At 69.4% G+C, this 57,671-nt stretch carries 48 protein-coding genes (2 of these 48 only partly in view); 25 read left to right on the top strand and 23 right to left on the bottom strand.

The genetic code is table 11. The features are described 5' to 3' along the window. The 4 genes from ACFWBQ_RS02450 to ACFWBQ_RS02435 form a co-directional block, all read right to left on the bottom strand. Positions 1–259 carry the 5' end (the start) of an HpcH/HpaI aldolase/citrate lyase family protein gene (locus ACFWBQ_RS02450; protein ID WP_385483054.1) on the bottom strand. The gene continues 707 nt to the left of window position 1, outside the view, so only the first 259 of its 966 coding nucleotides appear in the window; it begins with the start codon at positions 257–259; the stop codon falls past the left edge of the window. Beyond that, complete coding sequence (locus tag ACFWBQ_RS02445) at positions 256–2,268, bottom strand: protein meaA (RefSeq protein ID WP_385483052.1); 2,013 nt, start codon at positions 2,266–2,268, stop codon at positions 256–258. The genes ACFWBQ_RS02450 and ACFWBQ_RS02445 overlap by 4 nt, the downstream gene beginning before the upstream one ends. Positions 2,269–2,277: 9 nt before the next feature. Then, complete coding sequence (gene ccrA / locus ACFWBQ_RS02440) at positions 2,278–3,615, bottom strand: crotonyl-CoA carboxylase/reductase (RefSeq protein ID WP_385483050.1); 1,338 nt, start codon at positions 3,613–3,615, stop codon at positions 2,278–2,280. A gap of 365 nt (positions 3,616–3,980) precedes the next feature. Then, positions 3,981–4,772 (bottom strand): GNAT family N-acetyltransferase, encoded by a 792-nt coding sequence (locus tag ACFWBQ_RS02435; protein ID WP_385483048.1) that lies wholly within the window; start codon positions 4,770–4,772, stop codon positions 3,981–3,983. Between the two features lie 127 nt (positions 4,773–4,899). On the opposite strand from ACFWBQ_RS02435, the gene ACFWBQ_RS02430 reads away from it, so the two are divergent. Then, positions 4,900–5,649 (top strand): restriction endonuclease, encoded by a 750-nt coding sequence (locus tag ACFWBQ_RS02430; RefSeq protein ID WP_385483046.1) that lies wholly within the window; start codon positions 4,900–4,902, stop codon positions 5,647–5,649. Positions 5,650–5,658: 9 nt separating this feature from the next. Here ACFWBQ_RS02430 and ACFWBQ_RS02425 read toward each other — a convergent pair whose 3' ends face one another. After that, the gene (locus ACFWBQ_RS02425) at positions 5,659–6,474 is read right to left on the bottom strand and encodes a TetR family transcriptional regulator (protein WP_385483044.1); all 816 of its coding nucleotides are present in this window, start codon (positions 6,472–6,474) and stop codon (positions 5,659–5,661) included. Between the two features lie 91 nt (positions 6,475–6,565). After that, positions 6,566–8,347: a 3-hydroxyacyl-CoA dehydrogenase family protein gene (locus ACFWBQ_RS02420; protein ID WP_385483042.1), complete on the bottom strand. Its 1,782-nt coding sequence runs from the start codon at positions 8,345–8,347 to the stop codon at positions 6,566–6,568. Positions 8,348–8,699: 352 nt separating this feature from the next. Between ACFWBQ_RS02420 and ACFWBQ_RS02415 the strand changes: the two genes are divergently transcribed. Continuing rightward, entirely contained in the window at positions 8,700–9,272 is a 573-nt protein-coding gene (locus ACFWBQ_RS02415) for an adenylosuccinate lyase (protein WP_385483040.1), read from the top strand. Here the strand turns inward: ACFWBQ_RS02415 and ACFWBQ_RS02410 are convergent. The 3 genes from ACFWBQ_RS02410 to ACFWBQ_RS02400 all read right to left on the bottom strand — a co-directional run bounded on the left by ACFWBQ_RS02410 (position 9,250) and on the right by ACFWBQ_RS02400 (position 12,622). Beyond that, positions 9,250–9,813 (bottom strand): GNAT family N-acetyltransferase, encoded by a 564-nt coding sequence (locus tag ACFWBQ_RS02410; protein WP_385483038.1) that lies wholly within the window; start codon positions 9,811–9,813, stop codon positions 9,250–9,252. The genes ACFWBQ_RS02415 and ACFWBQ_RS02410 overlap by 23 nt on opposite strands. Before the next feature lie 50 nt (positions 9,814–9,863). After that, positions 9,864–11,447, bottom strand: a complete 1,584-nt coding sequence (locus ACFWBQ_RS02405) for an alpha/beta fold hydrolase (RefSeq protein ID WP_385483036.1) — start codon at positions 11,445–11,447, stop codon at positions 9,864–9,866. Positions 11,448–11,575: 128 nt separating this feature from the next. Then, complete coding sequence (locus ACFWBQ_RS02400) at positions 11,576–12,622, bottom strand: Rv2578c family radical SAM protein (protein ID WP_385483034.1); 1,047 nt, start codon at positions 12,620–12,622, stop codon at positions 11,576–11,578. Positions 12,623–12,769: 147 nt separating this feature from the next. Between ACFWBQ_RS02400 and ACFWBQ_RS02395 the strand changes: the two genes are divergently transcribed. Both ACFWBQ_RS02395 and ACFWBQ_RS02390 read left to right on the top strand, forming a co-directional pair. After that, positions 12,770–13,213, top strand: a complete 444-nt coding sequence (locus ACFWBQ_RS02395; protein ID WP_385483032.1) for an SRPBCC family protein — start codon at positions 12,770–12,772, stop codon at positions 13,211–13,213. Positions 13,214–13,413: 200 nt separating this feature from the next. Further along, entirely contained in the window at positions 13,414–15,831 is a 2,418-nt protein-coding gene (locus ACFWBQ_RS02390) for an MFS transporter (RefSeq protein ID WP_385483031.1), read from the top strand. A gap of 81 nt (positions 15,832–15,912) precedes the next feature. On the opposite strand, the gene ACFWBQ_RS02385 is transcribed toward ACFWBQ_RS02390, so the two are convergent. The 3 genes from ACFWBQ_RS02385 to ACFWBQ_RS02375 are packed head-to-tail and all read right to left on the bottom strand — an operon-like array spanning position 15,913 to position 19,612. Continuing rightward, positions 15,913–16,986, bottom strand: a complete 1,074-nt coding sequence (locus ACFWBQ_RS02385; protein WP_385483029.1) for an acyltransferase — start codon at positions 16,984–16,986, stop codon at positions 15,913–15,915. Then, positions 16,986–19,223: a bifunctional polysaccharide deacetylase/glycosyltransferase family 2 protein gene (locus ACFWBQ_RS02380; protein ID WP_385483027.1), complete on the bottom strand. Its 2,238-nt coding sequence runs from the start codon at positions 19,221–19,223 to the stop codon at positions 16,986–16,988. Before ACFWBQ_RS02380 ends, ACFWBQ_RS02385 begins: the two co-directional genes overlap by 1 nt. Next, positions 19,223–19,612, bottom strand: coding sequence for a hypothetical protein (locus ACFWBQ_RS02375; RefSeq protein ID WP_385483025.1), 390 nt, complete (start codon positions 19,610–19,612; stop codon positions 19,223–19,225). Before ACFWBQ_RS02375 ends, ACFWBQ_RS02380 begins: the two co-directional genes overlap by 1 nt. Positions 19,613–19,904: 292 nt before the next feature. Here ACFWBQ_RS02375 and ACFWBQ_RS02370 point away from each other — a divergent pair, with 292 nt between their 5' ends. Continuing rightward, positions 19,905–20,909, top strand: coding sequence for a chitinase (locus tag ACFWBQ_RS02370; protein ID WP_385483152.1), 1,005 nt, complete (start codon positions 19,905–19,907; stop codon positions 20,907–20,909). Between the two features lie 30 nt (positions 20,910–20,939). On the opposite strand, the gene ACFWBQ_RS02365 is transcribed toward ACFWBQ_RS02370, so the two are convergent. Beyond that, on the bottom strand, positions 20,940–21,830 hold the full coding sequence (locus ACFWBQ_RS02365; RefSeq protein WP_385483023.1) for a LysR family transcriptional regulator: 891 nt from the start codon (positions 21,828–21,830) through the stop codon (positions 20,940–20,942). Between the two features lie 127 nt (positions 21,831–21,957). Between ACFWBQ_RS02365 and ACFWBQ_RS02360 the strand changes: the two genes are divergently transcribed. Continuing rightward, positions 21,958–22,959: an aldo/keto reductase gene (locus ACFWBQ_RS02360; RefSeq protein WP_385483021.1), complete on the top strand. Its 1,002-nt coding sequence runs from the start codon at positions 21,958–21,960 to the stop codon at positions 22,957–22,959. A gap of 12 nt (positions 22,960–22,971) precedes the next feature. Here ACFWBQ_RS02360 and ACFWBQ_RS02355 read toward each other — a convergent pair whose 3' ends face one another. Continuing rightward, the gene (locus tag ACFWBQ_RS02355) at positions 22,972–24,060 is read right to left on the bottom strand and encodes a magnesium and cobalt transport protein CorA (RefSeq protein WP_385483019.1); all 1,089 of its coding nucleotides are present in this window, start codon (positions 24,058–24,060) and stop codon (positions 22,972–22,974) included. Between the two features lie 270 nt (positions 24,061–24,330). Between ACFWBQ_RS02355 and ACFWBQ_RS02350 the strand changes: the two genes are divergently transcribed. From ACFWBQ_RS02350 to ACFWBQ_RS02315, 8 genes are all read left to right on the top strand, one after another. Beyond that, the gene (locus ACFWBQ_RS02350) at positions 24,331–25,164 is read left to right on the top strand and encodes a M55 family metallopeptidase (RefSeq protein WP_385483017.1); all 834 of its coding nucleotides are present in this window, start codon (positions 24,331–24,333) and stop codon (positions 25,162–25,164) included. Next, positions 25,157–26,500: a M20/M25/M40 family metallo-hydrolase gene (locus ACFWBQ_RS02345; RefSeq protein ID WP_385483015.1), complete on the top strand. Its 1,344-nt coding sequence runs from the start codon at positions 25,157–25,159 to the stop codon at positions 26,498–26,500. Before ACFWBQ_RS02350 ends, ACFWBQ_RS02345 begins: the two co-directional genes overlap by 8 nt. A 21-nt stretch (positions 26,501–26,521) precedes the next feature. Then, on the top strand, positions 26,522–28,531 hold the full coding sequence (locus ACFWBQ_RS02340) for a S9 family peptidase (RefSeq protein WP_385483013.1): 2,010 nt from the start codon (positions 26,522–26,524) through the stop codon (positions 28,529–28,531). After that, complete coding sequence (locus tag ACFWBQ_RS02335; protein ID WP_385483011.1) at positions 28,528–29,472, top strand: LD-carboxypeptidase; 945 nt, start codon at positions 28,528–28,530, stop codon at positions 29,470–29,472. Before ACFWBQ_RS02340 ends, ACFWBQ_RS02335 begins: the two co-directional genes overlap by 4 nt. 129 nt (positions 29,473–29,601) lie before the next feature. Then, a complete protein-coding gene (locus tag ACFWBQ_RS02330) occupies positions 29,602–31,386 on the top strand; it encodes a CocE/NonD family hydrolase (protein ID WP_385483009.1) in 1,785 nt (594 codons plus the stop codon). Between the two features lie 113 nt (positions 31,387–31,499). After that, positions 31,500–31,736, top strand: coding sequence for a DUF1049 domain-containing protein (locus ACFWBQ_RS02325; protein ID WP_385483007.1), 237 nt, complete (start codon positions 31,500–31,502; stop codon positions 31,734–31,736). 201 nt (positions 31,737–31,937) lie between these two features. Beyond that, the gene (locus ACFWBQ_RS02320) at positions 31,938–32,450 is read left to right on the top strand and encodes a GNAT family N-acetyltransferase (protein WP_385483005.1); all 513 of its coding nucleotides are present in this window, start codon (positions 31,938–31,940) and stop codon (positions 32,448–32,450) included. Continuing rightward, positions 32,431–32,955 carry a GNAT family N-acetyltransferase gene (locus ACFWBQ_RS02315; RefSeq protein WP_385483003.1) on the top strand — a complete coding sequence of 175 codons (525 nt, stop codon included), beginning with the start codon at positions 32,431–32,433 and terminating at the stop codon, positions 32,953–32,955. Before ACFWBQ_RS02320 ends, ACFWBQ_RS02315 begins: the two co-directional genes overlap by 20 nt. 32 nt (positions 32,956–32,987) lie before the next feature. On the opposite strand, the gene ACFWBQ_RS02310 is transcribed toward ACFWBQ_RS02315, so the two are convergent. Next, positions 32,988–33,932 carry a MerR family transcriptional regulator gene (locus ACFWBQ_RS02310; RefSeq protein ID WP_385483001.1) on the bottom strand — a complete coding sequence of 315 codons (945 nt, stop codon included), beginning with the start codon at positions 33,930–33,932 and terminating at the stop codon, positions 32,988–32,990. A 95-nt stretch (positions 33,933–34,027) separates the two neighbouring features. Between ACFWBQ_RS02310 and ACFWBQ_RS02305 the strand changes: the two genes are divergently transcribed. Beyond that, positions 34,028–35,551: an alpha/beta fold hydrolase gene (locus ACFWBQ_RS02305; protein ID WP_385482999.1), complete on the top strand. Its 1,524-nt coding sequence runs from the start codon at positions 34,028–34,030 to the stop codon at positions 35,549–35,551. 316 nt (positions 35,552–35,867) lie between these two features. Further along, complete coding sequence (locus ACFWBQ_RS02300) at positions 35,868–36,401, top strand: DUF6461 domain-containing protein (protein WP_385482997.1); 534 nt, start codon at positions 35,868–35,870, stop codon at positions 36,399–36,401. 36 nt (positions 36,402–36,437) lie between these two features. Here the strand turns inward: ACFWBQ_RS02300 and ACFWBQ_RS02295 are convergent, their stop codons facing one another. From ACFWBQ_RS02295 to ACFWBQ_RS02260, 8 genes are all read right to left on the bottom strand, one after another. Continuing rightward, complete coding sequence (locus ACFWBQ_RS02295) at positions 36,438–37,589, bottom strand: nucleotidyltransferase family protein (protein ID WP_385482996.1); 1,152 nt, start codon at positions 37,587–37,589, stop codon at positions 36,438–36,440. Between the two features lie 65 nt (positions 37,590–37,654). Beyond that, positions 37,655–39,232, bottom strand: a complete 1,578-nt coding sequence (locus ACFWBQ_RS02290; RefSeq protein ID WP_385482994.1) for an amino acid adenylation domain-containing protein — start codon at positions 39,230–39,232, stop codon at positions 37,655–37,657. Between the two features lie 136 nt (positions 39,233–39,368). Continuing rightward, positions 39,369–40,028 (bottom strand): alpha/beta hydrolase, encoded by a 660-nt coding sequence (locus ACFWBQ_RS02285; RefSeq protein ID WP_385482992.1) that lies wholly within the window; start codon positions 40,026–40,028, stop codon positions 39,369–39,371. 153 nt (positions 40,029–40,181) lie between these two features. Further along, entirely contained in the window at positions 40,182–42,560 is a 2,379-nt protein-coding gene (locus tag ACFWBQ_RS02280; protein ID WP_385482990.1) for an amidohydrolase family protein, read from the bottom strand. Positions 42,561–42,606: 46 nt separating this feature from the next. Continuing rightward, positions 42,607–43,866, bottom strand: a complete 1,260-nt coding sequence (locus ACFWBQ_RS02275; RefSeq protein ID WP_385482988.1) for a nucleotide sugar dehydrogenase — start codon at positions 43,864–43,866, stop codon at positions 42,607–42,609. Beyond that, positions 43,863–45,641, bottom strand: a complete 1,779-nt coding sequence (locus ACFWBQ_RS02270; RefSeq protein WP_385482986.1) for an NHL repeat-containing protein — start codon at positions 45,639–45,641, stop codon at positions 43,863–43,865. The genes ACFWBQ_RS02275 and ACFWBQ_RS02270 overlap by 4 nt, the downstream gene beginning before the upstream one ends. Continuing rightward, positions 45,641–47,182: a hypothetical protein gene (locus ACFWBQ_RS02265; protein WP_385482984.1), complete on the bottom strand. Its 1,542-nt coding sequence runs from the start codon at positions 47,180–47,182 to the stop codon at positions 45,641–45,643. The genes ACFWBQ_RS02270 and ACFWBQ_RS02265 overlap by 1 nt, the downstream gene beginning before the upstream one ends. 98 nt (positions 47,183–47,280) lie before the next feature. Beyond that, complete coding sequence (locus ACFWBQ_RS02260) at positions 47,281–48,627, bottom strand: LLM class flavin-dependent oxidoreductase (RefSeq protein ID WP_385482982.1); 1,347 nt, start codon at positions 48,625–48,627, stop codon at positions 47,281–47,283. An 814-nt stretch (positions 48,628–49,441) separates the two neighbouring features. Between ACFWBQ_RS02260 and ACFWBQ_RS02255 the strand changes: the two genes are divergently transcribed. The 9 genes from ACFWBQ_RS02255 to ACFWBQ_RS02215 form a co-directional block, all read left to right on the top strand. Next, positions 49,442–49,669 (top strand): hypothetical protein, encoded by a 228-nt coding sequence (locus tag ACFWBQ_RS02255; protein ID WP_385482980.1) that lies wholly within the window; start codon positions 49,442–49,444, stop codon positions 49,667–49,669. 360 nt (positions 49,670–50,029) lie between these two features. Next, positions 50,030–51,292: a hypothetical protein gene (locus ACFWBQ_RS02250; RefSeq protein WP_385482978.1), complete on the top strand. Its 1,263-nt coding sequence runs from the start codon at positions 50,030–50,032 to the stop codon at positions 51,290–51,292. A 28-nt stretch (positions 51,293–51,320) separates the two neighbouring features. Continuing rightward, positions 51,321–52,085: a class I SAM-dependent methyltransferase gene (locus tag ACFWBQ_RS02245; RefSeq protein WP_385482977.1), complete on the top strand. Its 765-nt coding sequence runs from the start codon at positions 51,321–51,323 to the stop codon at positions 52,083–52,085. Between the two features lies 1 nt (position 52,086). Next, complete coding sequence (locus tag ACFWBQ_RS02240; RefSeq protein WP_385482975.1) at positions 52,087–52,890, top strand: glycosyltransferase family 2 protein; 804 nt, start codon at positions 52,087–52,089, stop codon at positions 52,888–52,890. A gap of 5 nt (positions 52,891–52,895) precedes the next feature. Continuing rightward, a complete protein-coding gene (locus ACFWBQ_RS02235) occupies positions 52,896–54,185 on the top strand; it encodes a YcaO-like family protein (RefSeq protein ID WP_385482973.1) in 1,290 nt (429 codons plus the stop codon). A 52-nt stretch (positions 54,186–54,237) separates the two neighbouring features. After that, positions 54,238–54,807: a hypothetical protein gene (locus ACFWBQ_RS02230; protein ID WP_385482972.1), complete on the top strand. Its 570-nt coding sequence runs from the start codon at positions 54,238–54,240 to the stop codon at positions 54,805–54,807. Continuing rightward, a complete protein-coding gene (locus tag ACFWBQ_RS02225; RefSeq protein ID WP_385482970.1) occupies positions 54,804–56,447 on the top strand; it encodes a hypothetical protein in 1,644 nt (547 codons plus the stop codon). The genes ACFWBQ_RS02230 and ACFWBQ_RS02225 overlap by 4 nt, the downstream gene beginning before the upstream one ends. 1 nt (position 56,448) lies before the next feature. Beyond that, positions 56,449–57,120, top strand: coding sequence for a hypothetical protein (locus ACFWBQ_RS02220; RefSeq protein WP_385482968.1), 672 nt, complete (start codon positions 56,449–56,451; stop codon positions 57,118–57,120). Continuing rightward, a protein-coding gene (locus tag ACFWBQ_RS02215; RefSeq protein WP_385482966.1) for an ABC transporter ATP-binding protein crosses the window boundary here: on the top strand, positions 57,117–57,671 show its beginning. Its footprint extends 1,296 nt past the window's final position; only the first 555 of its 1,851 coding nucleotides appear in the window; it begins with the start codon at positions 57,117–57,119; the stop codon falls past the right edge of the window. The genes ACFWBQ_RS02220 and ACFWBQ_RS02215 overlap by 4 nt, the downstream gene beginning before the upstream one ends.

Raw genomic sequence — 57,671 nt, 5'->3', positions numbered from 1 at the left:
TGACATCGCGGTACGTCCAGTGCGTCGTCCAGTCGTTGACGCGCACGACCCGGGTCTTGCCCGTCCAGTCGCCGTTGTTGAGCGCGTCGACGATGTGGTGACGGGCGCCCTCCTTGGCGAGCGGCGCGCAGGCGTCCTCCAGGTCCAGGAAGACCTGGTCGGCGGGAAGGCCCTGGGCCTTCTCCAGGAACCGCGGGTTCGAGCCCGGCACGGCCAGGCAGGAGCGGCGCGGACGCAGACGGTTCACGGGCGTGGTCATGCGGGGACCTCCAGAGGGTCGAGCTTGTTCGCTTTCCGGATCTCGTCGACGATACGGCCGATGATCTCCGTGATACCGAAGTCCTTCGGGGTGAAGACGGCGGCTACGCCGGCCCCGATCAGTGCGGCGGCGTCGGCGGGCGGAATGATGCCGCCCGCGATCACCGGGATGTCGGTCGCGCCTGCTTCGCGCAGCCGGGTCAGTACGTCCGGCACCAGCTCGGCGTGCGAGCCGGACAGGATCGACAGGCCGACGCAGTGCACGTCCTCCGCGACGGCGGCCGAGACGATCTGTTCCGGCGTGAGCCGGATTCCCTGGTAGACCACCTCGAAGCCGGCGTCACGGGCCCGTACGGCGATCTGCTCGGCGCCGTTGGAGTGTCCGTCCAGGCCCGGCTTGCCCACCAGCAGACGCAGTCGGCCCGCGCCCAGCTCGTCGGCGGTGCGGGCGACCTTCTCGCGGACCAGGGCGAGCGGGGTGCCGGCCTCGGCGGTCACGGCGACCGGGGCGGACGAGACTCCCGTCGGTGCCCGGAACTCGCCGAAGACGTCCCGCAGCGCCCAGGACCATTCGCCGGTGGTGACACCCGCGCGGGCGCACTCCACGGTCGCTTCCATCATGTTCTCGGTGCCGGCCGCGGCCTTCTTCAGCGCGGCAAGTGCCTCGGAGGCACGGGCCTCGTCACGGTTGTCGCGCCACTCGTGCAGGGCGGCGACCACCCGGGCCTCGTTGGCCGGGTCCACCGTCATGATCGCCGCGTCCAGGTCGGCGGTCAGCGGGTTCGGCTCCGTCGTCTCGTAGATGTTGACGCCGACGATCTTCTCGTCGCCGCCCTCGATCCGGGCCCGCCGCGAGGCGTGCGAGGAGACGAGCTCGGACTTGAGGTAGCCGGACTCGACGGCGGCCATCGCGCCGCCCATCTGCTGGATCCGGTCGATCTCGGCCAGCGAATCGGTGACCAGCTCCTCCACCTTGGCCTCGATGACGTGCGACCCGGCGAAGATGTCCTCGTACTCCAGCAGATCGCTCTCGTGGGCGAGCACCTGCTGGATGCGGAGTGACCACTGCTGGTCCCAGGGGCGCGGCAGCCCCAGAGCCTCGTTCCAGGCCGGCAGCTGCACGGCGCGGGCGCGGGCGTCCTTGGAGAGCGTGACAGCCAGCATCTCCAGGACGATGCGCTGCACGTTGTTCTCCGGCTGCGCCTCGGTCAGCCCGAGGGAGTTGACCTGTACGCCGTAGCGGAAACGTCGCTGTTTGGCGTTCACGATGCCGTACCGCTCGCGGGTGACCCGGTCCCAGATGCGGCCGAAGGCGCGCATCTTGCACATCTCCTCGATGAAGCGGACTCCCGCGTTCACGAAGAAGGAGATACGGGCGACGACATCGCCGAACTTCTCCTCGGGCACCTGTCCGGAGTCGCGCACCGCGTCGAGGACCGCGATGGCCGTCGACATGGCGTACGCGATCTCCTGAACCGGAGTGGCTCCGGCCTCCTGCAGGTGGTAGCTGCAGATGTTGATCGGGTTCCACTTCGGGATGCGGTTGACCGTGTACGTGATCATGTCGGTGGTCAGCCGCAGCGAGGGGACGGGCGGGAAGACGTGCGTCCCGCGCGAGAGGTACTCCTTGACGATGTCGTTCTGCGTCGTGCCCTGGAGCTTGTCGGGGTCGGCGCCCTGCTCCTCCGCCACCACCTGGTAGAGCGCCAGCAACCACATCGCGGTGGCGTTGATCGTCATCGAGGTGTTCATCTGTTCCAGGGGGATGTCCTGGAACAGACGCCGCATGTCACCGAGGTGCGAGACGGGCACGCCCACCCGGCCCACCTCGCCGCGGGCGAGGATGTGGTCGGGGTCGTATCCGGTCTGCGTCGGCAGATCGAAGGCGACCGACAGACCCGTCTGGCCCTTGGCGAGGTTGCGCCGGTAGAGCTCGTTGGACGCCTCGGCGGTCGAGTGACCGGCGTACGTCCGCATGAGCCACGGGCGGTCCTTCTGACGTTCGGTCATCGATGAACCTCAGACGTTGCGGAAGCGGTTGATGGCGTCGATGTGCTGTTCGCGGAGCTCCTCGTTGCGCACGCCCAGGCCCTCACGGGGCGCCAGCGCGAGGACGCCGACCTTGCCCTGGTGGAGGTTGCGGTGCACGTCGAACGCGGCCTGGCCGGTGTCCTCGAGGGAGTAGACCTTGGAGAGCGTCGGGTGGATCTTGCCCTTGGCCACCAGCCGGTTGGCCTCCCAGGCCTCGCGGTAGTTGGCGAAGTGCGAGCCCACGATCTTCTTCAGCGACATCCACAGGTAGCGGTTGTCGTACTCGTGGTTGTAGCCCGAGGTCGAGGCACAGGTGACGATCGTGCCGCCCTTGCGGGTCACGTACACGCTGGCGCCGAAGGTCTCGCGGCCCGGGTGCTCGAAGACGATGTCCACGTCCTCGCCGCCGGTCAGCTCACGGATGCGCTTGCCGAAGCGCTTCCACTCGCGCGGGTCCTGGTTGTGCTCGTCCTTCCAGAACTTGTAGCCCTCGGCGTTGCGGTCGATGATCGCGGTCGCGCCCATCTTCCGGCAGATGTCCGCCTTCTGGTCGCTGGAGACGACACAGATCGGGTTGGCGCCGCCGGCCAGCGCGAACTGTGTGGCGTACGAGCCGAGTCCGCCGCTCGCGCCCCAGATCAGCACGTTGTCGCCCTGCTTCATGCCGGCGCCGTTGCGCGAGACGAGCTGGCGGTACGCGGTGGAGTTGACCAGGCCCGGAGCCGCGGCCTCCTCCCAGCTGAGGTGCTCCGGCTTCGGCATCAGCTGGTTGGACTTGACGAGTGCGATCTCGGCGAGGCCGCCGAAGTTGGTCTCGAAGCCCCAGATGCGCTGCTCGGGGTCGAGCATCGTGTCGTTGTGGCCGTCGGAGGACTCCAGCTCGACCGAGAGGCAGTGCGCGACGACCTCGTCGCCCGGCTGCCAGGCGTTCACGCCCGGGCCGGTGCGCAGCACGACGCCCGCCAGGTCGGAGCCGATGACGTGGTACGGGAGGTCGTGGCGCTTGCTGAGGTCGCTGAGCTTGCCGTACCGCTCCAGGAAGCCGAAGGTCGAGACGGGCTCGAAGATCGACGTCCACACGGAGTTGTAGTTGACCGAGCTGGCCATGACAGCCACCAGGGCCTCGCCCGGGCCGAGCTCGGGCACCGGCACGTTCTCGACGTGCAGGGACTTGCGGGGGTCCTTGTCGCGGCTGGCGACGCCGGCGAACATCTCGGCCTCGTCCTTGTGCACGGTCACCGCGCGGTACGACTCGGGGATGGACAGGGCCGCGAAGTCCGCGGCTGTGCTGTCCTGCGATTGGATCGCGTCCAGGATTTCCTTCACGGTGATGCCTCCGGCAGATCGGGTCTCCAGCGCCGAGGGAACGCTGGAGGGACCCCTGTGGACAGGGGGGTGGTGCGGTGTGGAGGTGTGCCGTCGGTTCGGCGGGGTGGTGCTTCGGCCTGCTCGGTGGAGCAGAAGGGTTGCCTGTGACGCAGGCGTCCGGGCGCGCAGACACGGTGGATTGCGGGGACAGCCGACGTACGAGAGGTCTCTGCACGCCGGCCGCCCGGACACCTTCAACGTATGGCACTCCGTGACAGGTGGCAAGGCACCGAGTGCCAACAATTTCTCTCACTTGTCATCCGCAGGGCACGCATGAGCAACATGATGGGCTCTTTGCCGGTTTGGCCCCGGAGGGCGAGCGGCTACGGCGTGGTGCGGTAGACGTACGGTGTCGTCGTGCTCAGGGCCGTGAAACCGAGCCGGCGCAGGATCGGGGCCGACTGGTCGGTCGCGTCGACCTGCAGATAGCGGTAGCCGCGCTCGGCGGCGATACGGGCCCGGTGGGCGATCAGCGCCCGGTAGATGCCCCTGCCCCGCCAGGGTGCCGCCGTCCCGCCGCCCCAGAGGCCGGCGAAGCCCGTGCCGGGGTGGAGCTCCATGCGGGCGGCGCTCACGGGCTCGCCGTCCGCGAGGACCACGACCGCGACAAACGTGTCGGGGGCCTCGGCGAGCCGGGCCAGCGTCCGGTGACGCAGCCAGGAACTGTCGGTACCGAAGGCCTGCTCGTGAGCCCGGAGCATCAGTTCCACCCCGGCCGCGTCGGACACGGTGTGCAGTTCGACGCCCGCGGGGAGTTCCACGGCGGTGGGGAGGTCGGCGACCGGGGCGACGAACAGCGTCTCCGGCGGTTCCGCGTCGAAACCCGCCGCCCGCAGCCGCTGCCCCAGATCGGCGGGCCGGTCGTGGGAGTACAGCTTCCACTCGAATTCGTCGTGTCCGAGGGCGGTGTAGTACTCCACCTGCGCCGCGATCGCCGCGTCCGCCTGTACGGGACCGAGGTCCGGAGCGGTCCAGACGACACCGTTCCAGTCGTCGGGGCCACCGGTCTGCCGTACGAGGTCTCCCGTGCGCTCGACCCTTACACCGGGGCCGTCGGGGCGGGCGTGTTCACGCATCTCGTGGTCGAAGAGGGCCAGCATGCTCTGGGGTTCCATCCGCGCATCCGACCACGGGGAGCCCGGCCGGGCCATCAGGTTTCCCGGGCGGATGCGTCAACAGGGCCGGTGGGGGCAGATGGAAGTGATCTTGATCCGGTCACGACGAACAGGGGTGGGGCACCCGATGCCGATACAGGTGCGCGGACGCGTCCGAAGAGACCGCCGGTCCGAATTCAGCGTCCGCCGGACGGCGTTCGGCTTCCTTCTCGTCGCCGTACTGGTCTGCGGTGCCGGGCTGACCCTCCGCACGGCCCTGGAGAGCGCCGAACGGCATCCGGTGGCCGCCGTCCTCTCGGTGGTCGCGGTGGTCTCCGGGGCGGCGGCGCTCCTGCGCCGCCGCCGCAACCGCAGGGCGGCCGCCAGGGCGGCGTCGGCGGCTCTGGATGCCGCGTACGAGGTGGTGGACACCGCGCTGGAGGAGCGGCCCGATGCCGTCCCCGAGCCCGTACGGCGCCCCGAGCCGGTCGACTGGGAGGACATGGACCCGTACGGCTTCGAGGAGGCCGTCGCCGCCCTCTGCCGCCGGGACGGCTGCACGGACGCCGAAGTCGTCGGCGGTGCCGGAGATCTGGGGGCCGATGTCGTGGCCACCACGCCCGACGGCCGCCGCCTGGTCGTCCAGTGCAAGAGGTACACGTCCGAGAACAAGGTCGGCTCGCAGGACCTCCAGCGTTTCGGCGGCACGTGCTACGCCGTGCACGAGGCCGGGACGGCCGTCGTCGTCACCACCGGAGCCTTCACCGAACCGGCTCTCGAGTACGCGGAGCAGTGCGGCATCGTGTGCGTCGACCTGGCCGGACTCAAGGCATGGAGCGAGTACGGCGCTCCCCTGCCCTGGCGTGCCGGGGAGGCCGTACAGTCCGTCGAGAGCTGAAACGCCCGCTCAGCGGTCCGTCAGGGCCTGCTGGATCGTACGCATGACCTCGTCGAGCGGTGCGTCGGTCCGGGCCACCGCGACCAGCACCTCGCCCCCGGTGGTCACCGACGCGGCGGGGGGCTTCGCGGGCTCGCTGTCCGCGGTCCGTCCGGCACCGATCCCCGTCCCGAACGTGTCCCGCACGATGGCGAAGGCATGGTCGAGCTGGGCCTCCACATCGCCCTGGCCGCCGGCCCGCAGCCAGCGCCGCAGTACATGGTTGTGCGCGGTGACCACGGCGGATGCGGCCACCTCGGCCAGCAACGGGTCGTCATTGCCCACATGGTGGTCGCGCTCGTCGAAGTGGCCCAGCAGATAGCGGGTGAACAGCCGCTCGTAGCGGGCCACCGAGGCGATTTCGGCCTCGCGGAGCGTGGGAACCTCGCGCGTCAGCTTGTAGCGCGCCACCGAGACCGCCGGCTTCGCCGCGTACATCCTCATGACTTCCTTGATGCCGCGGCACACGGTGTCGAGCGGATGCTCGTGCGCGGGAGCGGCATTGAGGACGGCCTCGGCCCTGACGAGGGTGTCGTCGTGGTCCGGGAAGATGGCCTCTTCCTTGGAGCGGAAGTGGCGGAAGAACGTACGCCGGGCGACCCCGGCAGCGCCCGCGATCTCGTCGACCGTCGTCGCCTCGTACCCCTTCGTGGCGAAGAGTTCCATCGCCGCGGCAGCCAGTTCGCGGCGCATTTTGAGGCGTTGGGCAGCGGCGCGGGTGCCTGCGGCACTTTCCGTGGCGTCGGGCGCGGCGGCGGAACGGGTGGACCTGGCAGGCTGGGACATGGTGTGAACGTAACTCATCCGCGCAGGAGAGTGCGCCTGTGGGGGCGGGTCGCCCGAGGGCCCGAGCAGCCCGCCCCACCCGGCTCCCGGCTCAGCGGCGGGCATATTCGCGGAAGCCGCGCCCCGTCTTGCGGCCGAGGCAGCCGGCGGCCACCAGATGCTCGAGCAGCGGCGCCGGGGCCAGGCCCGGATCGCGGAACTCGCTGTGCAGGACCTTCTCGATGGCGAGCGAGACATCGAGCCCGACGACGTCCAGGAGCTCGAAGGGACCCATCGGGTAGCCCCCGCCCAGCTTCATCGCCGCGTCGATGTCGTCGAGCGTCGCGTAGTGCTCCTCGACCATCTTGATCGCGTTGTTGAGGTACGGGAACAGCAGCGCGTTCACGATGAAGCCGGCCCGGTCCCCGCAGTCGACCGGGTGCTTGCGCACCTTCACGCAGACCTCGCGCACCGTGGCGTGCACGTCGTCGGCGGTCAGCACGGTGCGGACCACCTCGACCAGCTTCATCGCGGGCGCCGGGTTGAAGAAGTGCATCCCGATGACGTCCTGGGGACGCGAGGTGACCTTCGCGATCGCCACGACCGGCAGCGACGAGGTCGTGGTGGCCAGCACCGCGCCCGGCTTGCAGACCTTGTCCAGCGTCGCGAACAGCTGCTGCTTGATGTCCAGGTCCTCGGCGACCGCCTCGACGGCGAGGTCGACCTCGGCGAACGCGTCCAGAGACCCGGCCGGTGTGACCCGGGCGAGCGTCTCCTCGCGCGCCTCGGCCGTCAGCCGCCCCTTGGAGACGGAACGGTCCAGCGACTTGGCGATCCGGGCCTTGGCCGTGTCCGCCTTCTCCTGGCTGCGCGCGGCGAGCACCACGGAGTACCCGGCCTTCGCGAAGACCTCCGCGATGCCCGAGGCCATCGTCCCGGAGCCGGCGACACCCACCGAGGACACCTCGCGCCCGGCCACCGCACCCGCGCTCGCCAGTGGGGTCCGGGCGTCCGGCACCACACTCTGGCCGCCGGGGGCGTCGTACGTGTAGAAGCCGCGGCCCGTCTTGCGGCCGGTCAGGCCCGCCTCGCTGAGCTGGCCGAGCACGGGCGCCGGAGCGTGCAGCCGGTCGTGGGACGCCGAGTACATGGCCTCCAGGACCGTGCGGGCCGTGTCGATACCGATCAGGTCGAGCAGGGCGAGGGGGCCCATCGGCAGCCCGCAGCCCAGCTTCATCGCGGCGTCGATGTCCTCACGGGAGGCGTAGTTCGCCTCGTACATCGCGGCGGCCTGGTTGAGGTAGCCGAACAGCAGCCCGTCCGCGACGAATCCGGGCCGGTCGCCGACCGCGACCGGCTCCTTGCCCAGCTCACGGGCCAGCCGGGTGACGGTCTCGACGGCCGACGGCGCGGTCAGCACGGAGGAGACCACCTCGACGAGCTTCATCGCGGGCGCCGGGTTGAAGAAGTGCATGCCCAGGACGCGCTCGGGGTGCTGCGACTCGGCGGCCAGCCGGGTCACCGACAGGGCGTTCGTGCCTGTGGCGAGGATCGCGGTGGGGGAGACGACCGCGTCGAGCTCCCGGAAGACCTGCTGCTTGATCTCGTAGGTCTCGGGCACGACCTCGATGACCAGCTCCGCGTCCGCTGCGGCCTGGAGATCGGTGAACGTACGGAACCGGGCGAGGATGTCGCGCCGCTCCTGCTCCGTGATCCGCTCGCGCTGCACGGCGCGTGCGGTGGAGGCCTCCAGGGAGGCGACGGCCTGACGGGCGGCGGCTTCGCTGATGTCGATGCCGATGACCTCGCGGCCCGCACGGGCCAGGACCTCGGCGATGCCGGTTCCCATGGTGCCGAGGCCGACGACGGCAATGGTGCTGAGCGGGGTGTCCATCACGGGACTCCAGGGTGAGTGACGACTGAAGAGGAGCACGGGCGGCGCGCGTGGTCGTTGAGAACCGGCGCTCGGCGTGCGGAAGTTGTGTCGTGGTGCTCAGGTCCCGTGCGTGCGGAGCACGCACAGGACCGGAAAAGGCGACGGACTCTGTCCCGAGTCGCGTCTCACAAAGCTGCCGAACCGACAAGCACTCCGGGTGGCTGCGTCACCAGGCCACCGGAGCCGGCGGGTGTGTGTCCCGCTCACATGAGGTTAACCGGCGAGTAACGAGCGCGCCAGCCCTGGAAGGTTGTGCACTGGCACACAGTTGCCGCCGACACGGTGCGTGGGCGCCGATAAGCTGACTGTCATGGATGAGGAGTTGCGCTCGCTGGTGGACAGACTGTGGGACGAGGCCGGGGAACCGGCGCTCTACCGACGGCTCCTGGCCACGGACGACGAGGAGGAGCTGGCGCGCGTTCTCGTCGAGCCCGCGCGCCCGCTGTGGGCGCGCGAGATCGCGGCGTTCCGGCTCGGCTGCCGGGGGGACCGCCGGTCCTTCGAGACGCTGGTCCTTCTCCTCAACCATCGCGACCCGGAGCGCTGCGTCTCGGCCGCCCACGCGCTGCTGCTCCTCGACGACCCCCGAACACCCAGGGCCGCCGCGGCACTTGCCACGAACACACTGCGCACGGCCTACGCCCTGCACCCGGTGCGCCTGCTGGCCGCCCTGCGCGCACCGGAGTCGGTGCCCGCGCTGGTCAGTACCCTGCGGCGGCTGCTGACGCCGGAGGAGCCGCACTGGCGCGTCGCGCTCGCCTGCGTGGAGGGGCTGGGGAGCCTGGGTGACCGCGAGGCCCGGCCGGTCCTGGAGGCGGCGCTGCCCCATCCCCGCCTCGGCAGGGCGGCGGCCGAGGCGCTCAGCCGGCTGCCGGTCCGGTGAGCGCGCGCACGTACCGGACCTCGGGCACCATGGCGCCGCCCGCCTCGAAGGGCTCCTCGGCGCCGTCCGGCAGGAAACCGGCCCGCTCGTAGAAGCGGCGGGCGGGCGTGTTGTCCTTGAGTACCCAGAGCGACATCTCGTGGAAACCGGCCGCCACGGCACGGGCGGTCAGCTCGGCCAGGAGTGCACGGCCGGCCCCCGCACCGGTCCGTTCCGGGTGTACGTAGATCGCGTACAGCTCGCAGCGCCCGGGCAGGCGGGGGTCGTCGCGGTCGGGACCGTAGCAGGCCCAGCCGGTGACGGCGGAGTCCGGTTCCTTGCGGGAGACGACGTCGACGGCCTGGCCCGCGGCGAGGTACCCGCGCCGACGCTCGGCATCCCGCGCGATGTCCATCGCGTCCAGATAGGGCTGCGGGATGATTCCGGCGTACGCGCTCTGCCAGCCGCGCACCCGGATCTCGGCCACGGCGTCGCAGTCGTCGAGCGTCATGTCCTGTATGTGCACGCCGGGGGCGTACGCGGGAGTGGGTCGTGTCGTCATACGGCCCATCCTGGCGTACGCCCCCGGCGGTGCGGCTGCGCGGTCGGACGTCAGCTGCGGAAGCCGAGCAGCCCGTGCAGCGTGGCGCCCTTCGTGCTCGTGCCTGCCTTCGCAGCCTTCTGCGGCTTCGGCTCGGGCTGTGCCGCGCAGACCGCGTCGGCCCCGCTGCCGCCGGCGCGCGGGAGGGTGCCGTCGGTGAGGTAGTCCACCAGATACGCGTCCAGGCAGTTGCTGCCGCTCAGGCTGATGCCGTGGTTGCCGCCGCCCTCCTCGACGACCAGGCTGGAGCCACTGAGCCGGCGGTTCATGGTGACACCGCCCTCGTAGGGCGTGGCGGCGTCGTCGGTGGCCTGGAAGAGCAGCGCCGGCGGGATCTTGTCGTTGGTGACCTGCACCGGCTCCAGGGGTTCCACCGGCCAGGTGGCACACGGGGCGTTGTACCAGGTGTTGTTCCATGACATCAGGGGCGCCTTGCGGTGCGCCTCCCAGGTGTCGTTGCGCCAGATGCTCCAGGTCCGGGGCCAGGCGGCGTCACGGCACTGCACGGCCGCGTAGACGGAGTAGCCGTTGTCGCCGCTCGCGTCGATGGCCCCGAAGGTCTTGTACGCGGAGACGAGCGCTTGCTGGTCCTTGTCTTTCACGTACGCCGCGAACGTCTGGGCCAGAGAGGGCCAGTAGCCGTTGTAGTACCCGCCGGGCAGGAAGGTGTCCTCCAGTTCGCTGGGGCCGACCCTGCCGCCCGCGGGGTGCTGCTTCACCGCGGCGCGCATGCCGTACCAGGCGGCTTCGACCTCCGCCGGGTCGGTGCCGAGCCCGTAGGTGGCGTCGTTCTTCGCGATCCAGGCCGCGAACGCCTTGTGGCGGGCGTCGAACGCGTGGTCCTGGCCGAGGTTGTCCTCGTACCAGACGCCGTCAGGGTCGACGATCGAGTCGAGGACCAGGCGTCGCACGCGCTCCGGGAACAGCTTTGCGTACACCGCGCCGAGGTAGGTGCCGTAGGAGTAGCCGAGGTAGTTGATCCGCTGCGATCCGAGCGCCCGGCGGATCACGTCGAGGTCCTTCGCGGTGCTGACGGTGTCCATGAAGGGCAGCAGGTCGCCGTGCTTCTTGCCGCAGGCCGCGGCGAAGGACGCGGCCCGGTCCCTGTTGGCCTTCTCGGCCGGGTAGGAGTCCGGCACAGCGTCGGGGCGCACCGGGTCGAAGTACTTCGGTACGCAGTTCAGTGCGGGGGTGCTCTTCCCGACCCCGCGCGGGTCGAACCCGATCACGTCGTACTGGGCGGCGACCTTGCCGGGCAGCGAGGACGCCACGAATCCGGCCATCGAGAGCCCGCTCCCGCCGGGGCCGCCGGGGTTGACCAGCAACGGACCCTGTGAGGTCTTCGCCGTGTGCGGGATCCGGGAGAGAGCGAGAGTGACCTGTCTACCCGACGGGCGGTCGTGGTCCAGCGGGGTACGGACCGTTGAGCACTGCAGGTTCGGATACGACTTCGTCCCGCAGGCCTTCCACTTGAGTGGTGCGACGGCACGCGGTGCGGCCGTACCCGTTCCGGCGGTCGCGGTGGACGGCACGGCGGTCACCAGACCCGCGACCGTGGCGCCGACTGCGACCAGAATTCGTGCACGTTTCGTCATATGGCCTCCCGTGGTGGAGGGAACGCGCCTGTGAGCGGCACAGCCCCCGCCGGATGCTCCCCGAATTCGGGCACGGCAGGACAGATTTCGGCGAGATTTGACCCGTTTGGGCAGTCGGACACAGGCGGTCAGAGCAGGGTCAGCTGGGTGGGGCCGGGGGTGGGACCGTCGGGCAGGGGCACCGGTACCTCGGGTGCGGAGGCCCGGCGGGCTTCGCCCCGGTGCGCGGGACCGATGCCGAACTCGGCCGCCAGTTCATGCACCCGGCGGGTGATGCGGCGCTGGTACCAGGTCGGCGCGTACGCCCCGTCGGCGTACATCCGGTCGTACCGTCGCACCAGGTGCGGGTGGTGCTCGCCCAGCCACTGCATGAACCACTCGCGGGCGCCGGGGCGCAGATGCAGCACGAGCGGGGTCACCGAGGTCGCCCCGGCGGCGGCGATGGCGCGGACGGTGGTGCGCAGCTGGTCGGGGCTGTCGCTGAGGAAGGGGATGACCGGCGCCATGAGCACACCGCAGCCGATGCCGTTGTCGGTGAGGGTGCGCACGACGTCCAGGCGGCGCTCGGGTGAGGGCGTGCCCGGTTCGACCGTGCGCCACAGGCCGGGGTCGGTGAAACCGACGGAGACGGAGATGCCGACCTCGGTGACCTCGGCCGCCTGCCGGAGCAGCTCCAGGTCGCGCAGGATCAGGGTGCCCTTCGTCAGGACGGAGAAGGGGTTCGCGTGATCGCGCAGGGCCGTGATGATGCCCGGCATCAGCCGGTAGCGGCCTTCCGCCCGCTGGTAGCAGTCGACATTGGTGCCCATCGCGATGTGCGCGCCGTGCCACTGCCTGGACGCGAGGTGGCGGTTCAGCAACTCGCCCGCGTTGATCTTGACGACGATCTGGGAGTCGAAACCGAGGCCGGTGTCCAGGTCCAGATAGCTGTGGGTCTTGCGGGCGAAGCAGTACACGCAGGCGTGGGAGCAACCGCGATAGGGGTTCACGGTCCATTCGAACGGCATACGGGACGCGCCGGGCACCCGGTTCACGATCGAGCGGGCCCGGATCTCGTGGAAGGTGATCCCCCGGAATTCGGGGGTGTCGAAGGTGCGCGTGGTCACCGCGTCCGCAGCGAAGAGCGCGCCGTTCCTCGCCTTTGCGGTGTTATCGGCCAGATTGTCCCAGCGCATGGACGCCTCCTTGGTAGCACTGCGCAGAGAATAGAACACTTGTTCCCTTGATCGTGCGCGGCGGGATGGTGAGGCCCGATTTTGAGGGGCAGTACCGGAGGTGGTTGGCTCAGCACCCCCCGAACAACCGAGTGCTGAGGAGCAGGCATGGCGCAGGTCGAGGCCACGACGGAGCGGATCATCGCGGCGGACGCAGAGACTGTGTTCGATGCGCTGGCCAACTACAAGGAGGTCCGGGGCAAGGTGCTGACGGGCCACTTCAGCGAGTACGAGGTGCGTGAGGGCGGAGACGGCGAAGGCACCCTCGTGCACTGGAAGCTCCAGGCCACCAGTAAGCGGGTCCGTGACTGCCTGCTCGAAGTCACCGAGCCGACCGATGGACAGCTGATCGAGAAGGACCGCAACTCCTCCATGGTCACCACCTGGACCGTCACTCCGGCCGGTGAGGGCAAGTCCAAGGCCGTCGTTTCGACCGTCTGGGACGGCGCCGGCGGCATCGGCGGGTTCTTCGAGCGGACCTTCGCGCCCAAGGGCCTCGGCCGGATCTACGACGAGCTGCTGCAGAACCTCGCCACCGAGGTCGAGAAGTAGCCCGTGCGCTGACTCCGTCGGCTCCACAGCCGGCCTCACCGGAACGAGTGGTTTTCCGGGACGGCCGGTTGTGCGCCGTAGCGCCTCCCACCGGCGCATAAGCCCTCTGTGTGCGCCGCCCGTGCGCCCGGTCGCGTTTGCCCTGCCTTGCCGCCTGATGCGAGAAATGGGCGGCGCAGCAGCGACGAGGGGAGCGTCACGTGGTGGGTGGGATCACTCTGGTGAAGGACCAGCCGAGTGGTGCAGGGGGCGCCGCGCCCGCGCCGCCCCCACCGCCTGCCGCATCAGCTGCGGAGACCAGCCCCCGCCGGGTCCGCCTCGTCTTCCTCGGGCTGATGCTCACGCTGCTGCTCGCGGCACTCGACCAGATGATCGTGGCCACCGCCCTGCCGAAGATCGTCGGCGAGCTCCACGGTCTGGACAAGATGTCCTGGGCCGTCACGGCCTATCTGCTCGCCTCCACCATCGGCCTTCCGGTCTACGGAAAGCTCGGCGACCTCTTCGGCCGCAAGGGCGTCTTCCAGTTCGCGATCGTCGTCTTCGTCATCGGCTCCGCGCTCGCCGGCTGGTCGCGCACGATGGACGAACTCATCGCCTTCCGGGCCGTCCAGGGCATCGGCGGCGGCGGACTCATGATCGGCGTCCAGGCGATCATCGCCGACATCGTCCCGCCCAGGGAACGGGGCCGCTACATGGGTCTCATCGGGGCCGTCTTCGGTCTCGCGTCGGTCGCGGGCCCCCTGCTCGGCGGCTTCTTCACCGACCACACCTCCTGGCGCTGGTGCTTCTACATCAACGTGCCGTTCGGCCTGCTCACCCTCGCCGTCATCGCCGTCGTACTGAAACTCCCCAAGCCGGCTGTCCGCCCGCGCCTCGATGTGCTGGGGGCGTTGCTGCTCGCCGCCGCCTCGACCTGCCTGGTGCTGCTGACCAGTTGGGGTGGTACGGAGTACGCATGGGGCTCGCGCACCGTCCTGGGACTCGCCGCCGGGGCTGCCGGAACGACTCTGCTCTTCCTCGCCGTCGAACACCGGGCGGCCGAACCCGTCATCCCCCTGCGGCTGTTCCGCGACTCGGTCTTCAACGTCACGGCTCTGGTGGGGGCCGTCGTCGGGGTCGCGCTCTTCGGAGCAGCCAGCTATCTGCCGACGTACCTGCAGATGGTCGAGGGTGCGACCGCGACCGAGTCGGGGCTGCTGATGCTGCCCATGATGGGCGGCATCGTCGGCGCGTCCATCGTCTCCGGCCAGCTGATCTCGCGGACCGGGCGCTACCGGATCTACCCCCTCCTGGGCAGTGCGGTCTCAACCGTGGGCATGTGGCTGCTCTCGCGGCTGGAGACCGACACCTCACCGGTCGAATACGGCTTCGGGCAGGCCGTCCTGGGCATCGGGATCGGGCTGGTCATGCCGGTGCTGGTCCTCGCCGTGCAGAACTCCGTGCGCCCCGCCGACCTCGGCAGCGCCACCAGCGCCAACAACTACTTCCGGCAGATCGGCGGCAGCGTCGGCGCCGCGATCTTCGGAACCCTGTTCGCGGGGCGGCTCGCGGACGCCCTCGGTGTGCGGCTCCCCTCCGGAGCCGGCCTGCCCGATCCGGAGTCGATCACCCCGCAGCTGGTCCACGCCATGGAGCCCGCGCTGCGCGACGCCTATATCCAGGCGTACGCCGACGCGATGCCGCGGATCTTCCTCTACCTCGTGCCGGTGCTGCTGCTCGGCCTGTTCCTCGCCTTCTTCCTCAAGGAGAAACCCCTGGTGTCCCACCACACCCCCGGCACGGCCGCCGACCCGTCCGCGACGCACCCCACCATCCCCGCAGCACGCACCGACCCCGGCCCACCGCCCACCGGACGCATGTCGGGCGTCCCGGTCTGCGGCAGCGTCCAGCACCCCGACGGTACGAAGGTGGGGCGGGCCGCGCTCACTCTCATCGACGTCCAGGGGCAGCAGATCGGACGTGGTGCGAGTGCCGACGACGGGAGGTACGCGCTGAGTGCGCCGGGTGCCGGTTCGTACGTGCTGATCGCCGCGGCGGGCGGGCACCAGCCGCAGGCCGTCAGCGTCACCGTCGGCGAGCGGCCGGTGGAGCTCGATGTGGTGCTCGGCGGTGCGGGACGGCTCGCAGGCGCGGTCGTCACCCCCGACGGCGCCCCCGTCCGCGATGCGGCGGTGACGCTCACCGATGTGCGCGGCGAAGTCGTCGCGACCACCCGCACGGGGCGCGAAGGCAGTTATGTGATCGGCGAGTTGGTGGCCGGTGAGTACACCCTGGCGGCCAGCGCCCCGGCCTTCCGCCCCGCCGCCCTGCCGGTCGGCGTGCAGGCCGCCAGGGAGACCAGGCAGGACATCGAACTGGCCGGTGGCGCCGTGCTGCGCGGTGTCGTACGGGCCCCCGGCGGGCGGGTCGTCGAGGACGCCAGGGTCACCCTGCTGGACGCGGCGGGCAATGTCGTCGACACCCTCGCCACCGGACCTGACGGAGCGTTCCGCTTCGTGGACCTGTCGACCGGTGAGTACACCGTGATCGCCGCCGGCTACCCGCCGGTCGCCACGGTGCTCCAGGTCCCGGGAGGTGGACGGACCGAACGCGATCTCCAGCTGGGGCACGAGGACTGAACAGCCCCGGACCGACCGGCACGGGAGGACGCCTGACAGCGGACCTGCGAGCCCGGCTCCGCAGGTCCGCACCCCTCGTGGTCACGGCAGCAGACGCGGCCTCCGCTTCGCCGCTACGTCCTCGACCCAGCCGAAACACATCACGGCGCCGGCTATCAGCACCCAGGCGACACCGAACTGCACCCAGAGGCTGTCCAGCGGAAGGTGCCGCTCCAGCGCCGGCACCTCCCACATCAGATCGATCAGCGGCACGGCGCCCATCAGGGCTACCTCGTGCCAGAGATAGACGGTCACGGCGCGCGCGTTGAACACGGTGACGATCCGGTCTGCCACCGGATGGCGCTCGAGCGCGTCGAACCGGGGCCGGAAGCGCAGCAGAATCAGCACGAACCCCGCCGACCACAGGGTCTGGGCAAGCGGAATGTCATCCAGGTCGAACGAGCCGTCCACCCGGTGCCGCACCGCCCACCAGGCACCGGCGGCCATCAGCGGCAGCGCGGCTGCAGCCACCCCCGCCCCGCGGAGCCGGTCGAGGACGCCCTCCCGGTGCGCGAAGCCCAGCAGCCAGCAGAACAGGAACACCGACAGGTCGCTGAGTGCGCTGCCGAGGCGCCCCTCCGGCACGCCCGTCACCGTCTCCAGGACCACGACGGGCACGAGCGACAGCGCGAGCACAGGCAGGGGAGCGAACCGGAAGACGCGCAGCAGAACCGGCGACAGCAGCACGAACCACAGATAGGCGCGCAGATACCAGAGCACCGCCCAGGCCTGCTCACCCCACGCGTTGCCCGGCGGATCACCGAGCGGAAGCACCCAGTACAGAACATCCGGCCCGGGCACCCAGCCGTGCAGCAGCATCGCCACCCCGAGTACGAGACCGAAGACCCACACCGGGATCAGCAGCCTGCGCAGCCGGCCACGGATCACCCCCGCGGCGGGCCGTTCCAGCGAGCGGGCCATGAGCGATCCGGCCAGTGCGAACATCACGCCCATGGAGGGGAAGAGGAACCCCAGCCAGGGCCACCCGAAGGTGTGGTAGGCCACGACCCGTACGAGCGCCAAGGCCCGCAGCGCGTCGAAGGAGCGGTCGCGTCCGGCTCCCGGCCCGGCCACCGCAGGCGGCGCGAGTGTCGTCCTGCGGTGCGCACCCGCCATCACCCCGCCTCCGCACCCGGCTGGGGCGCGCCCACTTCGCCGGTGCGCTTGAGCTTCTGCCAGCGCAGCCGGCCACCCGTCGCGGCGGTCACACACGAGTGGATCAGCACGAGGTACATCAGCTGCCGGTACGCGAGCTGCTGGAGCGGCAGCATCAGCAGATACCGGTACTTCTCCCGGTCGAGACGGAAGGCATAGGCCGCGCAGAACAGTTGCACGCCCAGCACCGCGAGCCACGCCAGCAGCGAGGCCCTGAAGTCCACGAAGACCATCGCGTAGACCGTGAACACATCGATGAGCGGGGCGAACACCGGCGTGACGATCTGGAAGAGGACGACCAGCGGCATGCCGACCCGACCGAAGCGCCCGGACGGCCCCCGGTCGGTCACGGACCCGCGGTGCTTCCAGAGCGCCTGCATCGTGCCGTAACTCCAGCGGTAGCGCTGACGCCACAACTGGCCCAGCGACGCCGGTGCTTCGGTCCAGGCGCGGGCGTGTTCGGCGTACACGACCCGCCAGCCCGCGCGGTGCAGGGCGATGGTGATGTCGGTGTCCTCGGCGAGGGTGTCCTCACTCATCCCGCCGACCTCCAGGACCGCAGCTCGGCGGAACGCCCCGATCGCGCCGGGGATGGTGGGCATGCAGCGCAGCAGGTCGTACATCCTGCGGTCCAGGTTGAAGCCCATCACGTACTCGATGTGCTGCCAGGCGCCGATCATCGTGGAGCGGTTGCCGACCTTCGCGTTGCCCGCGACGGCGCCGATCGCCGGGTCGGCGAAGGGCTGTACGAGCCGGTGCACCGTGTCGGCTTCGAAGACGGTGTCCCCGTCCATCATCACGACGATGTCGTAACGTGCCTGCTGCACACCGTTGTTGAGAGCTGCGGATTTGCCCGCGTTCTCCTGTCGCACGACCCGGACGTTGGGCACGCCGAGCGACTCGGCGATCTCGGCCGTGCCATCGGTCGATCCGTCGTCGACGACCAGGATCTCGATCGGATGTGTGCTCGCCGCAAGGGAGTTGATGGTTCCGGCGATGCACTCCTTCTCGTTGTACGCGGGAACGATCACGCTCACCGGTCCGGTCACCTCCGGACCCCAGGAGAACCGGCGCCGGTTGCGCTGCCGGTAGTGGCGCCGCGCGAGCAGGAGCATCATGCCGAACCGGCCCAGGACGGCGAACCCGACGACCGCCAGCACCGCCGCCAGCCCGGGCACCGTCCATTCGGCGACCGTGACAGCGGCGAGCAGCGCGCGGCCCTCCCACCGTGTGGCCGTGTCCGCCGTGCGATGGGCGGCCTGCGCGGCGTTTCCCAGCGCGCCCTGCGCGACAGGGCCGGGCTGCTGATCCTGCTGTCCCTGCGACGCCTCGGCGGACTGCTGCTGCGCGCCGCTGACGGTGGTGAAGGTGTAGCCCTTCGCCTTCATCTTCTTGATGTACTCCGGCAGCGCGGCCAGGGTCTCGGAACGGTCGCCCCCGGAGTCGTGGAAGAGCACCGAGGCGCCTTTCCCGTCCTTCGGCGTCGCCCATTTGATGATCTTGGAGACCCCGGGTCGCTGCCAGTCCTCGCTGTCGGTGTCGATGAACACGCTGGTGTAGCCCATCGCGCCGAGCCGCTGGTAGACGGGCCAGCTGTAGTCGTCGATCGCCGCGTTCGTCGAGGAGTACGGGGCACGGAACAGCGTCGTCGTGATGCCCGCTGCCCCCGCCAGTGCGAGCTGTGTCTGGGCGATCTCCCGCTTGACCCGGGCCTCGCTCTGATAGGAGAGGTCGACATGGGTGAAGGTGTGGACCCCAACTTCGCTGCCGTCGTCGACCACCCTGCGCACCACGTCCGGGTAGCGCGAGATCATCGAGCCGACGAGGAAGAAGGTGCCCGGCACGTCGTTGTCGTCCAGGACGTCGAGCACCTTGTCGGTCCACTCCGGATCGGGGCCGTCGTCGAAGGTCAGCACGATCGTCCTGTCCGGTACGGACTGCGCACGGGCGCTGCCGCCGGCGAAGCTCAGGAGCGGCCCGCCGTCCAGGACACTGTCGGGCACGGTGTCCGAGGAGGCGTCGGAGCGCACCCGCTGGTCGTCGCCGACCTCGGCGCGCAGATAGCCGTCGAGGAGCATGGCGCAGGCGAGCCCCAGCAGAAGGAGCAGGGCCATGATCACGCGGGGTTCCGGGACCGCCTGGCGCCGGACCCGGTCGATCGTGCCGGGTGTGGCGTGCCGCCGTCGGGACGCGGCCATCAGCCCGCCCCGCCGGACGGGGTCGGCGTGCCGAAAGGCTTCGGAGCGCCGCTCGGGGGCGCCCCGGAGCCGCTCGGGGCCGAGCCGTACCCGGGCCGCATCCCGCCGCCCGGGCCCGCCTCCGCGGCCGGTCCGCCGTCGAAGGGCAGCAGCTGGGACGGGGTCAGCGAGATGCCGCCCATGAAGGCGAGCCCGAGCACGGCGGCGTAACCGGCGCAGGTGATGCCCAGCAGCGTGCCGGCACGGCGCAGCAGCCGGGCCCGACGGCCGGAACTGTCCACGAACACGGGTCCCGCCTGGGACCGTCCCGCCGAGCGGGGCCGCCCTGCGTGTGCTCGACGCCGGCCGCGCGGTGCCGGGTTCTTCTCGATGACGGGGTCGGATTGCATGTGCGCATGGTGGCGAACCTCGTTGTGTGAAGTCTGGAGCTTTGCTGGCCGCCCGCTGTGAAAGGGCGCCGAACCTGTCGGGCCGCTGAGAGTGCGACCGGCGCCCGAGACGCCCAGAACCCGGCACCAGCCTTCCCTGGACGGCGAGTTGACGGAGATCGAGGATCTCTGACTGCCCCGCCCATGAGTTTCCTGTGTCTTCGCACGGACCGGTGATGTGAGAGGTTCGTCCTGCCCCGGCATCATCGGTTGCCGTTCGGGGGCGCTCATTCCGAGAGCAGGTGCACACATGTTGCAAAGGCGCACACGGGCTTCCTCCGTCGTTGCCGGACTGGTCGCGCTGGGCCTCGCCTGCTCGGCCTGCGCGACGGGAACAGCGGCCGACCCGGCCAAGGGGTCCGCCCCGTCCCCTCACGGCACACCGCAGACCGCCTACACCCCGTACGTGAGTGCCACGACCCCCGCCGACACCGACAGCGCCGCTTCCACCGATACGTACAACCTGGCCTTCGTCATCTCGGACGGCTCCGGTTGCACGCCCGTCTGGGGCGGCACCGAATCCGCCACCAGCGACGCGGTCGTGGCGCGCGTCACCGCGCTCACCGCCACCGGGGCGGACATCCGGGTCTCCTTCGGCGGTGCTGCGGGCACCGAGACGGCTCTGGCCTGCGACAGTGCGGAGGAACTGGCCGACGCCTACGCCGAGGTGCTCGACGCGGTCGGCGCCACCAAGGCCGACTTCGACATCGAGGGCGACGCGCTGACCGACCGGGCCTCGGTCACCCGCCGCAACGAGGCCCTCGCCCTCCTCCAGAAGGAGCGCGACCTCGACATCACGTACACGCTTCCTGTGATGCCCGACGGACTGGAGAACACCGGGCTCGCCCTCATCGAGGACGCGGCCGACCAGGGCGTCGGACTCTCCGCGGTCAACATCATGGCCATGAACTACAGCTCGTCCCACCGCGGCGACATGGGTGACTACGCGGAGCAGGCCGCACAGGCGGCCCATGACCAGCTCGTGGACGTACTGGGGCTGTCGCAGGACGCGGCGTGGCGGGCGCTGCACCTCACCGTGATGATCGGGGTCAACGACGTGGCGGGGGAGATCTTCACCCTCGCCGACGCCGCGTCCCTGCGCGGCTTCGCCACCCGTCAGGGCGTCGGTGCGCTCTCCATGTGGGCGGCCTTCCGCGACCGGGCGTGCGCCGACGGCGAGGACACGACGGTGGCCGGCGACACCTGCAGCGGGGTCGAACAGGAGGCGGGAGCGTTCGCCGAAGCCCTGAGTGGCTGAGCGGACGAGTGGCTGACCCGTCCGGGGCTCTCAGCGCAGCGGGTCCTGACGTACCAGCGTCATCAGTGCCTGCGCCCCCGGGCTCATGGCCCGGGCCGGCGGGAGCAGCACCACGCTCTCGTAGACCGGCCGGTGCGCACCGTCGAGCTCCACCTCCACGAGCCCTCGCGCCTCCTGCTTGCGGGAGAAGTGGTGCGGCACCACTGCGATGCCCAGGCCCTCGTGCACCAGCTCCAGCAGGCTGTGCACGTCGTTGACCTCGAGCGCCACCGTACGGCGCACCCCCGCCGCGGCGAATGCCTCGTCCGCCGCGCGGCGCGGGCCCCAGTCCGGGTGGAAGTCGATGAACGACTCCCCGTGCAGTCCTGTCCACGCCACCCGGGGCACCTCTGCGAGACGGTGACCGGGTGTGCACAGGACGACCATGGGCTCCCGCGCCAGTGGCATGAGCTCGCCCGGCCACTCCAGAGGGCTGACGGTGGCGGCGAACGCGAGGTCCAGGCGCCCGCCGGCAACCCCCTCCAGCAGGCTGGAGGTACCCTCCTGCCGCAGCCGGATCTCCATGTGCGGATGGTCCCGGTGGAAGGCCGCGAGCAGCCGGGCCGGGCTGACCCCGGCCACGCACTGCTCGACCCCCAGCGTCAGCGTGCCGCGCAGCAGCCCCCGTACGGCATCGACGGCGTCCCTCGCCGCCCTCGCCCCCGCCAGCGTGCGCTCCGCCTCCACGAGCAGTGCCTGCCCCGCCTCGGTGAGCCGCACCGTGCGCGTCGTGCGGCTGAACAAGGGGGTCTTCAGCTCGTGCTCCAGCGCACGGACGGACGCGGACAGCCCGGACTGGGACACGGCGAGACGTTCGGCCGCGCGGGTGAAGTGCTGCTCCTCGGCGACGGCTACGAAGTGCTCCAGCTGGCGCAGTTCCATGATTGAGCAATCTAATCGATGAATCCCAGTGGAATCTCCTGTTGGACCGCTGGATCGTTCTCCGTCAGTCTGGACGCTGCGCACCAGACCTGGCGCGTCCCCCGGACCTCTCCCGTGGAGTGCTTGCATGTACCTTCCGTCCGCCGACCGCTATGCCGCCATGCCCTACCGGCGCACCGGACGCAGTGGTCTGCTGCTTCCCGCGCTGTCGCTCGGGCTCTGGCACAACTTCGGAGGCGACCGGACCCCGGAGACGCAGAGCCGGATCCTCCGCAGGGCGTTCGACCTGGGCATCACCCACTTCGACCTGGCCAACAACTACGGCCCACCGCCCGGCTCCGCCGAGATCACGATGGGCCGCGCCCTGAAGACGGACTTCGCCCGTCTCCGGGACGAGATCGTCATCTCCACCAAGGCCGGCTACGACATGTGGGACGGCCCGTACGGGGAGTGGGGATCCCGTAAGTACCTGCGCTCCTCGCTGGACCAGAGCCTCACCCGGCTCGGGCTCGACTACGTCGACATCTTCTACTCCCACCGCTTCGACCCCGACACCCCGCTCGAGGAGACGATGGGTGCGCTCGACGCCGCGGTGCGGCAGGGCAAGGCGCTCTACGCCGGCATCTCCAACTACTCCGCCGAGCAGACCCGCGAGGCCGCCCGGATCCTGAACGACCTGGGCACCCCGCTCCTCATCCACCAGCCCCGCTACTCGATGCTCGACCGCTGGGTCGAGGACGGGCTGCTGGACACGCTGGACGAGCTCGGCACCGGATCCATCGCCTACTCACCGCTCGAGCAGGGCATCCTCTCCGACCGCTATCTGCGGGGCATTCCCGAGGGATCGCGGGCGTCGGGCACCAGCCCGTTCCTGTCGGCCGACGCCGTCACCCCCGAGCTGGTGAGCCGGCTGGGCGCGCTGAACGAGCTGGCACAGGAGCGTGGACAGTCCCTGGCCCAGCTGGCGCTGGCCTGGGTGCTGCGCGGCGGCCGGGTCACCTCCGCCGTCGTCGGCGCGAGCAGCGTCGCCCAGCTGGAGAACAGCGTGGCGACGATCCGCAACCTGGAGTTCGGTGAGGAGGAGCTCGCCCGGATCGACGAGCTGGTCAAGGGCACGGTCCGCCCCTGACGTCCTGACGGGTCAGAGCCAGCCGTTGCGCCGGAAGCCGCGGTGGATGACGAAACAGGCGACGGTCATCACGCCCACGACGAACGGGTAACCGTAGGTCCAGTGCAGTTCCGGCATGTACTCGAAGTTCATGCCGTACACCCCGCACACCATGGTGGGTACGGCGATGACCGCGGCCCAGGCGGTGATCTTGCGCATGTCCTCGTTCTGGGCGACGGTCACCTGCGCGAGATGGGCCTGCAGCACGGAGTCGAGCAGCGCGTCGAACGCGGCGATCTGCTCGGCCGTGCGGGCCAGGTGCCCGGCGACATCACGGAAGTAGGGCTGGAAGTCGGGCCCCACCGGCTCCATCGTGCGGCTCGCCAGGGCCTGCAGCGGCCGGTCCAGCGGGGACACCGCCCTCTTGAACTCCAGCAGTTCACGCTTCAGCTGGTAGATGCGGCCCGCGTCGCCCCGGCCGGCCTGCTCGCTGAAGACGGCGGTCTCCACGGCGTCGATGTCGCTCTGCATGGCCTCGGCCACGGCGAGATAGGTGTCGACCACCTGGTCGGCTATCGCGTGCAGTACGGCTGCGGGCCCCTTCGCCAGCTGCTCGGGTGCGGACTCCAGGCCCTCGCGCAGCGGGCCGAGCGAGCCGTGGCTGCCGTGCCGGACGGTGATCACGAAGTCGGCGCCGGTGAAGACCATGATCTCCCCGGTGTCGACCACCTCGCTGGTCGCGGTGAGCTCCTCGTGCTCGACGTAACGGCAGGTCTTGAACACGGCGAACAGCGTCTCGTCGTACCGCTCCACCTTGGGCTGCTGATGGGCGTGCACCGCGTCCTCGACGGCGAGCGGATGCAACGCGAACAGCTCTGCGACATCCGCGAATTCGGCTGCGGTCGGCTCGTGGAGCCCGAGCCAGACGAAGCCCCGGCCGGAGGCACGGACGCGGCGCAGGGCCTCGTCCGCCGGGCAGTCGGACGGATGCCGCAGCCCGTCCACGTACAGCACGGAATTGACCACCGCGCTGCCGAGCGGGGAGCGCGCCGGGTGGCTCAGATCCACCTTGCTGCGGTAAACGCGGCGGACCGCATGGCGGAGACTGCGGATCAACGGCACGGGGGCTCCTTCGCACGTTCGGCGGCCAGTGTGCCACCGGCGCCGGACCGTCCGTCGGCTGCCCCCGGCATCACCGGACTGGACCAGTGACAGATCCCGGCCGCACTGGTCCGGTGCCCCTCCCGGCGCGTACCGTTGTGCCAGCACGAAGATCTTCTTCCCGGAGAGCGGGCAGGGGATATCCGTCAACCGTGCGGGTACCCATGTCGCGCGACCGATGCGGTAGCCGCAGGAACCGCAACCGACCGACCAGCGACAGGACCCCGTACCGTGAAGATCCTCGTCAGCGCCGACATGGAGGGCGCCACCGGCGTGACGTGGCCGGCCGATGTGCTGCCCGGCACCCCGCAGTGGGAGAGGTGCCGCTCCCTGTTCACCTCCGATGTGAACGCGGCGGCCCTCGGCTTCTACGACGGGGGTGCCGACGAGGTACTCGTCAACGAAGCCCACTGGAGCATGCGCAATCTGCTGCTGGAGCGGCTCGACGACCGGGTCCAGATGCTCACCGGCAGGCACAAGTCCCTCTCCATGGTCGAGGGCATCCAGCACGGGGACGTCGACGCCATCGCGTTCGTCGGCTACCACACCGGTGCCGGCACGGAGGGCGTACTCGCGCACACCTATCTCGCCAACTCCATCACCGGGGTCTGGCTGAACGGTGTCCGTGCCAGTGAGGGCCTGCTCAACGCCCATGTCGCGGCGGAGTACGGCGTTCCGGTTATTCTGGTCACCGGCGACGACCTGACCTGCAAGGACGCCCACACCTATGCCCCCGACGCACGCAAGGTCGCCGTCAAGGACTACGTCTCGCGGTACGCGGCCGTGTGCCGCACCCCGACCCGTACCGCAGCCGACATCCGGGCCGCGGCAAAGGACGCGACCGTGCTCGCCGTGCGCCACGCACCGGTGACCGGTGGCTCCTTCACGGTGGAGCTGGAATTCGACGCCGAGCACCTGGCGGCGGCCGCGACCGTTGTCCCCGGCGTGGCGCCGAGCGGTGAGCGGCGCGTCGCCTACACCAGCGGGACGATGTACGAAGGTATTCGCACGTTCAAGGCGGTGACGACGATCGTGTCGTCCGCCGTGGAGGAGCAGTATGGCTGAGGCGACCGACCTGCCCGGACCCGTCGACGACCGGGCGCTCGACGAAGTGGTGACGTTCACCTCCGAACTGATCCGGATCGACACCACCAACCGCGGCGACGACAGCTGCCGGGAGCGCCCGGCCGCCGAGTACGTCGCCGAGCGGCTGGCCGATGCCGGACTGGAGCCCACGCTGCTCGAGCGCACGCCCGGACGGACCAACGTGGTCGCCCGGATCGAGGGCACCGATCCGTCCGCCGACGCGCTCCTCGTACACGGGCACCTCGATGTGGTGCCCGCCGAGGCCGCCGACTGGACCGTGCACCCGTTCTCGGGCGAGGTGCGCGACGGGGTCGTATGGGGACGCGGCGCCGTCGACATGAAGAACATGGACGCGATGGTCCTCAGTGTCGTCCGGGCCTGGGCGCGCGCCGGTGTCCGCCCGCGCCGGGACATCGTCATCGCCTACACGGCCGACGAGGAGGCCAGCGCCAACGACGGCTCCGGCTTCCTTGCCGACCGGCACCCGGAGTTCTTCGAGGGCTGCACGGAAGGCATCAGTGAGTCCGGGGCCTTCACCTTCCACGCCGGACCCGGCATGTCGCTCTATCCGATCGCGGCGGGCGAGCGCGGTACGGGCTGGCTGAAGCTGACCGCCGAGGGCAAGGCGGGACACGGCTCCAAGGTCAACAAGGCCAACGCCGTCAGCTTGCTCTCCGCCGCCGTCGCCCGGATCGGGCAGCACGAGTGGCCGGTGCGGCTGACCCCGACCGTACGGGCCGCCCTCACGGAGATCGCCGCGCTCCACCACATCCGTGTCGACCTCGACGCGCCCGGATTCGATGTGGACGAACTGCTGGGCAAGCTCGGTCCGGCCGCCGCACTCGTCGAGCCGACCGTCCGCAACAGCACCAATCCGACGATGCTGGACGCCGGTTACAAGGTCAACGTGATCCCGGGCCGGGCCACCGCCCATATCGACGGCCGCATGGTGCCGGGCGGCGAGGACGAGTTCGTCGAGACCCTGGACCGGCTGACCGGACCCGGCGTCGACTGGGAGTTCCACCACCGCGAGGTCGCGCTGGAAGCCCCGGTCGACTCACCGACGTACGAGAAGATGCGCGCCGCCGTCGAGCTGTTCGACCCGGGAGCCCATGCCGTCCCGTACTGCATGTCGGGCGGAACGGACGCCAAGCAGTTCTCCCGCCTCGGCATCACCGGCTACGGGTTCTCCCCGCTGAAGCTGCCCGTCGGCTTCGACTACCAGGCCCTGTTCCACGGCGTCGACGAACGGGTCCCCGTGGATGCCCTGCACTTCGGCGTCCGGGTCCTGAACCACTTCCTGCGCAACGCCTGATCGACTACGGGGGAACCGACGATGGTGTCCACAGCGGCGTACGGCACATGGCCGTCACCTGTCGACGCGGCACTGGCCGCCTCGCACGACGGCAGGCCCGAGTTCGTCGACAGCGTCGGCGACGAGGTGTGGTGGACGGAACCGCGCCCGTCGGAAGGAGGCCGCCGCGCCCTCGTACGCCGTCGGGCCGACGGCACCACCGGATCGGTCCTGCCCGCCCCGTGGAACCCTCGCAGCCGCGTGATCGAGTACGGCGGCCGGCCGTGGGCCGGGGCCGCGCGCGAGGAGGGCGGACCGCTGGTCGTCTTCGTTCACTACCCCGACCAGCGGCTGTACGCGTATGCCCCGGACGGGCCCGACGAGCCCTGGCCGCTCAGCCCCGTCTCGGACATCGGCGACGGACTGCGCTGGGTGGACCCCCAGCTGCACCTCGACCGCGGCGCGCACGGCGAAGTCTGGTGTGTACTGGAGGAGTTCACCGGCGAGACGCCCACCGATGTCCGCCGGGTGATCGCCGCCGTGCCACTGGACGGCTCGGCGGCCGACGACCGGGGCGCCGTACGGGAACTCGGCGGCGACCGGCACCGGTTCGTCACGGGGCCGAAGCTCTCCTTCGACGGCCGGCGGGCCGCCTGGATCGCCTGGGACCACCCGCAGATGCCGTGGGACGGCACGTTCGTGATGGTCGCCGAGGTCGCCGAGGAGGGCACCTTCGCCGGCGTACGGCCACTCGTCGGCGCCGTCGACGAGTCGGTCGTCCAGGTGGAGTGGGACCGGGACGGCTCGCTGCTCTTCGTGTCGGACGTCGGCGGCTGGTGGGAGCTCCAGCGGATCCGGCCGGACGCCGTGGCCGGCGCGGTCGTGCCCAGCAGCCGGCTCTGCTCCGGCCGGGGCGAGGAGTTCGGCGGGCCGCTGTGGAAGATCGGCCTGAACTGGTTCCGGCTGCTGGACAGCGGGCTGATCGCCGTCATCCACGGCCGGGGCACCACCCGGCTCGGAGTGCTCGACCCGGAGACCGGCGAGCTCGTCGACGTCGCAGGTCCCTGGACCGCGTGGGCCGAAACACTCGCTGTGCAGGACACCCGGGTCATCGGCATCGCCGCGAGCCCGCACACCTCCTACGAGGTCGTGGAGCTGGACACTGCGACGGGCCACACCCGGACCATCGGCCCGCCCCACCAGGACGCCGTCGACCCCGCGTACTACCCCGAGCCGCAGATCCGGACCTTCACCGGACCGGGCGGCCGTGAGATCCACGCCCACGTCTATCCACCGCACCACCCCGCACGCACCGGCCCCGCCGACGAGCTGCCGCCCTACGTGATCTGGGCGCACGGCGGCCCCACCGGACGCGACCCGGTCGTACTCGACCTGGAGATCGCCTACTTCACCTCCCGCGGCATCGGCGTCGCCGAGGTCAACTACGGCGGCTCCACCGGCTACGGCCGTCTCTACCGCGAACGGCTCCGCGAACAGTGGGGCGTGGTCGACGTGGAGGACTGCGCCGCCGTCGCCCTGGGGCTGGCCGAGGAGGGCTCGGCCGACCGCGACCGGCTGGCCATCAGGGGTGGCAGCGCCGGCGGCTGGACCGCTGCCGCATCCCTCACCGGCACCGACGTCTACGCCTGCGGGGCGATCAGCTACCCCATTCTCGATCTGGAGGGATGGGCGACCGGCGAAACGCACGACTTCGAGTCGCAGTACCTCGAGTCGCTCGTGGGCCCGCTCGCGGAGGTGCCCGAGCGCTACCGTGAACGCTCACCGATCAACCGCACCGACCGGCTCAACGTTCCGTTCCTGCTGCTCCAGGGGCTTGACGACCCGATCTGTCCGCCGGTCCAGTGCGAACGGTTCCTCGCCGCGCTGGAAGGCCGCGGCGTTCCCCATGCGTACATCGCCTTCGAGGGGGAGAGCCACGGATTCCGCCGTGCGGACACCGTGCGCCGTGCCCTTGAGGCCGAACTCTCCCTTTACGCACAGACGTTCGGCGTCGACCGGGCCGACGTCCCCCGTCTGGAGCTGAAGAAGTGACCTTGCAGCCTCTCACCCGGCCGGCCCGGCTGCGCCCCGGCGCCCGGGTCGCGGTCGTGGCACCCAGCGGCTCCGTGCCGGCCGAGCGCCTCGAGAGGGGTCTCGACCTGCTGCGCGGCTGGGATCTGGAGCCCGTGGTGGCACCCCATGTCCTGGACGTGCACCCGGAGTTGGACTACCTGGCCGGCACGGACGAGAACCGCGCCCGGGACCTCCAGGAGGCGTGGTGCGACCCGTCCGTGGACGCGGTGCTGTGCGCCCGTGGAGGGTACGGCGTGCACCGCATGGTCGATCTCCTGGACTGGCCGGCCATACGGGAGGCCGGGCCCAAGGTGTTCGTCGGCTACAGCGACATCACCGTGCTGCACGAGGCATTCGCCCTGCGGGCAGGATTCTCGACCCTCCACGGCCCGATGGTCGCCACCGAGGTCTTCCTGAAGGACGCCACCACCCAGGAGTCCCTGCGCTCCACCCTCTTCGAGCCCGAGTCGGTGCGTACGCTCGGGCTGGACACGGCAACTGCCCTGGTCCCCGGGCGGGCCCGGGGTGTCACCTACGGCGGCTGTTCGAGCCTGCTCGCCGCCGACGCGGGGACCCCGCACGCCCGGACCTCCGCCCGGGGCGGCCTGCTCGTGATCGAGGACATCACGGAGGACCCGTACCGCCTCGACGGAATCCTCACCCGGCTGCTGCGCATCGGGGCCCTCGACGGCATATCCGGGGTGGCGTGCGGCTCGTGGGAGAGTTGCGGACCGTACGAGCAGGTCCGAGCCGTGCTCAACGACCGGCTGGGCGGACTCGGGATACCGGTCGTCGAGGAGCTGGGCTTCGGCCACAGTCCCACGGCGCTGACGATTCCGCTCGGCGTGCCCGCCGTACTGGACGCGCCGGGTGACGGCGGTCGCTGCACGCTCACCACAGAGGTGCCGGCCCTGGCATGAAGTGCCGCACCACGCCTCTTTCCTGAATACCTGGCAGGCGAACTCCGGCACGGTGCGTTGACAGCGGTATGACGCATGTCACAGCATGGGCCCGGCTCGGTACTGACCGGTCGGTAAGGTGCCCTCGGTGTGGAGGTCCATGTGTCGCGTACTGTCCCCAGGTTCCGCCGTCCACTCACTTTCCTCGCCGGGGCGGCACTCGTCGCCCCGCTCGTGCTGCTCGGCGCGGGTCCTGCCTCGGCCGCCGAATTCACCGTGACCCCACTCGAGTTCACCGTGCGGGCGGGCGACCGGTCCTGCACCGTGGATGCCGACCTCTACCGGCCCGCCGGCGTGGACGCGGAGCACCCCGCTCCTGCGGTTCTCGCGACCAACGGCTTCGGCGGCAGCAAGTCCGACGGCTCCACCGACGCGATCGGCAAGGCCTTCGCCGCCCGTGGCTATGTCGGCCTCGTCTACTCCGGACTGGGCTTCGGCAAGTCCGGCTGCCTCATCACGCTCGACGACCCGGCCGTCGACGGAAAGGCGGCCTCCGGGCTCATCGACTTCCTCGCCGGGACACGGGCCGCCGACGACGGAACCAAGGCCGACTACGTCACGGGCGACGGTCCGGGCGACCCGCGTGTCGGCATGATCGGCGGCTCGTACGGCGGGGCCGTCCAACTGGCCGCCGCGTCGGCCGACCACCGGGTCGACGCGCTCGTTCCGCTGATCACCTGGAACGACCTGGCCTACGCGCTCGCCCCCAACGCCACCGGAGCGGTTCGGGGCGTCTCCTCCGACACCCCCGGCGTCTTCAAGTGGCAGTGGACCAACGGCTTCTACCTGCTGGGCGAGGCCCAGCCGCTCCTGGTCCCGAGCCTCGACCCGTCGCGCTTCGGCAGCCTCACCTGCCTGCACTTCGCCCCGCGGGCGTGCGACACCATCCGCCTCCTGAACTCCGGCCGCTACCCGGCCGCCGAGGCCGACGCGATGCTGGACTACGCCCGCAGCGTCTCACCGGCCTCCTATCTGCAGGGCGTCACGACCCCCACCCTGCTCGTCCAGGGCCAGGCCGACAGCCTGTTCAACCTCAACGAGGCGACCGCCACCTACCGTGCGCTCGATGCGCAGGGCACGACGACGAAGATGATCTGGCAGGCCTGGGGCCACAGCGGTGGCTCGGTGCCCGGCGAACTCGACCTCGGACAAGGCAATCTGGAGACCAGCTACGTCGGACAGCGGATCCTCGCCTGGTTCGACCGCTACCTCGAGCACAAGGAGGACACCGACACCGGGCCGGCGTTCGCCTACTACCGCGACTGGGCGAGCGGCTACGGAACCGCGGCCGCCGTACCCGCTCTCTCGCGGAAGATGTACCTCTCCGGCGACGGCACCCTGGCCGGCAGCCGTGCGCAGGTCACCCGGGGCAGCCGCCAGTACACGAACTGGCTCCTGCCGACCAGTCACTCCGAGAGTTCGCTGGCCGGCCTGATCGGACTGAGCGACCCGGCACCGTACGACACCAAGGGCACCTATCTCGGCTGGACCAGCGCCCCCCTGACCTCCGCGGTGGACGTCGTCGGTGCGCCGAAGGCCACCCTGAAGGTCGTCTCACCGAAGACGGAGCGGGTCCAGAACAGCAGCGACGCCGCGGACAAACTGGTCCTCTTCGCGAAGGTGTACGACGTGGCGCCCGACGGAAGCAAGAAGCTGGTGAACCGTCTCGTCGCACCGGTACGTGTCCCGGACGTCACCCGCTCCTTCACGGTGGAGCTGCCGGGCATCGTCCACCGGTTCGACCCGGGGCACCGGCTGCGGTTCGTGATCGCGGCGAGCGACACGGCGTACTTCGGTAACCGGGGCATCAAGCCGGTCACCGTCGTCAGCACCCCGCAGGACACCGGCGTCCTGGAGCTCCCGGTGGTCGGCTGACCGTCACCCGAACGGCCGCACTCCACTGCCCCCGGGCCCGGGACGGAGGGATCCTGGGGTCCGGGGACGGCCGTTCCTGGTCCCGGAACCAGGACCCAGCGAAAGGGCCGCACATGAGTCCCAAGGACGTATCCACCGGTAGCACGGGCCCGTTCAGCCCCGCCCGGATCGCCGTCACCCTCCTGGCGGTGCTCGCGATCGTCTTCATCTGCGTCAACACCGCCGAGGTCACCATCCGCGTCATCATCCCGAAGGTCACGATGCCGCTCTGGGCCGCGCTGCTGGGAGTGTTCGTGGCGGGACTGCTCTGCGGGGGCTATGCGATGCACCGCCGGCGGGCGGCCAGGTAGCAGCCGGCGGACGGCAATCCCCCGAGGCGGTCCGCCGGTGCTCATCAGCGGATGGCGGGGACCGGCTGCCCGAGCCGGATCATTGGGCGGCCACCGTCCCGACATCGCCGTCGCCCGGGGCACGGCCCGCCACCGCCGACGAGAAATGGCGTTGCGCCTCATGAGGCAGCCCTGGATGCTGGCCGGCCGGAGGCGGTAAGAATGTCAGATGTTGTGGTGAAGGTGTCGGTGCGCGATCTGCTGCACGCGGACCTGACGTCGTGCGGGTGGGCAGGGTCCGAACACCACCTGGCCGGCGTCGCGAAGCAGTTGCAACGCGCCCGGCTGGGAGAGGTCGACTACCTTGCGGTCTGCCCTCCCACCGGCATCCCCGTGGCGAAGGGCGGGATCGACTACCGCGTCAAGGAGGGCGTCGGCACTCTGTGGCAGCTTGCCGTCCATCCCGCACTGCAGTCCTGTGGGATCGGCACGTTCCTGGTCGACGCCGCGGAGCAACGCATCAGGGACCGCGGTCTGTGGCAGGCCGAGCTCGGCGTGGAGGAGAACAACCCCAGGGCTCGGGCGTTCTACGAACGACTGGGCTATGTCGCATTCGACCGTCAGCCGGACTCGTGGGACGAGCAGGCCCCGGACGGGTCGTTGCGCCGCTACGAAACCATGTGCACCTTGATGCGCAAGGACATCTCCTCGGGATGTGAGTCAGCGCCTGCATGAGGCCCATGTGTCGGACGGCATCGTCACCCTGTCCCCTCTGCACGTGGACGACACCGACGCGCACCTGGCGGGCGAGGACGAACAGCTGGTGCGCCGGCTGAACGGAGGGCCAGGAACCCGGGCCGGCACCGAGGCGTACTTCCGCCCGTGCATGGAGCAGTGGGATACCGGCGGTCCGTTGCGCGCCTTCGGGGTATGCGTCGGTGCCCAGTCCACCCTGGCCGGCACGATCGACCTGCGGTTCGAGATGCCGGGCCTCGCGCCGGGGCAGGTCGACATCGCCTACGGGCTCTATCCGGCCTGGCGCGGCCAGGGTGTGGCCACGCGCGCGGTCGACCTGGTCTGCCGGTACGCCGCAGCCGGAGGAACGTCTCAGGCAGTGATCCAGGTGAACCCGGAGAACCCTGGGTCGGCAGCCGTCGCGCGACGGTCGGGCTTCACCTGCACCGGACAACTTCCGGCTGCGGACGGAGTCCCGTTCGAACGCTGCATCCGCGAGCTCTGAGCTGTTCGTCGAAGGCGTCCTGTTCCGTGGAGTCAGGCCGCCGCGGCCGTCTGTGCGTCCAGTGCCGCGAACAGCCAGTCGTGTGCGGACCCGGGGGTCGGCTCCGCCGGACCGCCCGGCGGGGTGATCACCTCGGTCACCAGCTCCCAGTAACGGTCGATCCGCGGGTCGGCCGCGAGCTGCCCGACCAGCCGGCTGCGGAAGGCAGAGGTGTCCCGGGTGTCGTACATGCTCGCGTAGGCGCCCACGAAACTGTCGAGCTCCTCGCCCGAATACGGTTCCCGGCCCCGGCGCAGCTGCATACCCGCCAGCTCGTACGCCTGGGCCAGGCCGGCGTACAGCACGGCCGGTCCGTGCGCCCCCGCGGCCCTGTGCGCCTCGGGCCGGGGCTGCTCGGCGCCCGTGCACGGGCGGGTCACGAAGGCGTTCAGCCGGGCGAAGGCGAGGGCCTGGGCCGGTTCCGGGTCGTCGGGCGGCTGAGGGACCGCCACCTCCAGGAACGCGGCCGTCGCCCGGGCCGGCATCCGCGGCGGCAGCCAGGACCGCCAGAACCGGGCCAGCGGAGCCGTGCTCGGTGGGGCGGCCAGCGCGCCGATCAGACGCAACCGGTCGGCCCGCTCCCCGGGCGGGCACTCCTGCACCAGTTGCAGCCCCGCCTCCCGCCAGCGCAGGGCCTTGAGCTGGGAGCCTAGTTCGCGCAGCTGCCCGGCGACGGCGTCCTCCAGCACACTGCCCACCTCGTCCTCCTCGTCGAGGATGCGGTGCACCTCGCGCACCGGCAGGCCGAGGGCGCGCAGGGAGCGGACCAGGCGCAGCCGGTCGAGCGCCTCGGGGCCGTACCGGCGATGCCCGCCGGTGCTGCGGGAGGTCTCCGGCAGCAAACCGCGGTCGGAGTAGAAGCGGACGGCCTTGACGGTGACGCCCGCGCGCTCGGCGAGTTCGCCGATGCTGCACAGGCCGTCGTACGACGTGAACACTTGAACCTCCCTCAGGGGGAGCTTCTACCGTACCGGCGAGCGCGGCCGGACGATCGTGTCCGGTCCGCGGACGACGGCGCACCGAGGAGAGGCCCATGACTGCATTCATCCTGGTTTCCGGGATGTTCACCGGCCCACACGTATGGGAGGACACGGCGGTGCAACTGGCCCCGGCGGGCGCCGAGGTACACGCGGTTGCCCTCACCGGACTCGGCGAGCCCCGCCCTACCGCGACGGACGGCATCGACCTGGAGACCCACATCGCGGACGTGCTCGCGGTGATCGACTCGGTCGGCGCCGCGGGCAGCCGGGAGATCGTGCTGGTCGGCCACGACTACGGCATCCACCCGGCGCTGGGCGCCGCCGACCGGCGGGCGGAGCACATCGACCGGATCGTCTACCTGGATTCGGGGATGCCGCAGGACGGCGTTCCCGCCCTGGCCGCAGTACCCGACCAGTCCCTGCGCCAGGAGTTGGCCGAGTGCGCCGATGCCGACTCGGCCCACCGGGAGCTGCCCTCCCCGGCCCGCGACGGGTGGCAGCGCTGGGGCAGCACCGCCGGCATCCCCGACGCGGCGCTGGACCGGCTCACCGCCCTCGCAGCGCCACAGCCGCTGCGCACCCTGCTCCAGCCGCTGCAACTGACCGGTGCGGCGGCTTCGTTGCCCATCACCGGGGTGCTGTGCAACGGAAACGGCGCGAGCATCGAGCTGATCCAGATGCGGGTGGGCTTCGGCGACCCCGCCCTCCAGGCTCTCACCGACCCCAGGGTGACCTTCTTCGAACTCCCCACCGGTCACTGGCCGATGCTGTCGCTCCCGGCCGAGCTGGCGGAGGTCCTGCTGCGGGCCGCCGCAGGCGAGGGGCACCGCCTGGTGGCGGCCGGCTCCACGGAACCGCCGGCGCACCTGCGGCCGTTCCTGCTGGAGGTGCCGGAGCTCCCGCGGGAGCGGACAGGGAACGTCGACCTGTACCTGCCGCCCGACACCGAAGGCCCGCGGCCGGCCGTGGTGTTCGTGCACGGCGGACCCGTGCCCGCCGAGGCCCGGCCGACCCCACGGGACTGGCCGGCCCTGATGGGGTACGCCCGGTACGCGGCCGGGCAGGGAGTGGTGGGTGTGACCCTCGATCACCGCCTGCACGACCTGATCGACTACAAGCGCGCCGCCGCGGACGTGGCCGCTGCGGTGGAGCTGGTCCGGGCCGATCCCCGGGTGGACGGGGACCGGGTCGTCCTGTGGTTCCTCTCGGGCGGCGGTCTGATCGCGGCGGACTGGCTGAGGCAGCCCCCGGCGTGGCTGCGCTGCCTGGCGGCCAGCTACCCGATTCTGGCTCCGCTGCCGAACTGGGGGCTGCTCGACAGCCGGTTCCACCCGGTGGACGCGGTGGCGGGCGCGGGCGCCCTGCCCGTCGTGGTCACACGGGTGGGGCGCGAGTTGCCCGAGATCGCCGCCACCGTCGCGGAGTTCCTGGCCGCGTCCAGGAAATGTGGGGCGAACGTCGAGGTGGTCGACGTACCGAACGGCCGCCACAGCTTCGAGACCGTCGACCCGACGGAGGAGTCGCGTGAGGCCGTACACCGTGCGATGCGCTCGGTGATGGCCCACCTGACACCATGAGCAGGGCTCTCCGGAGCGTCGCGCAGCCGCGGTTTTGACCCACGCCTTCACCTGGACGAACTCCGCGAGCGCGGCGGGCATCGCTGTCTCTGCCGCCGCGGCGGCCGACTCGTCGACGGTCCAGGCGGCCCACGAGCCGGCGTCACCGCCCCCTCCTCGCCCTGACCACAACGGCAGCCCTGACCTGGTCCCGCCGTCACGCCCTCACTACGGGCACCACGGCATCCAGGCAGCCGACGGCGGAGGCTGATGCGACAGGCGCCGCCCACTTGACCGACCATCACTTGATCAGGGGTGCCGGGCAGGCTGGTGGTGCATGACTTCGGCGAGCGCACATGATTTCGCCTGGATACGCTCCTCCTCGCTCTTCCGCAACGCGATGGAGAGCGGATGCGGCCTGACCCTGGTGCGGGGCGTCGCCCCCGGTGACGTACTGCGAGCGATGGGCGCGGAGCCGCTGGGCGCGGGAATGGGGGTGGACGCGCTGATCGAGCGGCATGGGGACTTGCGCGACGCGACGGACTGCTGGGACGACTCCTTCGTCGTGGGCGCGTGCACTGGCGACTGGTCGCTCATCCTGCAGTTCGACGGCGGCGTGGGGATGCGGCCGCGTTTCCTGGAGGCCTTGACCGCAGGAGGGCGTGCCGTGGTGCACTCCACCGACGGGGGCGCACCCATCGACCTGTTCCACCGGTACGAGGACGGCGACTTGCGGACCACCTTCCGGACGGTCGGCGGCAGCGTTCCGGAGAGACGGCGCGAGCTCCGCGGAGACACCCTCGCCAACCTGATCATCAGCATGCACAGGCACATCGTTCCGGACGCCCGAGCCAGCACCCATCCACCTTGACCAAAGACAATAGGGGTACCCCGGATGCGGACGGACTCAGTTTCGTGGAATGACGTTGGTGTGCCGTACCTCGTCAACCCGACGTGCGTCGAACAAGCGCTGGAGGAAGGGCTGTTGCCAGCGCTCCGCCTTTCCTTCGAACTGTCCGTATTCATCGAGATAGCCGCAGTCGTCGGGCCTGAGCGCTTCGAGTTCCGCAGCCGGGACCGACGCCGGATACAGCAGCTCCGTGTGGTGCAAGGCGTAGTAGACGCTCTCCACCACGCCGAGCTCCTCGGCGCGTTTCCGCACCGTGGGCCACTGGCTGTCCGCGCTGATCCGCCGACATCCCAGGGAGACGTCCAGGAACTTGAGAACCTCCATGTCACCGCCCTCGGTGACGTAATACAGCGAGGTTGCTTCCATGTGCAGATTGACGCAGAGGTCGATGAATTGATCCTCCGGTGCGAGGGCAGAGCCCTGTTCACCGCAGAGTGGCACCGTGGATCGCCGGGCGAGCAGCCCGCCCGTGAGCCGTGCACCGTTGGGGCGAGTCTGGAAGATGTCGGAGCAGATATCGACGATGAACGACTCGATGCCGTCGTGTCCGGATATCTTCTGGTAAGGCAGCTCGATGGGAACGTTGAGTTGCCAGAACACCTTCGTACGGCGGGTGAAGGGCTCGATGCGTTCACCGTCCGCCGACAGCTTGCCCTGGATGTAGCCGAGATCGGAGAGCACCGAGCCTGCGGCGTCGGCATGCTCCCTTTCCACGATGACGTCGAGGTCGCTGACCGGCCGCAACCCCACGTCACCGTAGAGGTGCTCTCCGAGGACGGGGCCCTTGCGGATCGCATAGGCCAGGCCGGACGCGTTCAGACCACGGATGACCTTCCCGAACTCACCTGCCAGGATCCGGTTTCGGTCTCTGTTGCCGTAGTAGACGAAGATGTACAGCCAGTGATAGGGGATGGGAGAGGGCCCCTGAGCGACGCGGTGCAGTCCGTGCCGGAGTATGTTCCTGGCCACCAACGGCAGCAGACGGTGCCGTGCGGCCTGGTCGACGAAGAAGCCCCAGTCGAGCCGCGGGCCGCTGTCCGTGAGCAGCTTTCGACAGAGCTCGACACGTTCCGCGCTGAGCTGGAGGTCGGCCAGCAGCAGGAGCAACTCGGTTTCCTGACGCTGCAGCGGTGCTTCCGACGTGTCCATGTTTGTTCAGTCCCCTCGATGAAAGCGCTGGAACACCTGAGCCCGGAGGCGCAGAGGCTGTGGTGTCACTTCCTCGCGGCCAGGGCCACGGGGACGAGGGCTTGGCGGTCCGTCTTTCCTCGGTCGTTCACCGGGAGACCGTCGAGTACCACGAATGCGGCCGGTACCAGGTGGGGCGGAAGTGTGCCGCGAAGCCGCTTCTCCAGTGCGCCCGCATCCAGCGACGTACCGCTGCACACGGCGACCAGGCGTCGCTCGACGGCCTCTTCGCCTACCGCGAGGACGACGGCGGCCTCCACACCCGGCAGCGCGCGCAGGTGATGCTCGATCTCTGCGGGTTCGATGCGGTATCCGCGGATCTTGGTCTGGTGATCGGTGCGGCCCACGTAGAGCAGTTCTCCTCCGTCGCTCCTGTGGACCACGTCACCCGTGCGGTACCAGAGACGGCCGTCGAACCGGACGAAGCGGTCCGCGTCGTCGTCGGCATTCAGATAGCCGGAGAACATCTGAGGGCCGTTGACGCACAGTTCCCCGTGACGAGGGTCCGGCTTGCCGGCCTCGTCGAGCAGCAACGCGTCATGGCCGGGAAACAGGTGGCCGATAGGAACGAGGCCGTGGGATCCGGCACCCCCGGTCGCCGGAGACCAGCGCTGGGCGGAGCAGGCGATGGTCAGCTCCGTAGGACCGTAGAGATTCTCCACGGTCGAGTTCGCGGCGGCCGTATGCCAGCTGCTCGCGTCCTCGTCCAGCAGGGCTTCTCCGCAGAACAGGCTCCATCGCAACGAGGGCAGGGAATCGGGCGCGAGCCCCCCGGACCGCCGGAGCACGGAGATCACACCGGGGACCGAGAACCAGACGGTGATGCCCTCGCGTCGCACGAACTGAGGCAGTCGTCCCAGTGCTGCCGGGTGGGTGTACACCAGGGTTCCGCCGCATGCCCACGTCACGAAGAGATCGAAGAAGGCCAGGTCGAAGGTGAGGCCGAAGGTCTGACTGAAGACGTCTTCCTCGGTGAAGTCGTAGCGGTCGAGCACGCTTCCCACGAAGTGCCGGACGTTGGAGTGGCTCACCGGTACCCCCTTGGGGCGCCCTGTCGATCCCGAGGTGAACAACACGTAGGCGATGTCGCTGAGTTGCTGTCGAGGAGCCAGAGGCTCGACGTCCTCCGGAGCGAGCAGCGGCACAGCGGACCCTGCCCAGGCCGAAGGTTCGACTTCGGGTGCGAGGACGGGGGGAAGGCCGACGAGCCCGGCAAGTTCCCTGACCTTGGGCGCACATACCGCGTCGGTGACCAGAGCATCCACCGGGTGGTCCCTGAGCAGCTCGGCGAGCCGGCTCACAGGCAGGTCCGGAGCCAGGGGCAGTACTGCCGCGCCCGCACACATGCCGGCCAGGACGGCCACGTATCCCGTGAAGGTCCTGTCGGCGAGGATACCGACGGACCGCGGCTCTCCCTCAGGATGCGTCGTCCGCAGTTGATCCGCCCAGCGGTCGGCGGTGGTCATGAGCTCCGCATAGCTCACGCTGCGAGTGCCGATGCGCAGTGCTTCGTGTGTCGGCACCCGCTCCGCACTACGGCGTACCTCGTCCTCCAGACGAGGCCTTGCGGCTACGCCACCGGGTTCCAACGACGTTCTGGGCACAGCTTCTCCTGTTTCACCAGCACTGCCCCGGAGTCAGGGGCGTGACCACAGTCATGGTGCCGTCACCGCGGTACCGGGAACAGAACCGTTCGGCCGCCCTTTCGGGCATACCCGTTCGTTCGCCCGGCACGGGATATCAGAGCAGAGCGGCGGTCTCCTGTACGAGTTGAACGACACGCTCGGGATGACTGATGTAGGGAGAGTGGTCCGACTTCCATTCCTGAACCGACGTGCAGCGGGCAGCCATGATCCGTTGAGTGGCGGGAGCGATGGCGCGGTCCCGTGCGCAGACGACGTACGTGGACGGGGTGTGCTTCCAGCTCTGGTGGTCGGGGATTCCCCGGCCGCAACCGGGTGTCTGGACCCGCAGCAGTCCCACAGCCCAGGCGGCGAGCGGAGCGGGGCAGCCTGAGTAGAAGACGTCGGAGGCCAGGTCCGGGTGGATGAACGTGGACTCCGCCGGTCCGGGCATGATGGCAGCTCGCAGTTCGGGCGAGATCCCTCCCGTGCTGGCCGCGCTCTCGCCTGCGTCCAGTGCGAAGGCCGACACATAGACGAGATGCGCTACTCCTCGCAGACCGGTGATCACTGAACCGCCGTAGGAATGCCCCAGGACGATGGGGGGCTCGTCGAGGCTGTCCACGGCAGCCTGAACCTCCGCCGTGTCCGCCTTCAACGATCCTCGGTGCAACTCGGGCACGACGACATGAGTCCCCGCGGCGCGCAGCCCCTCGGCGACCAGGTCGAAGTGCTGAGGGCAGTGGTACAGACCGTGAACGAGTACCAGACTGGCCATTTGAGGTGCCTTCCGAGATCCAGGACGGACGTGTCGTATGCGAAGTGGGCGGCGGTACGGCCGCTGCTGCCCGCCCTGGCCCGACTGGAGGGCTCCTGGGGCCGGGGTTCACGATTCCCTTCCGCCGCGGGCCGAGAAACAAGCTGATTCAGGTCACCCTTCCCCTCGGGCTTCCAGCGGTACGCGTCGCTGAGCGTCCAGGAGCGCGGTGAGGTCCCTTCTGGATCGGTGAACGCCCCTGAAAACCAGGCCCTCCGGCCGACGCAGGGTACGCAACGACTCCAACGGGTTGCCATCGAGCAGGAGGTAGTCGTCATCCGTATGCCAGTCGGCCCCTGCCGCACCCCGAAAGTGTCCTGCCGGAACCGTCGTGGCACACCGCAGCGCGTCCAGCGGGCTCAGGCCCGCCTGCACCAGGAGTGACAACTCGTGGTGCAGGGAGAAGCCGGGGACCAGATATGGATTGGGGGCGTCGGTGCCCGCGATGATTCGGACACCGTGCGCATGGAGGATCGCCACGATCTCCAGACAGTTCTCCAGTCGCCGCCGTGACAGAGCGACGACTTCCGGCCACACGGGTGCCAGGTCCCTCAGCCGGAAGTCCTGACGGGGGTGCCACTGGCGCACTCGTTCCGGCGCGATGTAGTCCAGCGCGGGATCTCGCAGGGCGGCCTCGGGCTCCTGGAACATCATCCGGTACAGAGACAGGGTCGGGCACACGGCGGTGCCCGACGCGGCCAGTTCGTCCGCCATGCGCTCGATGGCCTGCCAGTCGATCCCGGTCGTGCGGATCCTCAGCGCTTCCACGGCAGCGTGTCCGGGGCCCAGTTGCCGGTATCGACGCCCGAGGGAGCGTAGAGCTCGCGCGTATTCGGGCAGCAAGTGTCCGGTTTCCACGTTCTCCAGGTGTTCGATGCACGACATCCCCAGCCCGGCGGCCTCCTCGAACGTGAGGGCACCCGGGCAGTGGCCGACAACCTGGAGGCCGCGCTCGCGGGCGACCTCGCCGACTCCGGCCAGGGTCTCCCGGGTCACGTTCCCGTAGACCTTCAGCATCCGGTAGCCCTCGTCGGCGAGTTCGGTGGCCGCCTTGATGCCTTCGCCGTACGAGCGGCACTGAACGACACCGGGCCAGGTCGATGCCTGCGTCTCGGCCGGCCCGTCGATCACCGGGCTCGTCGTCAGCATTCTGGGCCCGAAGCCCGTTGCGTCCTTACCTGCAGCGAGCACCAGATGCTGCTCGCTGCCCCACATGTTCCGTACCCGGGTGACGCCGTTGGCCAGGTACAGAGCGCTGTCGTCGTCCCGGTGGTGGACATGACTGTCGTGCAGGCCGGGGCACAGGAAGAGGCCCGAGCCGTCGACGACCCGGCGGGGCCCGGTAGCCGTCGTTCGAGGATCGCCGGTCCGCCCGGCAGGGGTCAGGCGCCCGTCTGCCAGACGCAGCGTCATGCGGGGCCACAGACGCCCGCCCGCCACGTCGACCACCGTCACGTCTGTGACTTCGGTGGGTGCGTCGTCCCGCTGCCGTACCTGGGCGGAACGTGGCGCCTCCATTGGCAGGACCGTGCCTCGGCCTGACAACCATCCTGTACGTCCGTCGTCGTCGATGGTGCAGACGGCGTTCTCCTCGTCGTGCCGGATGTGCTGGGCGCCGATCTGAATCCGGTCCCACAGCGGCAACTGGACGTCCGCCGATTCGAGGTGTCGGACGAAGCCGGCCCAGTCGAGAGTCTCTCCGTCCCGCGCGCGGGTCAGCTCGTGGCGAGCAGCGCTCAGGTCCGGCGACGGACCCTGACCGAGGTGGTCCGCGAGCACGGTGTCGACCCGGCTCATGGCCGCATCGATGTCGAGTTCCAGACTCGGCACGCTGTCGTGCAGCCGGGAGAGACACGCATGGAGTTCCCCGGTCGCATCGGCATCCTCGGCGGCGATGAGCTCGCCGGCCAGCGCCGGGTAATCCTCCGAGTCGAACAGAACACCCGACTCGCGGACGATGTCGATGGGTTCGTCGGCGGCGTGGATGAAGGTCATCATCCGGTTCGTGCCGCCGAGTTCGTACCGAAGCTGGCCCTCCCTCCGTACGGACGGATACGCGGGTCCCTTCAGGCTCCGGAAGCGCACGGTGCCCGGCATGGTGAGTGGCGTCGTTTCGTCCCAGAAGGCGACCCAGAGCGAATCGCATGCAGGCATCAGCAGATCGGCGACGGACAGCCGGTCCAGTGTGGCCACATTCCACTGGTACCGCCACAGTTCACGTGCCCGGTACCGGTGCAGTCGCACCCGGCGGAAGGCCACCGGCCGGAATCCGTGCCGGCGCATGAATTCCAACGCCGTGGGGATCCGTCTGCCCACGACCGCTTCGGGTTTGAAGGTGATGACCGCGAGCCTCTGCAGTACGGCTCCGGCGCGCCGGCCTCCGATCGACTGGAAGGCCGCGGCGGCTTCACGGAAGCCGGTCTCGCGCGCGAACTCTGCGGCCTTGGCATCGACGACCGTCAGCGGTCGCCACCACGCAGGGGCAGGAGCCATGTCGTCCTTCCTCTCTCGACAGCAAGCTCTACGGATGTGGCGGGGGTCAGAGCCTTGTGACGTTCGCGCCGACGACGCGCCCCCGGGTGTCCAGCACCCGGCGCGCGCTCTTGGCGATCTCGTCCAGGTCGTAGTAGCTGTGGGGCTGGAGGAACACGGTCACCTCCGCCTCGGCGAGGGCGGCCTGCAGATCGGCCACCCGGCCGAGCCGCTCGCCGGCGACCTCCCAGGCCGGAACGAACGGGTCATGGTAGGTGACCTCCGCCCCCAGGGCCCGCAGCCGCTCGGCGACGACCAGACTCGGTGACTCCCGGTCGTCGGCGATGTCCGCCTTGTACGTGACTCCGAGGAGCAGCACGCGTGTGCCCTTCAGCGCGAGCCCGTCCTCGTTGAGCAGACGCATCACGCGGTCGACGACGAAGGCAGGCATCCTCTGGTTGATCTCCTGGGCCAACTCTACGAAGCGGAAGGGGTATCCGAGTGTCCGCACCCTGTGGGAGAGGTAGCTCGGGTCGATCGGGATGCAGTGTCCGCCCACGCCCGGCCCCGGGCGGAACTCCTGGAAGCCGAATGGCTTGGTCGCGGCGGCGTCGATGGCCTCCCACAGGTCGATGCCCAGTTCGTGGCAGAAGACCGCCATCTCGTTGACCAGGGCGATGTTGACCTGGCGGTAGGTGTTCTCCAGAAGCTTGCTCATCTCGGCAACCGAGGGAGAACTGACCCGGACCACCGTGTCTGTGAGGCGTTCGTAGAAGCGCACCGCGGCATCCGTGCACTCCTGCGTGATGCCCCCCACTACCTTGGGTGTGTTTCGCAGAGAGAAGTCGGGGTTGCCCGGATCGATCCGTTCCGGCGAGTATGCGAGATGAAATTCCCGGCCCACCCGTCGGCCGTCCCGCTCCAGCATGGGGAGCAGGACCTCCGATGTCGTACCCGGATAGGAAGTCGACTCCAGAATCACCAGAGCCCCCGGGCTCATGGTCCGGGAGATCTGGTCGGACGCGGCCTTCACGGCGTCGAGGTCCGGAGCGCTGTCGCGCAGCGGCGTGGGTACGCAGATCACGACGACGTCCGCGAAGGCGAGACAGCGCGCATCGGTCGTGGGCACGAATCCGACGGCCAGCGCCTGGGCAACCTGTCCGTCCGTGATGTCGTCCACATGGCTCCGGCCGGCTACGAGCCCGGCGACACGACCGGCGTCCTGGTCCAGGCCGTCCACCCGCAGGCCGGCTCGCGCCGCTTCCAGCGCCAGCGGGAGCCCGACGTATCCGAGGCCCACGACCGTCAACCGGCATGGCTTGGTCACAAAGCAGCACTCCCCACGGTGTCACTGTCTTCGCCCAGCGCCGTACGAGGCACGAGCAGCACTCTGTCATTGAGGTAATCCGCTATTGAGATGACCTCGCCGGAGCGGGAGACCCTTGCGAGACGCGGGTCGGAGAGGCAGTCGACGGCATGGCCACGGCGACGCCCGTACACACCCGTCACCAGACCCGCGCGTGTCATCCGGACGATGCGGTGGTTCCCACTGTCGGTGACCAGCAGTTGATTGCCCATCAGATCGATGCTGCGGGGCGCGACGAACGGCGAGGAGGCCCCTGAGGCGGACCTCGGGGCGAGGACACGCAGCCGCGGCGCACGGTGGGGGAGGACTGCGATCTGGTCATGACCGGTATTGGCGAACCAGACCGCGCCTTCGTCGTCGATCACGGCGTCGTGGACGTCATCCAGGGGCAGACGCGTCACGTCCGCCCGGCCCAGGTCGGTTCCGGCCTGTTCACCGCACCACGCATGAAGCACGTCGCCGGTGTGCGGGTCGAAGAGCAGCACGGCGTTGAGCCCGGTGTCCGTCACGAGCCACCCCGAACGGCTCTTGCGTACGGCATGTGGATCGATCAGGGCAAGAGGCCTTCCGGCGAGGGACAGGCTCAGCTCTCGCCAGTCGTCGGCACCATGACCGTCCGACAGAAGAATCCGTCCGTTTCGACTGTCGGAGACGACCGTGGAGCCGTCGATCACCGATGCGTTTCGGGGCCAGAACAGGTCACGCCCGACGGCGGATGCCGTGTGCCGGACACCTTGGCCGTCCACGCCGAAGGAAGTCACACGGTTGTTGTACGAATCCGCAACCAGGTACCCGGCCGGAGTCGGTTCCAGGGAACGAGGAAGATGAAACGTGCCCGCTTCCATCGGGGCGTGACCATGAGCGGCGACAACCCGGCCATGGAGATCCACTTCCAGGACGCGGTCGTTCCCCGAGTCGGTGATCAGGAGCCCGCATCCGTCAACGGAGACGGATATCGGATGCCACAACCGCCCCGGCCCGCTCCCGGCTCTGCCCACGCCCCCGAGCGACCAGACAACTCTGCCCTCCCAGTCCACGAACAGGACCCTGTGGTTGCGCGTATCCGCGATCGCGACTCCAAAAGGCAGCGCGACAGCATGCTCCGGGCTGGTGAGGCAACCCTCCTGGGACGAGGGGTAGTTACTGCGCCCGTACTGCCACACCAGCTCCCCCTTGAGGGAGACCACGACAACGCTCTGGCTTTCACGGTCGCACAGGAGGTAGTGGTCGGCGCTGACAGGAACGGCCGAGCGAACCGACCTCAATGGGAAGGGGACCGGAAGACGGTCCACGGTACGGCCGTCCGGCGACACCAGGAACACCGACTTCTGCGTGTCGTCGCTGACGAGCCACCGGTCCTGCCACTGGCAGGCGAACCACGGGGAGACTCCGGGCAGATCCAGGTGTCCACGGATGTGGCCGTCACGGTCGATGCGGGTCAGCCTGCCGATCTCCGGCTGCGCGACGACGGCATGGCCCTCGGCGCACCGCGAGACACCACGCGGGCCGACCAGCCCTGTGACCGTCTTGTGGGCGCCAGGGGCACCACGACGGATGATGTCCGCGCTTCCGGACCAGTACGAGACGGACACCAGTACGTCGCCGTCGAGCGCGACACTGCCGGTCCGCCAGTCGTGCGGCTTGTCCGGCGTGGTTTCGCCCGGCGTGTAGGCGAGGCCGATCTCGACGACTCCACCGGGGAGGCCGGCCGAGATCGGCACGATGAGCTCCGTCATCACTGTCCCTTCGGCGCGGAGGCTCGGCGGCGGCCGGCGTAGCGATCTCGAACTCGCCCGAGCAGCCGACGTGTCTTCAGTGAGAGCGACAGGACGCTGCGCTTGCCGTCGACGTAGACGTACGGACCGGAGACCGAGAGGGTGTGGGGTCCCACCGGGTACCGACCTGCACCGAAGGGCCCGATCCGGGCGACCTGGACTTCCTCGAACTCGGTCGGCGTCAACGTCAGTACTTCATTGACGACCATCCGCCATCCGTATCGCCCTGCGTCGTCCTGAGCAGGACGGAGCAGCTTTCCGTCACGTACGAACGGGGCTCCGGCGGGACGGCTGGAGGTGACGTCACTCTTCACAGGATTGCCCGGATGAGGGCTCCAGGGTCCCCATGGGCTCGGCGCGAACCAGACGTACAGATCGGTATCGCGCGGCGCGAAGCAATCCGTGTAGAACATCCACCAATAGCCGTCCCACCAGAAGACAGTGGGGTCGCCGGCGGCGACTCCGGAGAGGATGTCGCGGTCCTTCTCCAGGCGCGGGGGGTCCTGCACCCGGTAGATCGACACCGCGTTGTTCCAGCCCGTCTCCGGGACGCAGAGCGTCTCACCGTCGTACTCGATCAGGCTGGGGTACGACATGTGGAACGGCTCGTGCGCGACCACCTCGCCCTCGCTCGACCAGCCGTCCGCCTCCGAATACCTCGTCGCGATCAGCCGGCCGTGCCGCGTCATATGGTCGAACTCCTCGGCGTAGACCACGCCGGTGCCGCCCGGCAGCGGTACCGGGTCCGCGATGTAGGTGCCCGGCCGGGTGCCGGGATGCCAGTCGACGAGGTCTCCGGTCACCGTTCCGTCCATCACCTTCTCCACCGGTGCCTTGACCACGCCGATCGACCAGTACGTCTCTGTGAGGGCATCCCGCACCGCCTTGCGACAGCGCCTGCTCAACACGGTGAGGGCGAGCCGGGTGCGCCAGAAATGCCGGGGGGTCATACCTGCGGAGGTGGCCGGTACGTTCTCGTGTGCCGTCCCGGAGCGCACGAGCCCGAGCCGCACAGCCCTGGCCGCGCGAGCGGGGAGTCCGACAGCGCCCGACAGAACACTGTCCGTCGTCCTTGCGGCAGACGTGGGGACGACGCCGTACACACCCTCCACGAGCACCCGGCAACTGCCGTCGCGAGCAACGTCGACCAAGCCCGCGGATATCGTCAGGTCTCCGCGGATCAGGGCGCGCGCGGCCATCCTGGCCGGCGGAGCGGGAAACGAGAATCGCCACACCCCGTGGGCCGGAACGTCGAACACGATGTCGTGGCCGCTCTCCCGCAGATCGATAACGATGTCGATGTCGTGCTCTGCCAGCCAGGCCGTCGTGCTCTCCGGCTCGACGTCACGGCAGGGCCACGGCACGGACTGCGGAGGCGAGTCTGCAAGCTCGCCCGATCGTCTCGCCGGACCTCGCAGGATGGTCACGGCTCGTCCCCGGGAAGGGGCGGGGACCCGGAGCAGCGCCACGCACTCGTCGCCCTGGGAGGTCAGGCTCTCCACGCATCGCTTGTGCCATCGCCGCAGACCGGCAGTGTCGATGAGCACGGCGAATCGCAGCCCAGTGCCCGGGTCGAGTGCGGGAAGAGGCGAGCGGGCAGTCAACGGTCCCACCCCTGAGGCGCGAATCGGTTGGCTGGGCGCGCAAGGCCGTAGTGATCACGCAGTGTGCTGCCCTCGTACTCACGACGGAAGACACCCCGGTCCTGAAGGATCGGCACCACTTGGTCGACGAAGGTCTCGAGCCCCGAGGGCATCACCGCAGGCATGACGTTGAACCCGTCCGCGGCACGGCTGTCGAACCAGTGCTGCATCGAGTCCGCGATCTGCTCGGCGGTCCCCGTCACCGTGCGGTGACCGCGACCGGGGCCGAGCCTGGCGATGAGTTGACGGACAGTCAGGGAATCGCGCCGGGCGATGCCGACTATCAGGCTGAACCGGCTCTTGACGTCTTCGATCTCGCCCTCGTGAGGAAGGTTCACGGGCAGCTCATGGTCAAGCTGGAGTTCCTCCGGAGACAGCCGGAGCCGCGAGGCGAGCTGGAGTTTGGCGTACTCGGGAAGGATGAGCCGATCGAGTTCCTCGGCCATCGCGCGGGCCTCGTGCTCCGTGGCGCCGACGATGGGTACGAGCCCCGGAAGGATCTTCACGTTGCGGGGATCACGGCCTGCCTGCACCACTCGCTTCGCCATGTCGGCGTAGAACTGCTGTGCCTCTTCCAGGGTTTGCTGCGCCGTGAACACCGCTTCGGCGTACTGCGCGGCGAAAGCGCGGCCGTCCTGCGAGGAGCCGGCCTGGACGAGCAGGGGCTGCCCCTGTGGGCTGCGAGGCACGTTGAGTGCGCCCTCGACCCGGAAGAAGGTTCCGGCATGGGCGGCAGGGTGAATCTTCGTACCGTCACCCCAGACGCCACGCTCCTTGTCCGCGACGATCGTGTCGTCCTCCCAGCTGTCCCACAGGCGCTGGGCGACCTCCACGAACTCTGCGGCTCGCAGGTATCGCTCGTGATGCGGAGGTGAGTCGTCGAGGCCGAAGTTGCGGGCAGCGGAGGCACCGGAACTGGTGACTATGTTCCATCCGGCCCGGCCCGCGCTGATGTGGTCGACCGACGCCAGACGGCGAGCGAGGTTGTACGGATCGCTGTAGGTCGTGGATGCCGTTGCGATGAGCCCGATGTGCCTGGTCGCGCAGGCCAACGCCGTCAGAACGACGGTCGGCTCCAAGGTGCCGGAGGGGCGCCGCCGTATGTCCGTCGTGAGCTTGGGGTTGTCGGCCAGGAAGACCGAGTCGAACTTCCCTCGCTCGGCTATGACGGCCACGTTCCGGTAGTGCTCGATGTTCGTGTCCGCGACGGGGTCGCTCTCGGGCAGCCGCCAGGCCGCCTCGTGGTGACCGGCGTTGTGGAGAAAAATATTGAGGTGCAGAGTGCCGGCCCGTCTCGTACTCACTGCTCGCTCCTGCGTATGCATAAGTGTCTGCGGCTTGGGTGCACACAAAGGCCGGCTGCACAGCCGTGCGGCCGAGTCTCGAGCAGGCCCCGAAATCATTGGGTTCAGCAATCGAGGAACACCGTCCCAGATGCTCCTTACTCACCCGCCTTCCCATTACCGAGAGCGGGCCGGGCCCGGGTTCACAGCAATACTCCGGTTTCCGATCAGCTGATGCGGATCCAGCCCCCGAGCGTTGCTGCGGCATGGGCTGACTGAAATCTCATCGACACCATGGCGTGAACGTGCACAGCAACCATGGTGCGTCCTGCGTGTGCCTGTCAAGATCAAAAAATGCCGAACCAGGTGGCACTTGGTCCCTTAGGTCTGGTTTGACCTGCCGATTGCCCTTGTGGGTACGTCACTGACGCCAACGGCTTCGACGCGCTCCCCGCTGCACGTGCAGACGGCGCTCCCTCGGTGGTTGCGACATTCTGTGAACGTGCACATGTGCTCGGCACAGCTCTCCATCGAAGCCAGTGGATGCGGGGCCAGAGGTGCCAAAAAAGAACATGTTGCTGGACAAGGGGATCGCCGTCGGTATACAAGTACCTCCGGACATTGCGAGCAGCACCGTAGGTTCGATGGCCTGCTTGCGTTCTCCGGACGACTCTATTCCTCCTTGTATCGCGAGGAAATGGGGCCTTGCCAAAGGAGATCCGACCGTGTTTCAGTCTCTTCGGTTCACGGTGGAGAGCGCAGAGACTATCTCTGTTGTTCAACCCTGCAACAAACTCTGCCGTTGAACTATCCATCCACCCAGAGAGGAATCCCTATGGACGCCTTGACTGCAATTGAAGAGCTGGATCTTCACGTCGACGACGTGCCGGCCGCGGCTCAGGAAGTGCCCGCTCAGCTCGGTACGTACGCTCCGTCCCAGCTCGGTACGTATGCGCCGACTCAGCTCGGTACGTACGCTCCGTCCCAGCTCGGTACGTACGCTCCGTCCCAACTCGGTACGTATGCGCCGACTCAGCTCGGTACGTACGCGCCGACCGTCTAACAAAAGCTCTTAAGCGAGCAGGGATATGGCGCTGGAGACCGGCTGTCCGGCGTTCGGTGCCATATCCCGGCCGGCGTCGGCGCAGAAGCAGACGAATCACGCCCAGACTCCGAAGAAGATGCCTTGGTACACATTCCGTCAGCCGAACCGCTTTCTCATCCCCTTCCCTGCGGCGCGGCAAAGAATTCACATCGTGAGCTCCTCACTGAACGCCTGAGAGTCGCGACGGCGCACTATCGTGTGTCTGAAAGTCACTTCGAAAGGCCCGTTGTCCGTAATCTGCTGCGCGCCCGCTCCGGCAATGGCGTGCAGCTGGGCGACGGATATGCCGACGTGCCCTGGCCCGTGTCTCTCAGTCCCATGATGTTGTCCGCCGATCTGCTCGACGAAGTGCAGAGGATCGGTGCCCTCGTACCCGGAGCCCTTCGCTGCTCATGGGAATTCCTGAAGGCCAGTGAAGACGTGCGCGCGTTTGTCTTCCGGTCACCGAAATCGGAGGGTGCGCACTTTGATCCCGGGCATGGGTATCCGCTCGGCGAAGGTCCTCTCTTCCGGCTGGATCTGCTCCTGGAGCAGGACGGTGCGAAAGTCGTCCCTTGGCTGGTCGACATCAACCTGATGGCCGGCATGGCGGGTGTCACGGGCGGGATTCACCGCGTCTACGCGGATTACGCGGACCATGTCTGGGGCTCGGGCGCCTTGACCGGCTCCTTCGACCTTGACGGGTGGGCGACCGGTATCGCCGACCGTCTCCACGGTTCGCCCGCGGACGGGACGACCGTCGACTACGTCATACGGGCCGGTCACGCCCTCGTGCCCGACGCACAGGGCGTGGTGTCCGCACTGCAGCGTGCCGGATTCAGCGCACGACTTACGCCGCTCGACGAACTGAAGTTCACCGACGGGAAGTTGACAACCGGAGCCGGAGCCGAAGTGAGCCATGTCTTCCGGCAGGTTCGAGCTGTCACCAAACACGGCGGGGATGCGGCCGTACGCCGCCGGGAAACCCAGGCATTCGAAAGCCTCACGGACGCCTGGCGATCCGGTGCCATTCGCATGGATCCCGGCTTCCATATGTACCTGGAGAGCCACGCTTGGATGCATTTCTGGCATGACCATGTGTTCGCACAGACATTCCGCTCAACACATGGACGCGGAGACTACTCGTTCCTGATGTCGCGTATCCCGCGAACGATGCGTGTATACGACGAGGAGCTCGTGGCACCCGGCCGGTTCACCACACGAAGGCGTCAGCCGGGTGATGTCGACGGCGCCGTCCTCAAGCGGGCGGATTCCACCGGCGGTGCGGGCCTGAAGATGACCGGCTGGCCGGCCTCGGCCGAGGAAAAGGCAGCTCTGGAGGCCGAGTTGTCGGCATCGCACCACGACGGCCTGCTCCTGCAGGACCGGGTCCGCCAGAGCCGGTACACGTTCCCCTTTGCGGACCCCGGCCAGGAGCCGTCGCTCGTCGCCGGACCGCTGAAGCTCGCGGCCTACTTCCGCGGCGGTACCTGTCTGGGTGCTCATGCGCTCCTCACCCCTGACGACCACGAGAGCCTGCGTCCCGGGTCCGCACTCCGGCTGCTCCCGCTGTTCGTTCCGGTATTCCGATCCCACCGCTAGTCGTCGCACTACCCGAAAGGTTCCCTCAGTGTCTCAAGACCGTTGGTCGGCGTTCCGGACCGCATGGGGTCAGTCCGCGCAGGGATACGACTCCTTGTACGGCCACGGTGTCCACTCGGAAGCGGAGCACGCTGCCTGGTTGCTCCTGCTCCGGCGGCTGTTGCCCACGCAGGACACCCCGCTGAAAGTTCTCGACGTGGGGACGGGAACCGGGATGATCGCCCTCTTGGTCGCGGAGCTGGGTCACGAGGTGACCGGCAGCGACTACTCGGAAGCGATGCTGGAAGTGGCCTCCCGCAAAGCCAAGGAGTCCACGAAGGAGTTGAACATCTCCTTCGTCCACGCCGACGCACTGCTCGACGGCATAGCGGACGAGCAGTTCGACGTGGTCATCTGCCGCCATCTCCTCTGGGCCGTGTCATGCCCCGAAGAGGCGCTGCGGCGGTGGAAGGCGGTGTGCCGGCCCGGCGGAAAGATCGTCGTGATCGATCAGCTGCGCCCCCGGGTCAACCCCGTGCGTCAGGGCATCCGGGAGCTCGCCGACGTTCTCAACCCGCTGATCGGGAGCGGGGACAGCCACGACGGTGTGTTCCCGAAGATCCCGCTTCACGAACAGCCGCTCAAGCGGGCCACCTCGCCGCTCCCGATCGCCAACGCCATGCGCCGAGCCGGACTCGTACGAGTTCAGGGCGAGCGCCTGCCGTGGATCGATGCGGTGGAACGCCCGGCGATGCCCCGGCTCGAGCGCTGGGCCCGCCGCTGGAACCGCTATGTCGTGGAGGGGTGGGTCTGACGTGACGCAGCTCGGCACGAGTCCGCGTGTCCTGAACCGGGCGGAACTGCCCGCCGCCACGCCCGGGACACCGCGATCGCTGGTCCTGGTGCCCGCCTTGTCCGAGCCCGGCAGGCTGCCCAAGGTCGTCGGCTCCGTTCTCGACACGCTCGACACCGATGTGCTCGTCCTCGACGCAGGCGGGAACGCCTTCAACTCCTCGGTCTTTCCCGGGCAGGTATCCGCCCTCGGTGTTCCCCCGGGCGTCGGCTCGGCAGTACGGTCCGGTCTCGAGTACGCGATGGCCCATGGATACGAAGTCGTCACCCGGATCGACGGGGACGGGCAGCACGCTCCGGCAGTCCTCCACGAGCTGCTGGAACGCCAGAAGAACGGGACAGACCTTGTCCTGGGGTCTCGTTACCACCCGCTGTCCCCGGTGGTCGCCGCACCGCCATCCGACCGGATCGCACTCAACGTGATGTTCAGGTCTCTCGTCCAGCAAGTGTGCGGCCTGGCCATGACCGACGTCATCTCCGGCTGCTGGGCGATGAGCAGGAAGACCATGACCTATCTGGTACCGCGCATCCGGGTACAGGGTTACGGCAGCACGCTGGAGATCCTCATGCTGCTCGGCCTGTCCGGTCAGTTCTCGATTGCCGAAGTACCGCATCCGGCGATCTATGCCGGGCAGAGCATCGAGGAGAGGTACACCAAGGAGCGGCTCGCGGCCCGTTGTACCCGGGCTGCCGTCTACCTGGAAGTTGTTGCTGACGTGATGGACCGTCACGACATCCGTGGCTGGCCCCTGCTCGTGCAGCGATGACACCGGTGGCGACGACCGACCAGGACGAGGCCCAGCTGGAGGCCCTGCTCAGCGGCCTGCTGTCCACTCCGCAGCCGGGTGACGCCGTGTCGGGCGAGCAGTTCACCGTGGTGGTGAAGGCCGGGCTGCACAGAGCGGTAACCGGAGGCCGGCCGTCTGTCGACAGCCTCGGCTGCGCCGAAGTGCTGCACGGCGCAGCCAGCGACAGGGACCTGGCCAGGGCCACGCTCAAGGCGCGCATGGAAGCGCTGGAGCGCTATGCCTCCGTCTCTTGCGTCGACGAGCGGTCCACCGTGACGACCGCCGGCGAACTGGGGCCCGCTGCACTGCCTTTGCACCTCCTGCCACGACACGGCTCGCAGGAGGCGGGGCCGCGGTCGGGCACGCACGGCGTACTCGGCATGCAGGACGAGGTGCGCTGGGCGCAGGCCACACGCTGGAGCGACCGGGCGACTGTTTTCGTGCCCGCCGTCATGGCGTTCAACACGACACCCCGGCATCCTGGCGAGCAGTTCTGGGTCCCGGTCTCCACCGGAACGGCCGCGCACGTCTCCAGGGCCCGGGCTCGGGAGAACGCGGTTCTCGAGGTCGTGGAACGCGACGCGGTCGCACTCAACTGGCTGCTGCGTACTTCCGGGAGAAGGATTTCCCGCGCCGGCGACGGCATCATCACGTCGGATACCGACACCCTCCGGGCACCCCACCCCACCTCTGTCGGTGAGACGGCTCTGACCAGCTGGGACATCACCAGCGACCTCGGGATTCCCACCGTGCTCTCGGTTCTGCGCGGCCCCGGCCGGATCCTGCGCCACGTCGTCGGCGCCGCCTCGCGCCGCACGCTCTGCGACGCCGCCGTCGCGAGCGCCGCCGAGGCGGCGCAGATCTACTCCGGTCTGGATTCCGCGGTACGTTCCGGAGACCGCGCTCCCCGGACGCCGGGCCGGTGCCGACGTATCCATGACGGAGCCCTGTTCATGGCTTCGGCCGCCAGAGCCCACTGCTTCGGCTATCTGCACGGTGAAGAGCCGGACGATGCGCGGGAGCAGTCCGGGGGTCCGCTGTCGCACAGCGGCGATCCCGTCGGGCGCCTGATCGAAGCCGGGCACGAGATCTACTTCGTGGATCTCACGCCGCGGGACGTCGCCCGAGCCGGCGTCCATGTGATCCGGGCAATCGTCCCGACGCTCCAGCCCCTGTCCCCGGTGCACGCGGCGAGGTACCTCGCGAGCACACGTCTCCACCGATCCGGAGTACCGGTCGCCGAGATGAACCCGATGCCCTGTCCCTTGGCTTGAGGTAGGCATGCTCCCGAAAGAACACGGTCGCACCAGCACTGGCCTGCCTGTCGTGCGGTGCACGGCGCACGACGCCTTCGGACGGCAGGTCGCCGCGTATCTGGCCGAGTACGTACGCCGCCATGCCGAGTCCGGGGGCCGCCTCGCCTCGGCGGACTCCGCGCTCCCGGCACTGGTCATCGAAACCGGCACGGTCCCGCCGCAGGCGTACGACGACGCTGCACGGCTGCGGTCCTCGCCGGGGACTCTCGTGCTGCCCGTACGGAGGCGACCACAGGGTCTGCTCGTCGGGCCGGTCCAGGACAGTGGGCGGCCGTGCCCTTCCTGTCTCCTGTTGCGGAACGACCAGCACCAGTGGGGCCTGGAGCCGTTCTTCATGACCGGCGACACAGGCGGATCCTCCGGGGCGTCGGCCGCCGGAGTGAGTCCGCTGCTCGCGAGGGCAGCGGCCGCGCTCGCCGTGCGCCTGGCCCTTCGTGTGGGCCGTGGTGCCCCCGTGGCCGGACTGGTCTGGCATCTGGAACACCCCGTGCGCACCTCACGTGCCCTGTGGGTACTGCCGATGCCGCAGTGCCGCCCCTGCGCTGCCCCGGGCGACGTCGGCGACAAGGAGACCTCATGACGGACACGATCGACCTGAGTCTTCCCGCGCTCCCGACGAAACCACGGCTCAGGCCCGGTGTGACATGGGAACCAATGGGAGACACCGTGGTCGTCCAGGGAATCGATCGGCCCCACTACTTCCGGGGCCGGCATGCGGGCCGACTCCTCGTGCCCCTGCTCACCGCACTCACCGGTCGTGCCGGCCACGACGAACTGGCGGCGGCTACCGCATGTTCGGTGGAGGTGGTGCGCCAAGCGCTGCGGAAGCTGGACGCCCTCGGAGTCCTTGAGGATCTGGAGGGCGACGAGGACGTGGCAGACACGCCCCTGTCCGACTGGTACGCGCGGGCCACCGCCGAAACAGGTCTGCACAGCAGCGGCCGGTCCGTCGTGCGGTTTCTGCGGACCCAGACGGTCCGCTTGCTCGGCACGGGCCGGCTTCATGCGCGAATCTCCGAACTGCTGACGGAGCACGGCCTGACCGTGAGCACGGGATCCATCGACAGCAACGGCACCTGCGCCCAGGGCACCCTGACCGTCGTCGTCGCGCCGGACGACGACTGCCTGCACCAACTCAGCACGCTCGACGATGCCATGGCCGCGGCGGGAGCACGCTGGCTCCTCGTTACGGAAGGACCCGGAGAAGTCCGCCTCGGCCCACTCTTCGACCGGGCACTGTTCCCCTGCCTGTGCTGTTCCCGGCGTGCCTTGCCTGAGGGGCTGACGCCTGCGACCGGGCCGGCACCGGACGGCGCCCCCATCCAACTGGAACTGGAACTGGAAATCCGTACCGATCTGCATGCCACCTCCGTGGCGGCGGAATGCCTCGCACTGATCGCCGGCGTCGGCCACCCCTCCACCTTGCGCCGGATCATCCGACTGGGAGACGTCGAGGACGGATTCACCGCACGGTCGGTCAGCCCGGTGGCCGATTGCGTCCTGTGCGTACCCGACGGGCATGCATCCGCCTCCCCGGACACCTCGGCCGTCGTGTACGAGTACGGAGTCGCAGGGCTTCCGGAGAACCTGCACGGCAGCCGGGCCCAGTACGGCCATTACGCCGCCGCGAACCTGCTGGCCCAGGTGCCCGGACGTCTCTGCCTCGACGAGACGGCGCTGTGGAGTACTGATCTCCAGGAGCCGGACGTCCTCGGAGGCGGTCCGTGGTCACGGCTCAGCAGACTGCTGACCGAGGTGTACGGTCTGCGCCCCGGCACCCTGCGCCGTCATCCGCCCACCGGCGGAAACCTCGGCTCGCCACGGGCTCTTGTCTGGTTGCCGGAGTGCACGTGGGGCACCGAGCGGGCCGGGCTGCACAGCTATGAACCGCAGATCGATGCCCTGTGCCGGCTCGAGGTGCAGCCGGGCTTCCAGGAGCGGCTCCGTGCTCTGGCCGGTGACACGACCTGCGTTCTCCAGCTGGTCGACATCGAGACGCTGGAGAACAAGTACGGCGCCAGGGCGCCGCGCATCGGCTGGCTGGACGCCGGCGTGACCTTCGAGCATCTGGCCATGGTCTGCGAAGGGCTGGCGATCACGGCACACCTGTCCACGCCCGAGCGCGCCTCCGACTTCTTCGACGCGGTCCTGCCTCTCTCACGCCAGCTCCTGCTGTCCGGGCTGATCGAGCTGGCCGACATCCACGTGGAAGGGAAGTGACATGACGACGTATCCGCAATTCGCGGAGGCGTATGAGCTGGCCCGGTCACCGTTGGCCGGTACGGGGGGTACGGACGGGTTGCCACCGTGCGTACCCGAACGCGGTGACGCCCCCGTGCGCCTGCCGGCTCCCAGCGCCCCGGTTGTTTCGCTCGAAGAGGCACTCACCGACCGGCGGTCGATTCGGCGCTACGCCGACCGTGGCGTCCCGGCCGCAGACATCGCCGCTGTGCTCTCGGCCGCGGTGCGGGTTACTTCGCTTCTCGGCTGGTCCGTCGTCGTTCGCCGAGCTCAGGGCGTGGACGCCGGCTCATACCACGTCGAGGTGCTCCCGGACAGCGGTCTGCGTTTGCACCGTGTGGGGCCCGTTCCCCCCGCTGAGGCGTGGCCTCAGCGGGAGTTCCACCTCGCTCCGGTGATTGTCGTCGCCCAGGCGAATCTCCTTGTCCCGGCCGGTCGTCCGGCCGCCCCGCTGTACCGGCTGGCCGGGCGAGGAGCCTACGCGGCAGCCATCGCAGCCACGAGGACCGGACTCGGGTCTTGCCTCTTCTACGGCCCCACCCTCGCGGCACGCACCCCGCTGCGGTTCGACAACGTGACCCGCGCCCCTCTGCTCGGACTCTCGCTCGGCCTGCCGCTCGAACCCGTCCGGCAGAACGGAGCGAGCGCGTGATACAGCTCACAATGGAGCGTCTGCGGCTGCTCCGTGTCCTGTCCGGGGCGCGCCGCGGTCACGTCGCCCTCCTGGTCGTGAGCGTCGCGGCGCAGAGCCTGCTGCCCGCCGCCTCGTCCGCAGCCCTGGCGCTGCTGGTGCGCACCCTCGAACGCCCGATGACGGACACGGCGGGTCTCGTCATGCCGCTCGCCGTCTTCGGGTGCGTGCTGCTGGCCGGCCACCTCCTGGACGTACTGATCGTCCCGGTCGGCTATGCCGTCAAGTCGCGGATCAACGGGGCACACCGTGCGTCGGTGGCTCGCATCGCCACCCTCGGCCTCGACCTGGGCCAGCTCAGTACCCAGCGCGTCCAGGACCTGCTGCAGACCTCTGCGGCCGACCCGCAGAACTGGACGGAGAAGACGCCGGGCGACGGGGCGGTGGCTCAACTGACCCTCGTCCTCAGGTACTTCGGAGCCGCAGCAGCCTCCGTGATCCTCGCCTACTTCAGTTGGTGGCTCGTTCCCGCCATCGTCCTGCCGGCCCTCCTGGTCCGCGCACGCAGGCGC

The organism is Streptomyces sp. NPDC060035, from assembly GCF_042736635.1.
Lineage (GTDB): Bacteria > Actinomycetota > Actinomycetes > Streptomycetales > Streptomycetaceae > Streptomyces.
Note: the sequence above shows the minus strand (reverse complement) of the source record. Positions and strands in the feature narration are given on the sequence as shown.

Bases quoted from the DNA above. Each gene is read 5' to 3' on its own strand.
- ACFWBQ_RS02445 (WP_385483052.1), bottom strand. From the start codon at position 2,268: ATGACCGAACGTCAGAAGGACCGCCCGTGGCTCATGCGGACGTACGCC.
- ACFWBQ_RS02435 (WP_385483048.1), bottom strand. From the start codon at position 4,772: ATGGAACCCCAGAGCATGCTGGCCCTCTTCGACCACGAGATGCGTGAA.
- ACFWBQ_RS02430 (WP_385483046.1), top strand. From the start codon at position 4,900: ATGCCGATACAGGTGCGCGGACGCGTCCGAAGAGACCGCCGGTCCGAA.
- ACFWBQ_RS02425 (WP_385483044.1), bottom strand. From the start codon at position 6,474: ATGTCCCAGCCTGCCAGGTCCACCCGTTCCGCCGCCGCGCCCGACGCC.
- ACFWBQ_RS02420 (WP_385483042.1), bottom strand. From the start codon at position 8,347: ATGGACACCCCGCTCAGCACCATTGCCGTCGTCGGCCTCGGCACCATG.
- ACFWBQ_RS02415 (WP_385483040.1), top strand. From the start codon at position 8,700: ATGGATGAGGAGTTGCGCTCGCTGGTGGACAGACTGTGGGACGAGGCC.
- ACFWBQ_RS02410 (WP_385483038.1), bottom strand. From the start codon at position 9,813: ATGACGACACGACCCACTCCCGCGTACGCCCCCGGCGTGCACATACAG.
- ACFWBQ_RS02405 (WP_385483036.1), bottom strand. From the start codon at position 11,447: ATGACGAAACGTGCACGAATTCTGGTCGCAGTCGGCGCCACGGTCGCG.
- ACFWBQ_RS02400 (WP_385483034.1), bottom strand. From the start codon at position 12,622: ATGCGCTGGGACAATCTGGCCGATAACACCGCAAAGGCGAGGAACGGC.
- ACFWBQ_RS02395 (WP_385483032.1), top strand. From the start codon at position 12,770: ATGGCGCAGGTCGAGGCCACGACGGAGCGGATCATCGCGGCGGACGCA.
- ACFWBQ_RS02385 (WP_385483029.1), bottom strand. From the start codon at position 16,986: ATGGCGGGTGCGCACCGCAGGACGACACTCGCGCCGCCTGCGGTGGCC.
- ACFWBQ_RS02380 (WP_385483027.1), bottom strand. From the start codon at position 19,223: ATGGCCGCGTCCCGACGGCGGCACGCCACACCCGGCACGATCGACCGG.
- ACFWBQ_RS02375 (WP_385483025.1), bottom strand. From the start codon at position 19,612: ATGCAATCCGACCCCGTCATCGAGAAGAACCCGGCACCGCGCGGCCGG.
- ACFWBQ_RS02365 (WP_385483023.1), bottom strand. From the start codon at position 21,830: ATGGAACTGCGCCAGCTGGAGCACTTCGTAGCCGTCGCCGAGGAGCAG.
- ACFWBQ_RS02360 (WP_385483021.1), top strand. From the start codon at position 21,958: ATGTACCTTCCGTCCGCCGACCGCTATGCCGCCATGCCCTACCGGCGC.
- ACFWBQ_RS02345 (WP_385483015.1), top strand. From the start codon at position 25,157: ATGGCTGAGGCGACCGACCTGCCCGGACCCGTCGACGACCGGGCGCTC.
- ACFWBQ_RS02340 (WP_385483013.1), top strand. From the start codon at position 26,522: ATGGTGTCCACAGCGGCGTACGGCACATGGCCGTCACCTGTCGACGCG.
- ACFWBQ_RS02325 (WP_385483007.1), top strand. From the start codon at position 31,500: ATGAGTCCCAAGGACGTATCCACCGGTAGCACGGGCCCGTTCAGCCCC.
- ACFWBQ_RS02320 (WP_385483005.1), top strand. From the start codon at position 31,938: ATGTCAGATGTTGTGGTGAAGGTGTCGGTGCGCGATCTGCTGCACGCG.
- ACFWBQ_RS02305 (WP_385482999.1), top strand. From the start codon at position 34,028: ATGACTGCATTCATCCTGGTTTCCGGGATGTTCACCGGCCCACACGTA.
- ACFWBQ_RS02300 (WP_385482997.1), top strand. From the start codon at position 35,868: ATGACTTCGGCGAGCGCACATGATTTCGCCTGGATACGCTCCTCCTCG.
- ACFWBQ_RS02295 (WP_385482996.1), bottom strand. From the start codon at position 37,589: ATGGACACGTCGGAAGCACCGCTGCAGCGTCAGGAAACCGAGTTGCTC.
- ACFWBQ_RS02285 (WP_385482992.1), bottom strand. From the start codon at position 40,028: ATGGCCAGTCTGGTACTCGTTCACGGTCTGTACCACTGCCCTCAGCAC.
- ACFWBQ_RS02280 (WP_385482990.1), bottom strand. From the start codon at position 42,560: ATGGCTCCTGCCCCTGCGTGGTGGCGACCGCTGACGGTCGTCGATGCC.
- ACFWBQ_RS02270 (WP_385482986.1), bottom strand. From the start codon at position 45,641: ATGACGGAGCTCATCGTGCCGATCTCGGCCGGCCTCCCCGGTGGAGTC.
- ACFWBQ_RS02255 (WP_385482980.1), top strand. From the start codon at position 49,442: ATGGACGCCTTGACTGCAATTGAAGAGCTGGATCTTCACGTCGACGAC.
- ACFWBQ_RS02250 (WP_385482978.1), top strand. From the start codon at position 50,030: ATGATGTTGTCCGCCGATCTGCTCGACGAAGTGCAGAGGATCGGTGCC.
- ACFWBQ_RS02225 (WP_385482970.1), top strand. From the start codon at position 54,804: ATGACGGACACGATCGACCTGAGTCTTCCCGCGCTCCCGACGAAACCA.
- ACFWBQ_RS02220 (WP_385482968.1), top strand. From the start codon at position 56,449: ATGACGACGTATCCGCAATTCGCGGAGGCGTATGAGCTGGCCCGGTCA.